The sequence below is a fragment of the Shewanella sp. A22 genome (assembly GCF_053850585.1).
Window position 1 is genome coordinate 1 of sequence record NZ_JBSQBN010000028.1, and the last position, 41,122, is coordinate 41,122.

General features: G+C 40.3%; 39 protein-coding genes. 28 read left to right on the plus strand and 11 right to left on the minus strand.

The window, feature by feature from the left end; genetic code table 11:
- The first annotated feature begins 337 nt into the window (after nucleotides 1-337).
- The 21 genes from ACWXWT_RS07240 (at nucleotide 338) to ACWXWT_RS07340 (ending at nucleotide 22,964) form a co-directional block, all read left to right on the plus strand.
- Nucleotides 338-793 carry a hypothetical protein gene (locus ACWXWT_RS07240; protein ID WP_456040949.1) on the plus strand — a complete coding sequence of 152 codons (456 nt, stop codon included), beginning with the start codon at nucleotides 338-340 and terminating at the stop codon, nucleotides 791-793.
- Nucleotides 794-968: 175 nt separating this feature from the next.
- On the plus strand, nucleotides 969-1,427 hold the full coding sequence (gene tsaE / locus ACWXWT_RS07245; RefSeq protein WP_456040950.1) for a tRNA (adenosine(37)-N6)-threonylcarbamoyltransferase complex ATPase subunit type 1 TsaE: 459 nt from the start codon (nucleotides 969-971) through the stop codon (nucleotides 1,425-1,427).
- Nucleotides 1,428-1,434: 7 nt separating this feature from the next.
- Nucleotides 1,435-2,766 (plus strand): N-acetylmuramoyl-L-alanine amidase, encoded by a 1,332-nt coding sequence (locus ACWXWT_RS07250; RefSeq protein ID WP_456040951.1) that lies wholly within the window; start codon nucleotides 1,435-1,437, stop codon nucleotides 2,764-2,766.
- A 1-nt stretch (nucleotide 2,767) separates the two neighbouring features.
- The gene (gene mutL / locus ACWXWT_RS07255; protein ID WP_456040952.1) at nucleotides 2,768-4,630 is read left to right on the plus strand and encodes a DNA mismatch repair endonuclease MutL; all 1,863 of its coding nucleotides are present in this window, start codon (nucleotides 2,768-2,770) and stop codon (nucleotides 4,628-4,630) included.
- A 1-nt stretch (nucleotide 4,631) separates the two neighbouring features.
- Nucleotides 4,632-5,558, plus strand: coding sequence for a tRNA (adenosine(37)-N6)-dimethylallyltransferase MiaA (miaA, locus tag ACWXWT_RS07260; RefSeq protein WP_456040953.1), 927 nt, complete (start codon nucleotides 4,632-4,634; stop codon nucleotides 5,556-5,558).
- A gap of 83 nt (nucleotides 5,559-5,641) precedes the next feature.
- Nucleotides 5,642-5,899 carry an RNA chaperone Hfq gene (gene hfq / locus ACWXWT_RS07265; protein ID WP_456040954.1) on the plus strand — a complete coding sequence of 86 codons (258 nt, stop codon included), beginning with the start codon at nucleotides 5,642-5,644 and terminating at the stop codon, nucleotides 5,897-5,899.
- Between the two features lie 19 nt (nucleotides 5,900-5,918).
- On the plus strand, nucleotides 5,919-7,226 hold the full coding sequence (hflX, locus tag ACWXWT_RS07270; RefSeq protein ID WP_456040955.1) for a ribosome rescue GTPase HflX: 1,308 nt from the start codon (nucleotides 5,919-5,921) through the stop codon (nucleotides 7,224-7,226).
- A 33-nt stretch (nucleotides 7,227-7,259) separates the two neighbouring features.
- On the plus strand, nucleotides 7,260-8,420 hold the full coding sequence (gene hflK / locus ACWXWT_RS07275; RefSeq protein ID WP_456040956.1) for an FtsH protease activity modulator HflK: 1,161 nt from the start codon (nucleotides 7,260-7,262) through the stop codon (nucleotides 8,418-8,420).
- Nucleotides 8,421-8,422: 2 nt separating this feature from the next.
- Nucleotides 8,423-9,301, plus strand: a complete 879-nt coding sequence (gene hflC / locus ACWXWT_RS07280; protein ID WP_456040957.1) for a protease modulator HflC — start codon at nucleotides 8,423-8,425, stop codon at nucleotides 9,299-9,301.
- A gap of 412 nt (nucleotides 9,302-9,713) precedes the next feature.
- Nucleotides 9,714-10,304 carry a ubiquinol-cytochrome c reductase iron-sulfur subunit gene (gene petA / locus ACWXWT_RS07285; RefSeq protein WP_456040958.1) on the plus strand — a complete coding sequence of 197 codons (591 nt, stop codon included), beginning with the start codon at nucleotides 9,714-9,716 and terminating at the stop codon, nucleotides 10,302-10,304.
- On the plus strand, nucleotides 10,304-11,518 hold the full coding sequence (locus tag ACWXWT_RS07290) for a cytochrome b (protein ID WP_456040959.1): 1,215 nt from the start codon (nucleotides 10,304-10,306) through the stop codon (nucleotides 11,516-11,518). The genes petA and ACWXWT_RS07290 overlap by 1 nt, the downstream gene beginning before the upstream one ends.
- Nucleotides 11,518-12,216 carry a cytochrome c1 gene (locus tag ACWXWT_RS07295; RefSeq protein WP_456040960.1) on the plus strand — a complete coding sequence of 233 codons (699 nt, stop codon included), beginning with the start codon at nucleotides 11,518-11,520 and terminating at the stop codon, nucleotides 12,214-12,216. Before ACWXWT_RS07290 ends, ACWXWT_RS07295 begins: the two co-directional genes overlap by 1 nt.
- 95 nt (nucleotides 12,217-12,311) lie before the next feature.
- Complete coding sequence (gene sspA, locus ACWXWT_RS07300) at nucleotides 12,312-12,941, plus strand: stringent starvation protein SspA (RefSeq protein WP_101034166.1); 630 nt, start codon at nucleotides 12,312-12,314, stop codon at nucleotides 12,939-12,941.
- Nucleotides 12,941-13,411: a ClpXP protease specificity-enhancing factor gene (locus ACWXWT_RS07305; RefSeq protein WP_456040961.1), complete on the plus strand. Its 471-nt coding sequence runs from the start codon at nucleotides 12,941-12,943 to the stop codon at nucleotides 13,409-13,411. Before sspA ends, ACWXWT_RS07305 begins: the two co-directional genes overlap by 1 nt.
- A gap of 96 nt (nucleotides 13,412-13,507) precedes the next feature.
- Nucleotides 13,508-14,077, plus strand: coding sequence for an aminodeoxychorismate/anthranilate synthase component II (locus tag ACWXWT_RS07310; RefSeq protein WP_456040985.1), 570 nt, complete (start codon nucleotides 13,508-13,510; stop codon nucleotides 14,075-14,077).
- 127 nt (nucleotides 14,078-14,204) lie between these two features.
- Entirely contained in the window at nucleotides 14,205-16,691 is a 2,487-nt protein-coding gene (locus tag ACWXWT_RS07315; protein ID WP_456040962.1) for a prolyl oligopeptidase family serine peptidase, read from the plus strand.
- Nucleotides 16,692-16,790: 99 nt separating this feature from the next.
- Nucleotides 16,791-17,933, plus strand: a complete 1,143-nt coding sequence (locus tag ACWXWT_RS07320; RefSeq protein WP_456040963.1) for an HDOD domain-containing protein — start codon at nucleotides 16,791-16,793, stop codon at nucleotides 17,931-17,933.
- 336 nt (nucleotides 17,934-18,269) lie between these two features.
- Nucleotides 18,270-19,487, plus strand: coding sequence for an aspartate aminotransferase family protein (locus ACWXWT_RS07325; RefSeq protein WP_456040964.1), 1,218 nt, complete (start codon nucleotides 18,270-18,272; stop codon nucleotides 19,485-19,487).
- A 117-nt stretch (nucleotides 19,488-19,604) separates the two neighbouring features.
- The gene (astA, locus tag ACWXWT_RS07330) at nucleotides 19,605-20,624 is read left to right on the plus strand and encodes an arginine N-succinyltransferase (protein ID WP_456040965.1); all 1,020 of its coding nucleotides are present in this window, start codon (nucleotides 19,605-19,607) and stop codon (nucleotides 20,622-20,624) included.
- A 9-nt stretch (nucleotides 20,625-20,633) separates the two neighbouring features.
- Nucleotides 20,634-22,094, plus strand: a complete 1,461-nt coding sequence (astD, locus tag ACWXWT_RS07335; RefSeq protein ID WP_456040966.1) for a succinylglutamate-semialdehyde dehydrogenase — start codon at nucleotides 20,634-20,636, stop codon at nucleotides 22,092-22,094.
- A gap of 69 nt (nucleotides 22,095-22,163) precedes the next feature.
- The gene (locus tag ACWXWT_RS07340; RefSeq protein ID WP_456040967.1) at nucleotides 22,164-22,964 is read left to right on the plus strand and encodes a 2-oxoadipate dioxygenase/decarboxylase family protein; all 801 of its coding nucleotides are present in this window, start codon (nucleotides 22,164-22,166) and stop codon (nucleotides 22,962-22,964) included.
- A 142-nt stretch (nucleotides 22,965-23,106) separates the two neighbouring features.
- On the opposite strand, the gene ACWXWT_RS07345 is transcribed toward ACWXWT_RS07340, so the two are convergent.
- From ACWXWT_RS07345 to crp, 4 genes are all read right to left on the minus strand, one after another.
- Nucleotides 23,107-24,441 (minus strand): ATP-binding protein, encoded by a 1,335-nt coding sequence (locus ACWXWT_RS07345; protein WP_456040968.1) that lies wholly within the window; start codon nucleotides 24,439-24,441, stop codon nucleotides 23,107-23,109.
- Complete coding sequence (locus ACWXWT_RS07350; protein ID WP_456040969.1) at nucleotides 24,438-25,112, minus strand: response regulator transcription factor; 675 nt, start codon at nucleotides 25,110-25,112, stop codon at nucleotides 24,438-24,440. The genes ACWXWT_RS07345 and ACWXWT_RS07350 overlap by 4 nt, the downstream gene beginning before the upstream one ends.
- Nucleotides 25,093-25,443, minus strand: a complete 351-nt coding sequence (locus ACWXWT_RS07355; protein WP_456040970.1) for a PepSY domain-containing protein — start codon at nucleotides 25,441-25,443, stop codon at nucleotides 25,093-25,095. The genes ACWXWT_RS07350 and ACWXWT_RS07355 overlap by 20 nt, the downstream gene beginning before the upstream one ends.
- 129 nt (nucleotides 25,444-25,572) lie before the next feature.
- Complete coding sequence (gene crp / locus ACWXWT_RS07360; RefSeq protein ID WP_011638731.1) at nucleotides 25,573-26,208, minus strand: cAMP-activated global transcriptional regulator CRP; 636 nt, start codon at nucleotides 26,206-26,208, stop codon at nucleotides 25,573-25,575.
- A 298-nt stretch (nucleotides 26,209-26,506) separates the two neighbouring features.
- On the opposite strand from crp, the gene ACWXWT_RS07365 reads away from it, so the two are divergent.
- Entirely contained in the window at nucleotides 26,507-27,286 is a 780-nt protein-coding gene (locus ACWXWT_RS07365; protein WP_456040971.1) for a sel1 repeat family protein, read from the plus strand.
- A gap of 213 nt (nucleotides 27,287-27,499) precedes the next feature.
- On the opposite strand, the gene ACWXWT_RS07370 is transcribed toward ACWXWT_RS07365, so the two are convergent.
- From ACWXWT_RS07370 to ACWXWT_RS07380, 3 genes are all read right to left on the minus strand, one after another.
- Entirely contained in the window at nucleotides 27,500-28,396 is an 897-nt protein-coding gene (locus ACWXWT_RS07370) for a phosphoribulokinase (protein ID WP_456040972.1), read from the minus strand.
- A gap of 422 nt (nucleotides 28,397-28,818) precedes the next feature.
- Nucleotides 28,819-29,070, minus strand: coding sequence for a YheU family protein (locus tag ACWXWT_RS07375; RefSeq protein WP_456040973.1), 252 nt, complete (start codon nucleotides 29,068-29,070; stop codon nucleotides 28,819-28,821).
- A 12-nt stretch (nucleotides 29,071-29,082) separates the two neighbouring features.
- Complete coding sequence (locus ACWXWT_RS07380; protein ID WP_456040974.1) at nucleotides 29,083-30,093, minus strand: hydrolase; 1,011 nt, start codon at nucleotides 30,091-30,093, stop codon at nucleotides 29,083-29,085.
- A 112-nt stretch (nucleotides 30,094-30,205) separates the two neighbouring features.
- Here ACWXWT_RS07380 and ACWXWT_RS07385 point away from each other — a divergent pair, with 112 nt between their 5' ends.
- The 3 genes from ACWXWT_RS07385 (at nucleotide 30,206) to ACWXWT_RS07395 (ending at nucleotide 33,973) form a co-directional block, all read left to right on the plus strand.
- Nucleotides 30,206-30,718 carry a TAT leader-containing periplasmic protein gene (locus tag ACWXWT_RS07385; protein ID WP_456040975.1) on the plus strand — a complete coding sequence of 171 codons (513 nt, stop codon included), beginning with the start codon at nucleotides 30,206-30,208 and terminating at the stop codon, nucleotides 30,716-30,718.
- Nucleotides 30,719-30,742: 24 nt separating this feature from the next.
- On the plus strand, nucleotides 30,743-32,332 hold the full coding sequence (locus ACWXWT_RS07390) for a GMC family oxidoreductase N-terminal domain-containing protein (protein WP_456040976.1): 1,590 nt from the start codon (nucleotides 30,743-30,745) through the stop codon (nucleotides 32,330-32,332).
- Between the two features lie 339 nt (nucleotides 32,333-32,671).
- Nucleotides 32,672-33,973 (plus strand): diguanylate cyclase, encoded by a 1,302-nt coding sequence (locus ACWXWT_RS07395; protein ID WP_456040977.1) that lies wholly within the window; start codon nucleotides 32,672-32,674, stop codon nucleotides 33,971-33,973.
- A 175-nt stretch (nucleotides 33,974-34,148) separates the two neighbouring features.
- Here ACWXWT_RS07395 and ACWXWT_RS07400 read toward each other — a convergent pair whose 3' ends face one another.
- From ACWXWT_RS07400 to ACWXWT_RS07415, 4 genes are all read right to left on the minus strand, one after another.
- Nucleotides 34,149-34,523, minus strand: a complete 375-nt coding sequence (locus tag ACWXWT_RS07400; protein WP_456040978.1) for a hypothetical protein — start codon at nucleotides 34,521-34,523, stop codon at nucleotides 34,149-34,151.
- Between the two features lie 292 nt (nucleotides 34,524-34,815).
- On the minus strand, nucleotides 34,816-35,256 hold the full coding sequence (locus ACWXWT_RS07405; protein WP_456040979.1) for a hypothetical protein: 441 nt from the start codon (nucleotides 35,254-35,256) through the stop codon (nucleotides 34,816-34,818).
- A 353-nt stretch (nucleotides 35,257-35,609) separates the two neighbouring features.
- Nucleotides 35,610-36,257 carry a response regulator transcription factor gene (locus ACWXWT_RS07410; protein WP_456040980.1) on the minus strand — a complete coding sequence of 216 codons (648 nt, stop codon included), beginning with the start codon at nucleotides 36,255-36,257 and terminating at the stop codon, nucleotides 35,610-35,612.
- Between the two features lie 25 nt (nucleotides 36,258-36,282).
- Entirely contained in the window at nucleotides 36,283-37,677 is a 1,395-nt protein-coding gene (locus tag ACWXWT_RS07415) for a PAS domain-containing sensor histidine kinase (protein ID WP_456040981.1), read from the minus strand.
- A gap of 391 nt (nucleotides 37,678-38,068) precedes the next feature.
- Between ACWXWT_RS07415 and ACWXWT_RS07420 the strand changes: the two genes are divergently transcribed.
- From ACWXWT_RS07420 to ACWXWT_RS07430, 3 genes are read left to right on the plus strand one after another with little or no spacing between them, the layout of a single operon-like run.
- Entirely contained in the window at nucleotides 38,069-38,428 is a 360-nt protein-coding gene (locus ACWXWT_RS07420; protein WP_456040982.1) for a cytochrome c3 family protein, read from the plus strand.
- Between the two features lie 22 nt (nucleotides 38,429-38,450).
- Nucleotides 38,451-39,977: an FAD-dependent oxidoreductase gene (locus ACWXWT_RS07425; protein WP_456040983.1), complete on the plus strand. Its 1,527-nt coding sequence runs from the start codon at nucleotides 38,451-38,453 to the stop codon at nucleotides 39,975-39,977.
- Between the two features lie 12 nt (nucleotides 39,978-39,989).
- A complete protein-coding gene (locus tag ACWXWT_RS07430; protein WP_456040984.1) occupies nucleotides 39,990-40,895 on the plus strand; it encodes a SphA family protein in 906 nt (301 codons plus the stop codon).
- Nucleotides 40,896-41,122 lie beyond the last annotated feature (227 nt).

Sequence of the window (41,122 nt, forward strand, 5' to 3'; positions counted from 1 at the left end):
CAGATACTGGAGGTAGAGTAACGCAGGAGCTTGTTACCGAGAATCACTATTCGCTTCAATCATCTGCCTTGCCTACAGCACTTTGAACTCCCGCTGAAAGATCACATATTTAATAGGATTGGTATTACCTAGATTTGTTTCATTACTCTGTGGACCAAACCGTTTTGTAATCAACAAGCAAGTGATCTATCACTCATTTCTTCATGAATCTCTAAATTAGTAGCAATTTGAGAACTAAAAATATGACCTAGCTCAAGCAATTTGAACTCGCGATCTTCGATAATCAACCCAAGATAGATTTTCCTAAGATATTAAAGCGTTAAACGAGGTGAGTGTTATGCGTATCCAACAACTGAGCGAATTACTTGATTATGTCGCAAAATGCCATCTCGATATGGAGAAACTGTACAAGCGGTTAGAGCGTAATGCAGACTCTACGCGAGTAAAAATGATGTTGACCTATTTTCAGCAGCATCAGAGACATATTTATGACACGCTAGAAAGTTACATTGACGGTGCACCATCAAGAATTTTAAATACTTGGTATAAAGACATCACCTTTGAAGACTTTAGTAAACGCTGTGCAGAAATATCATTACCAGCAAATATGCATGAAGACGAGGTGCTTGAGTTACATCTTGATCTAGAAAATCGTCTTATTGCATTACTTGAAAAAACGGCCATTAGCAGTCCAACAGATGAAATTAAAAGTGCATTAATGGATTTAGTACGCGTCACACAAACCCAGCAGAAACGTTTAGTTCACAGCACTATTCGTATGGATGATATTTAAACGCCACATTGAAATTTTGACATAACTTCCTGAAGTGTGAATTTTTGCCAGCTATCCCCAGTAGCTGGTTTTTTTTATTAACAAAAAATAACCACCGTAACTGTGGGAGTTCCCCTGTAACTTCTGGTATATTTAGAATTCTTGTAACTCTTTTTTATGGAAGCAAACTCCACACATGACATCACTGCTTAAAATCCTTGAAAATGAACAGGCTACTATGGCTCTTGGGCAGCAAATTGCACAGTGGATTGTACCGCCATTAACCATTTACCTTACTGGGGATTTGGGAGCAGGTAAAACAACGTTTAGTCGAGGGATTATTCAGAGTTTAGGTCATCAAGGGGCAGTAAAAAGCCCCACTTACACCTTGGTAGAACCTTATGAATTTACCAATATGGACGTATTCCATTTTGATTTATATCGCTTGAGTGATCCTGAAGAGTTAGAGTTTATGGGCATTCGCGACTATTTCACTGAACGGAGTGTGTGCTTAATTGAATGGCCCAATAATGGTCATGGCTTGTTACCAGGTGCTGACATCCATTTGCATTTACGTTATAAAGAATCTCAAAGAGAAATTGAATTACAAGCCTTATCCCCTGCTGGGCAGGCAATTTTAAAGAAAATTATATAAAATAATAATGACTGTTAAAAATACGTTTCTTACCTCTGTAATTGCCATGCTGTTGCTTTTGTTGCCTAACGTTGTTTGGGCTGTAAACCAACTTGATAGCGTGCGAATTTGGGCTGCCCCAGAATCGACTCGTGTGGTATTTGATTTAACTCAAGCGCCTAAATATGACAGCTTTAGTCTAACGGGGCCACATCGCTTAGTCGTCGATATTCAAGATACTGGTACCAAGATTAATTTACATAAAATAGCCAACAACAGTAAAATTATTAAAAAAATACGTTTTAGCTCTCCGCCTAAAAAAGGTGTATTACGTTTAGTGATGGATTTGACTAGGCCTGTTAAATCGAGTTTATTCACTTTGCCTCCGACCGCACCATACGGTAATCGCCTCGTTGTTGACTTAGAAGGTGCTAGTGGCGGTACATCAGCAGTACAACAATCTGTCAGTCGTTCCGCAAAGGAGTCTTCTCGAGACATCGTGATTGCCATTGATGCAGGACATGGCGGAGAAGACCCTGGTTCAATTGGACCGTCTGGTATGCATGAAAAGCGTGTTGTGCTTGAAATCGCTAAGCGCTTGGCCCGAAAAATCAATGCCATTTCAGGTATGCGTGCTGTCATGACTCGTAGTGGCGATTATTTCGTTAATTTGAATAAACGCTCTGAACTTGCTCGTAACAGTAAGGCTGATTTATTAATATCTATTCACGCAGATGCTTTTACCTCTCCTCAACCTCGTGGAGCATCGGTGTGGGTGTTATCCATGCGCCGTGCTAACAGTGAAATTGGTCGCTGGCTCGAGCAAAAAGAAAAGCACTCCGAGTTGCTCGGTGGGGCTGGCGAAATCATTCAAAATACCGACAGCGAACAATATCTTGCGATGACGTTACTTGATATGTCAATGAACAGTTCGATGGCGATTAGTCATTCAATTGCTGGGGACATTTTACGTGATTTAAACTCAATTACCCACTTACACAAAAGAAAACCTGAATCAGCAAGTTTTGCCGTACTTAAATCACCAGATATCCCGTCTATTTTAGTTGAAACCGGTTTTATCTCAAACCCAGCTGAAGAGCGGTTACTCTCTAATGGTAACCATCAAGAAAAACTTGCCAACGCGATTTATAAAGGTGTTTTACGTTATTTTGAAAGTAATCCGCCTGCAGACACTTTAATGGCTAGGGCATCAAAAATTAAACACAGTGTTAAGCGTGGTGAGTCATTGTCTATTATCGCACAGCGATACAGTGTGACGGTGAGTAGTATTAAACGAGCCAACAACTTAAAATCTGATGTTGTGCGTATTGGTCAAACTCTCGTGATACCAAGGGCTTAATATGGCTATTGAATTATTGCCACCACAACTTGCTAACCAAATTGCAGCAGGCGAAGTGGTAGAACGGCCTGCATCAGTGGTTAAAGAGCTCGTAGAGAACAGTTTAGATGCCGGTGCTACACGAGTCGATATAGATATTGATAAAGGCGGCAGCAAACTGATTCGTATCCGCGATAACGGTGCGGGTATTCCTAAAGATGAGTTGGCATTGGCTTTATCACGTCATGCGACCTCAAAAGTGCATACGCTCGATGATTTAGAAGCCATTTTAAGCTTTGGTTTTCGGGGGGAGGCCTTGGCCAGCATCAGCTCCGTGTCACGGTTAACGTTAACCTCCAAAACGGCTGAGCAATCTGAAGCTTGGCAAGCCTATGCAGAGGGATCGCAAATGGATGTTAAGGTTACTCCTGCTGCACACCCTCAAGGCTCAACCATTGACGTTGTGGATTTGTTTTTTAATACTCCAGCAAGACGTCGTTTTTTAAAAAGCGATAAAACCGAATTTACCCATATTGATGAATGGTTAAAACGAATAGCCATCGTTCGTAGCGATATTCACTTTACCTTAACGCATAATGGTAAATTGGTGCGCCAATATCGCCCAGCTAATACTCAAATCCAAAGCCAACAACGCTTAGCACAGATTTGTGGTCGTGCTTTTGCTGAACAAGCTCTGAATATTGCGTGTGAACATGATGATTTATTATTAACGGGTTATCTGCAGTCGCCAAATGACTCAGTGATCACCGATACGAACTTCTTTTATGTTAATGGACGTTTGGTTAGAGATCGGCTGGTTAATCATGCAGTAAAACAAGCCTTTGTGGAGCATGGGATAGCACATCAACCAGGTTATGTATTAATGTTGGCACTTGATCCTCACCAAGTGGATGTGAATGTACATCCGGCTAAGCATGAAGTACGGTTTCATCAATCGCGTTATATACATGATTTTATTTTACAGGCGATCCAGTCGGCAATAGGGCAGATGCCTGTGTTGTCGTTATCTGATGAAGCAGGGCGTCAAGATGATGTTGAGCCAAAACACATAAGGCCAACCCCAATACTCGATGCTAATATTGTCGACCCTGCAGATGAATCATTTACATTGAATCATGATTCTAACAAGGCTATTAATAGCGTGAGTCAATTTGGTTCGATGCATATACCTGGGAAAAATAACAGCTTATCTGGTGGTTATTCAGCTGCAATTAAGTCGAGTTATGATAAAAAGCCGTCGATTCCATCTTCTTCTGCTCAAACCCAAACGGCCATTGCCAATTACGGGCAATTATTGCATACCCCGATGAACAGCGCGGTATCATATGTTAATGAAGTTGCCCTTCAAGTTGCCATGCCGCCGTTATTAGCGGGTGAAAATTGGGTTATTTGTAAAGATGATAAATTGTCATTGCTGCCGATAAAAAGCGTGTTATTGGCGGTGAGAAAGAAAGAAATTGAAACTAAATTAGTTAATGGGCTAGTGTCACAACCGTTGTTAATGCCTGTGTCTATAGAGGCCGATTTGGATTGGAAAGACGTGTTAGTGACACGTGATCATTTACTGCGTCAAATGGGGATTGAATTAACAATTCGCTTCCAGCAGTTGATTATTAAAAAAGTGCCCCCATATTTGAGGGAAAGCCAACTTGCTATTGTTATCCCAGAGTTATTGCAGTGGATACAATTAGAAGCGCCTACTGATAATGCTATTGTAGGTTGGCTTGCACAGCAAAGTTTATCGCACTTTGAGCCAGCAGAAACATTATGGCTGCAATTTTGTTCACTTGACGATGACGCGAAACAAGCTTGTTATGATCAAGAACTTATATTGCCTTGGCAAAATTGGATGAAAGATAATTAATGTGAATAGTGTCGATAAGCCGAAAGTGATTTTTTTAATGGGTCCTACCGCCTCAGGAAAAACGGCATTAGCCATTGAAATGGCGATGCAGCATAATTGTGAGATTATCTCGGTAGACTCGGCCTTGATCTACCGTGGTATGGACATCGGGTCAGCAAAACCCAGTGCGCAAGAGCTGCAAATGGCGCCGCATAAATTGATTGATATTCTTGACCCAAGTGAGAGTTATTCGGCTGCAGAGTTTCGTCGTGATGCACTTGCCGCTATAGAAGATATTATTGCTCGCGGTAAAACCCCCATATTGGTGGGTGGCACCATGATGTATTTTAAGGCATTGTTAGAAGGTCTATCACCATTACCAAGTGCGGATGAAGGCATTAGACAACAAATATTAGCGCAATCGGAAGCTGACGGTTGGGAAGCGCTGCATCAAGAGTTGTGTCATATCGACCCTGTTGCAGGAGAGCGAATTCATCCTAACGATCCACAACGATTGTCGCGTGCATTAGAGGTTTATCGGATCAGCGGTAAGACAATGACTGAATTGACACAAACTAAGTCAGCCGCTTTGCCGTATGATGTGGTGCAATTTGCTATTGCACCACACGATCGAAAAGTACTACATGAGTTAATCGCTAAACGTTTTAATATCATGTTAGAGCAAGGTTTTATCGAAGAAGTATCGCGTTTGAAAGCGCGTGGAGACTTACATTTAGACATGCCATCAATGCGTTGTGTAGGTTACAGGCAGTGCTGGCAATATCTTAATAATGAGTTTGATCATGCGACTATGGTCGAAAAAGCTACCGCAGCCACTAGGCAATTGGCCAAACGTCAATTAACATGGTTGAGGAGTTGGCCTGATTTACAGTGGCTTGAAAGTGGTGTAGAAGGGAATTTAGTTACGCTTATGCGACAAAGCCGCTAGCTTATTAGCTGTTGCTGTATAATACTAAAACTAAACAATAAAACTTAATTCAACATATTTTAAAATAAAAAAAGGAAATTGAAATGGCTAAGGGGCAATCTTTACAAGACCCATTTTTGAACGCATTGCGTCGAGAGCGTGTGCCAGTCTCTATCTATTTAGTGAATGGTATTAAACTACAAGGCCAAGTTGAGTCGTTCGATCAATTTGTTATCTTGCTTAAAAATACGGTAAGCCAAATGGTTTACAAGCACGCTATTTCTACTGTAGTACCAGCACGCCCATTTAACGTTTCTAGTCACCAGGGTGCAGCCCATGGTGAAGAAAGCGATGCTGAATAATTGAAAAGGAATATACTTTTTGTTTGATCGTTATGAAGCGGGTGAAACAGCAGTATTGGTTCATATCGATTTTTCTGACGAAGAACGTCGTGAAGATCTACTTGAATTACAGCTGTTAGTTGAATCTGCCGGCGCTCGCTCTGTAGGGGTGATAACTGGCAGTCGACGCTCACCGGATCGTAAATTTTTTATCGGTACTGGCAAGGCAGAAGAGCTTGCTGCTATGGTTGCCGCTACTGAAGCAAACGTGGTGATTTTTAATCATGCGTTGAGTCCTGCTCAAGAACGTAATCTTGAAGTGGTATGTCAATGTCGTGTATTAGATCGGACGACGTTAATTCTTGATATTTTTGCTCAACGAGCGAGAACACATGAAGGTAAGTTACAAGTGGAGCTAGCGCAATTGCGCCACATGTCGACTCGCCTTATTCGTGGTTGGACTCATTTAGAACGCCAAAAAGGTGGTATCGGGATGCGAGGGCCGGGTGAAACTCAGCTCGAAACAGACCGACGTTTATTACGAGGCCGAATTAAGAATATTAATCGTCGACTAAGCAAGGTAGATAAGCAACGCGAACAAAGCCGCCGAGCTCGTAAACGCAGTGATTTAGCTACAGTATCACTTGTGGGTTATACCAATGCGGGTAAATCGACATTGTTTAATGCACTCACTTCTTCAGACGTGTATGCCGCCGATCAATTATTTGCGACTTTAGATCCGACATTGCGTAAATTAGCGTTACCAGATGGAGCGGTGATTTTAGCCGATACAGTGGGGTTTATTCGTCATTTGCCTCATGACTTAGTCGCGGCATTTAAAGCCACATTACAAGAAACTCGACAAGCAGAAATACTTTTACATGTCGTTGATTGTGCTGATGACAATATGACTGAAAATTTTGATCAAGTACAAAGTGTACTGAAAGAAATTGATGCAGATGAAATTACGCAATTGGTTGTGTGTAATAAGATTGATTTACTTGAAGATTTCGCGCCCCGTATTGATTACGGTGAAGATGGTAAACCTGAAAGGGTTTGGGTCTCTGCGCAAAAACGCATTGGATTTGATTTGCTGCTGAAAGCGATAACCGAATTAATCGGTGAAGCAATCTGTGAGCTTACATTGAAAATACCTGCATCAGCAGGACATTATCTTGGCCAGTTTTATCGACTGGATGCAATACAGCAGAAAGAGTTTGACGATCTGGGGAACTGTATTTTATCTGTTCGTTTATCGGTCGCCAATTGGCGTCGATTAGCTAAACAGAGTCAGGGGGAATTAGAGGCATTTGTTTTTGAACCTTCAGAAATAGACGTCACTTGTTAATCTCATTTATTTCATCCAATTATGGAGTGCTAAATGGCTTGGAATGAGCCCGGTAACAAGGGTAATAAAGACCCTTGGGGAAATAAAGGTGGTAACGATAAAGGGCCACCAGATCTCGACGAAGTATTTCGTAACCTATCAAAACGTTTTGGTGGCAAGGGGGGCAGTAGCGCCTCAGGTCAGCCATTTAATTCATCTTTATTGATTATAATAGCCGTTATTGCTGTCATTATTTGGGCATTATCTGGTCTATACACTGTCAAAGAAGCGGAGCGTGGTGTGTTACTCCGTTTTGGTCAGCATATCGGTGAAGTGAGTTCTGGTTTACATTGGAAAGCCACTTTTATTGATGAAGTTACAACTGTTGATGTGGAAACATTTCGTTCGGTTCCTGCGTCAGGCAGCATGCTAACATCTGACGAAAACGTCGTGAAAGTTGAACTTGTTGTCCAATATAGTGTTGCAGACGCGTATTCTTACTTGTTTAGTGCAGTTGATGCCAATTCAAGTTTACGTGAGGCGACTGATAGTGCGTTGCGCTATGTCATTGGTCACAATCGTATGGATGACATTTTAACGACAGGGCGTGATGCCATTCGTCGTGATACATGGAAAGAGTTAGAACGTATTATTGAGCCATATAAGTTAGGCTTAGAAATCCGTGACGTTAACTTTTTACCTGCGCGTCCACCTGAAGAAGTGAAAGATGCATTTGATGATGCGATTTCTGCTCAGGAAGATGAACAACGCTTTATTCGTGAAGCTGAGGCCTATGCCCGCGAAATCGAACCTAAAGCACGTGGTCAAGTTGAACGTATGGCACAACAAGCAAGTGCTTACAAACAACGTGAGGTGCTTGAAGCAAAAGGTAAAATTGCTCGATTTGAGAAATTATTACCTGAGTACAAAGCTGCTCCTAATGTGACGCGTAATCGTTTGTATATCGATGCGATGCAATCTGTCTTAACTGATACTAACAAAGTGCTTATTGACTCTAAAAGTAACGGTAACCTCATGTACTTGCCTTTGGATAAGTTGATGGATTCTTCAAAGAGTCTACGCAATCAAGTAGAGCCTGAGGTGGAGCGTCACATCAATTCTGTATCAAGTAATGGCGTTAACACACCGATTACCAGTATGCCGTCTGATGGTCGTCTCAGTCGCGAAGAACGTATTCGCCAAGGGAGGAACTAATTATGGGTAGATTTGCTCTGATCATTCTAGTGGTCATCTTAGGGGTTGGTTTTTCATCTTTGATGGTAGTCAACGAGGGTGAGCGTGCAATTGTAGCTCGCTTTGGTAAAGTCCTTAAAGTTGGTGAAGAAACCAAAGTATTTGCTCCTGGTTTGCACTTTAAATTACCTGTAGTGGATAAAGTGCGATATTTGGATGCACGTATTCAAACCTTAGACGGTGCAGCGGATCGCTTTGTGACTTCTGAAAAGAAAGACTTAATGGTTGATTCGTACGTTAAGTGGCGTATTCGCGATTTTGAAAAGTATTATCTTTCTACTAACGGCGGTATTAAAGCCAACGCAGAAAGCTTATTACAAGCCAAAATCAACAACGATTTACGTACTGAATTTGGTCGTCGCACTATCAAGGAAATTGTTTCTGGTAAACGTGATGAGTTACAAACCGATGCATTAGAGAATGCTTCTGAAAGTGCTGAGAATCTTGGTATTGAAGTTGTTGACGTGCGGGTAAAACAAATTAATTTACCTGCAAACGTAAGCAGTAGTATTTATCAACGTATGCGTGCTGAACGTCAAGCTGTGGCGAAGGAGCATCGTGCGCAAGGTAAAGAACAAGCTGAAATTATTCGTGCAACGATTGATGCAAACGTTACAGTTAAAATTGCTGAAGCTGAGCGTAAAGCCCTTACTGTTCGCGGTGAAGGTGATGCATTAGCGGCAAAGATTTATGCTGATACTTACAGTAAAGATCCTGAGTTTTATAGCTTTTTACGTAGTCTCGAAGCATACAAAGAAAGCTTTGCGGGTAAAAATGACATTATGGTGTTAGAACCTGAAGGTGATTTCTTCAAGTATATGAAATCATCTGACGGCAAATAATATCAACGAAGTGTTGCGATTAAAAAGCTCGGTTTTTACCGGGCTTTTTTGTGTCTGTTACTCAATGTGATCAGTATGAATTCAGTTTTTCTAAAAAAGGTCACATTTATCAAAAATGAATCTTTCAGCCCCATTTTGCTATTTTTGATCGATAATTAATTGTTTTGAATACCTTTAACTCGATTTTTATTGCTAATTAAGCGGCAGCTAATTGTTAAAATATGACTGATTTATATGCAATTTTGAAAAAAATGTTAATATCCTCAATATAGATGCGTGTTTTCACTATGATCTGGTTCTAATTTTTCGCTATAATGAGCACCGCCTCAAACTATGGTTTTAGCGTTTTACCATTTTTGGTCGCTAAAGTATTGAAATATAAAAATTCCAACACCCTCTGGGAGATAAGTGGATGAGCAATGCGCCAGTCGATACCGGACGTCGCAGATTCCTGACAGCCGCAACCGCCGTAGTAGGTGGTGCTGGTGCCGTCGCTGTAGCGGTTCCTTTCATCAAGTCATGGAATCCGAGCGCCAAGGCGAAAGCTGCAGGTGCGCCGGTCGAAGTAAATATTAGTAAAGTAGAACCAGGTCAGTTAATTCGTGTTGAATGGCGCGGAAAACCGGTTTGGATAGTCCGTCGTACAGAAGCGGTGCTAGATAATCTTAAAACATTAGACAGCCAATTACGCGATCCTGCTTCAGAAGAAATGCAGCAACCAGAGTATGCAACTAACCCTGCACGCTCTATTAAGCCTGAATTCTTTATTGCAGTCGGCATCTGTACACACTTAGGTTGTTCACCAACTTATCTGCCTGATTCATTCGGTGAGCAGGTTGAAGGTGTGACATCTGGTTTCTTCTGTCCTTGTCATGGTTCTAAATTTGACATGGCTGGTCGTGTATTCCAGGGTGTTCCAGCACCATTAAATCTAGTGATCCCACCGCACAAATATGTCGATGATGCTAACGTTATCATTGGCGTAGATACAGGAGCGGCGTAATGGTTAAGAATATTATTGATTGGATTGATGCACGCATCCCAATGACGGCAACTTATAACCGACATGTTGGTCAGTATGCCACACCAAAAAACTTTAACTTTTGGTACTTTTTTGGTTCATTAGCATTGCTAGTATTAGTTAACCAGTTACTGACAGGTATTTGGTTAACCATGAATTACGTACCTACAGCAGAAGGTGCGTTTGCTTCTGTTGAATACATCATGCGTGATGTAGAGTACGGCTGGTTACTCCGCTATATGCACTCTACTGGTGCCTCGGCGTTTTTCTTTGTTATCTATATGCATATGTTCCGTGGCTTAATTTACGGTTCTTATCAGAAACCAAGAGAGCTATTATGGCTGTTTGGTATGTTGATATTCCTTGTGCTTATGGCTGAAGCATTTATGGGTTACTTACTACCTTGGGGACAAATGTCTTACTGGGGGGCGCAGGTAATTATCTCTTTATTTGGTGCCATACCTGTTATTGGCGATGACTTAACCTTGTGGATCCGTGGTGATTACGTTATTTCAGGTGCAACGTTAAACCGTTTCTTCGCATTACATGTTATTGCACTACCGCTTGTATTGGTTGTATTGGTGTTCTTGCACCTTATTGCATTACATGAAGTGGGTTCAAATAACCCTGATGGCGTTGAGATTAAAAAGAACAAAGATGAGAACGGATGGCCTATTGATGGTATTCCATTCCACCCTTATTACACTGTTAAAGACATTATGGGTGTAGCAGGTTTCTTAATCGTGTTCTGTTATGTGTTGTTCTTCATGCCTGAAGGCGGTGGGTACTTCTTAGAGAAGCCAAACTTTGAAGCGGCTAATCCAATGAAAACACCTGAACACATTGCGCCAGTTTGGTACTTCACTCCATTTTATGCCATTTTACGTGCTATTCCTGATAAGTTAGTGGGTGTTATAGGTATGGGTCTGTCGATTGCAGCGTTATTTATCCTGCCTTGGCTTGACCGTTGTAAAGTAAAGTCTGTTCGTTACCGCAGCATGATCCACAAAATCAACATTGCACAATTCACTGTGTCATTCATTATTTTAGGTTATTTAGGTGTCGTTCCAGCAACGCCTGAGCTGACTATTTTGGCACGTATATGTACTTTTACTTACTTTGCTTTCTTTGTAGCCTTATGGGTTTACAGTAAAAATGAGAAAACAAAAGAAGTACCAACGAGGGTGACACACTAATGAAAAAGTTATTAATTGCATTAGTTACATTGCTGCCATCTCTCGCAATGGCAGCAGGCGGACATAATGTTCACTTAGAAAGTGCTAACGTTGATTTGCATGACAAAGCGTCGTTAGAGCGTGGTGTTGATTTATTTCAACACTATTGTTCTGGTTGTCATAGCACGCAGTACCAACGTTATGAGCGCGTTGCAACTGATTTAGGCATATCCTTGGATGATATGCGTAATAAGTACATGTTCACCGATGCCAAAATCGGTGATTTAATGGAAAATGCTATTCCTACCCCAGATGCGGCAAAATGGTTTGGTGCAGCGCCACCAGATCTCACTTTGGTTGCTCGTGTACGTGGTGCCGATTGGGTATTTTCTTATCTAAAAGGTTTCTACGCAGATGAGACTCGCCCATTTGGTGTCAATAATACCGTGTTCCCATTAGTGGGTATGCCACATGTTTTACAAGATTTACAAGGTCTTGCAGTAAAACAAGATGATGGTACTTATGTCACCACTGGTGGAAAAATGAATGCAGAAGAATATGACCAAGCCATCCGTGATATCACGGGGTTCTTAGTTTATTCGGCTGAACCAGTTCAATTAGAGCGTGAAGCTTTAGGGTGGTGGGTACTTGGATTCTTGTTTATTTTCTTCATCATTGCGTATTTGTTGAAGAAAGAGTACTGGAAAGATGTACACTAGCTATCAATAACGGTTATTATACATTATCCGCATATTGTAAACGGGGGGCTTAGCCCCTCGTTTGTTTTGTTTTTTTTAGATTCTGGAGGGTATCAATGGCTGTTGCTGCCAACAAGCGCTCTATCATGACACTTTTTTCTGGTGCCGATGATTTATATAGTCACCAAGTACGTATCGTATTGGCTGAAAAAGGGGTTACCGTTGATGTTTTACAGGTTGATCCTAGTGAAATGCCTGAAGATTTACTTGAAGTAAATCCTTACAATTCAGTACCGACGTTAGTTGATCGTGAACTCGTGTTGTACGAATCACGCATTATTATGGAATATTTGGACGAGCGTTTTCCGCATCCTCCACTAATGCCTGTATACCCTGTTTCTCGCGGTCAAAGCCGTTTAATGATGCACAGAATCGACACCGATTGGTATGCACTTGTTGAGCGTATCCGTAAAGGTGAAAAAGCTGATGCAGCGCGTAAAGAATTAACAGAAAGTTTAATCGCTTTAGCGCCGGTATTTGCTGAAATGCCATACTTTATGAGCGAAGAATTTGGTTTGTCTGATTGCTATTTAGGCCCATTATTATGGCGCCTACCAGTATTAGGTATTCACTTAGATCCTCGTACATCTAAAGATATCAGTGCTTATATGACCCGCATTTTCGAGCGCGAATCATTTAAAGCATCGTTAACTGAGGCTGAGCGCGAAATGCGCATGGGCATGTAATGAAACCAATAACAGCTAATCGTCCATATTTGTTGCGTGCTTACTATGAGTGGTTGATGGATAACCATTTGACGCCACACGTAGTAGTGGATGCATTTGTTAATGGTACACAGGTTCCGCAGCAATTTGTGAAAGATGGCCAAATTGTGTTGAATATTGCGACTGGTGCAGTGGCTAATCTTCATATGTCGAATGATGCTGTTGAGTTTAATGCGCGTTTTGGCGGGGTACCACAAAACGTGTATTTACCAATGGCATCTATTGTGGCTATTTATGCACGTGAGAACGGTGCTGGCACAGTGTTTGATATGGAAGATGCGTATATGATTGAAGGTGAACATGATGAGTTATCATCAGTTCCTCCATCAATGAAATCAGTTGATGATACATCGTCAGCATCAGTATCGTCTAAATCAACAAAACCTGATGATAAAGCTAAGCGTAAAAACCATCTAACTGTGGTGAAATAACGTTTATTGGCCATTACCTAAAACCAGTCGCAAGGCTGGTTTTTTTTAAGTAAAAATTGATGCGCGATGATTACGCAAGGCGAAGTGGATCCCTTAATGTTGTTGATGATTGATAATTATGACTCTTTTACGTTTAATTTAGTTCAATATTTCCAAGAATTGGGCCAAGAAATCCTAGTTAAACGTAATGATGAGATCACCATTGAGCAAATAGAAGCATTGGCCCCTACTCATTTGATCATCTCTCCAGGGCCATGCACACCTAATGAAGCGGGTATTTCACTTGCTGTTATTAAACATTTTTCCGGGAAAATTCCTATTTTAGGCGTTTGCCTAGGGCATCAAGCTATTGCACAAGTGTTTGGCGAAGATGTTGTGCGCGCTAAGCGAGTGATGCACGGTAAAACTAGTTTGATTGAACACAATCAACAAGGGCTATTTTTTCAGCTAGCCTTGCCTTTACGGGTGACTCGCTATCATTCATTATTAATTAATCAAGTACCAAGTGGGTTTCGGCTCGATGCGTGGTTTGATGATCCTAACTATGGGCGTGAAATTATGGCGATGAGTCATGGTGCGCTACGTATTTACAGTGTTCAGTTTCATCCAGAATCTATTTTGACTCAACAAGGTCATGAACTACTTAATAACTTTTTACATTTATAAGGTGCCATTAATGGTATATCTACAGGTTTATTATCACGTATTCTGTTACAACTTCTGCAATGAACCTGGCTAAATTCTCGCGTTTATTTGTGCTATAAATAACGCTTAAAAAATAAAAGGGATGACCATGACAAGCTTTATGCGAAACTTTGCGGTGAGTGCACTTTCTTTGGCAATAATCAGTGGCTGTGCAGCCACTGCCAAACATGACGATACAATGGTTATCGACACGCCGACTACAACATTGACCGTGCCATTAGCACAACCCCCAAAAGCCAAACAGCCCTTAACGCTAAATCAAGTTATGGCCAATCCAGATTGGATGGGAATACTTGCTCAAGGCGCTTATTGGAGTGATGACAGTCAGTCAGTATATTTTAGTCGCCAAGCTCATCAAGCTACTCAGCGCGATTATTATCAGCATATTCTTGGTCAATCTGAAGCCAATAAGCTTGAATTAAACCAGTTACATCTTGCAGATCAACGTAATGGAGTAATCAACCAAGCTAAAACTCAAAAAGCGTATATCTACCAAGGGAATGTTTTTGTAAAAGATTTAACAAGTGGTGAGATTAAGCAAATCACTCGCCAAAACGATGCCATTGCTGGTGTTAGTTTTTTAACCAATGGCGATCTTGCATTTTGGCAAGGTAATAACATTTTTCGTTTACATCAATCTAGTGGGCTATTAGAGCAAATTGCCGCAATCCAGATGGCAAATGAACCTAAAGACACGCTAGAGCCGAGTAGCTTCATTGCCAAACAGCAGCATCGATTAATTCAATATGTTGCAATGCAACATGACAATAGTGTTGCTCGCGAACAGTACCGCGATTCATTGGCTAATGCTGATCCAACGTTTTCTGCTAAACCTTGGTATTTGGGAGATGCAGAGGTTGTTTCTGAAATGAGTCTGTCGCCAGATGGGCGTTACGTGTTACTAGCATTAACCGATAAAAATTATGATTGGCGTGCAGAACACGACATTATGCCAAACTACTTAGGTCAAGAAGGTTATGTTGATTCAGTCCCTGCTCGTGCGCGGGTTGCTGAAGATGTGTTTCCTGGTCAACGCTTGGTGTTACTTGACCTTGTAGAACACAGTAAAAAAGACATTACTATCGAAGGGTTAACGGGTTTCGACCAAGATGTACTTGCAAGCGTTAAATCTGAAAACGCTAAGGCGCAAGGTAAGCTCTATAAAAGTGAAAAAGACCCGCGCGCGATACAATTAATGCAAGATTGGGGGTGGAATCAAAGTGCTATTCAATGGAATCGTACGGACGATAAGCTATTGGTAATGCTTGAGGCTGTTGACAATAAAGACCGTTGGCTCGCAAGTGTGGACCTTCAAAAAGCTACATTAGCAACGGAACATCGCTTACATGACGATGCATGGGTAAACTACAATTTTAATCAATTTGGCTGGATACCGGGTACAGACACTATGTACTATTTATCTGAAGAATCTGGCTTTTCGCAGTTATATATCAAAACGGCTTCGGGTAACATCACGGCACTCACCAACGGTCAATTTGTTGTTGATAGCGTGACGTTATCTCCCGATGCTAAATACTTGTATTATCGTGCTAATAAAGACCACCCTGGGAGTTACAATGTCTACCGAGTAGAGATTGCTAGTGGCAAGACAGAGCAATTGACGCAATGGTTAGGTAAATTGGATTATAGTTTAAGCCCTGATGGACAATCATTATTATTAACGGCATCTTCTGCAGTGCGCCCCGATGAGTTATATATTCAACCTATTGGCGGAGAAATTAGCCAATTAACCCATTATGCCAGCACAGCGTTTACACAATATCCTTGGCAGGTGCCGCAGGTTGTTACGGTACCGTCAAGCCATGGTGCAGGACAAATTTATGCGAGAGTTTACCTGCCACAAGGCTATGACGCTACGCAAGCAGAAAAATACCCCGCGGTAATGTTTAATCATGGTGCGGGTTATTTGCAAAATGCCCATTATGGCTTTTCGGGCTATTTCCGTGAATTTATGTTTAATAACCTATTAACTCAACAAGGTTATGTGGTAATGGATATGGATTATCGCGGTTCAAAGGGGTATGGCCGTGATTGGCGTACTGCGATATACCGTAATATGGGGCATCCTGAAGTTGAAGATTTACAAGATGGTGTGGCATGGATGGCAAAAAATGCTAATGTAGATACACAACGCGTAGGGACTTACGGTGGTTCGTATGGCGGGTTCCTGACATTTATGGCATTGTTTAATGAACCTGAATTATTCCAAGCAGGAGCCGCATTACGGCCTGTTACTGATTGGGCGCATTATAATGCGCCATATACCTCTAATATTTTAAATACGCCTGACGTTGATCCTATCGCTTATGAGCGTAGCTCGCCGATAGAACATGCTCAGGGATTACAAAAACCATTGCTTATTATGAGTGGTGTATTAGATGATAATGTGTTCTTTCAGGATAGTGTTCGTATGGTGCAGCGTTTGATTGAATTAGAGAAACCAATGTTTGAAACGGCAATCTATCCAGTTGAGCCGCATGGGTTTAAGCAACCATCAAGTTGGTTAGACGAATACCGCCGAATTTATAAGTTATTTGAACAAGAACTTAAGTAATATGGTTTACGTTCAAATAAATAAATCATTGTTAAGGCTTCCTTAGAGAAGCCTTAATTTTTATTTTATAATCGATTAAAACAGTAAAAGGCAATGTGAGTGGCTATATCTATCGCCGGAGGAGTTCGGCCCGGAAAAGTTATTGAAATCGAGCGCCGACTCTATACACAGCTGATTGTAGGCAAACATAAAGCCAATGTTATGGTTGATGAATTGAGCGTAGAGTTAGAAGACAGTGCTAATAAACTTGATATAGAGCGTCAGGCATTAAAACTCCGTCTAGAAAAGCAAACTAACGAAAAAAATGTGTATCTTGAAGTATCTGAGCAATTAACTCATACCGTTAATAATGCGCTAGAACATCAATTAATTTTTCCACAAATGATATTAGAAGCTTCAGGCATTAGTGAAAGCCAAATTTTACTGCTTGATTTGTTATTGCGCTCAGACCTTAATATCAATCGACTTCGTCCAATTATTGAAAGCATTAATTGGCTATCGCGTGACTTAATTCATGTAATTAACAGTCCTGCATCAAGTCATCGACGACATAAAAATACTGATACGCAAGTGACCGACATTAAGTTGGCTCTGAACTACATTGGTATTGAAAATTTACGTTTGCTGATCCCTTATTTTTGTCTACGTAACTGGTTGCCTTCGGGCAACACTAATTTATTGTGGATTACTCGGAAACTCTGGCGATACAGCATTGTTAGTGCTATAGCCGCGCAAACGCTAGCAGAGTTACATAATGAAGAGTCGAACTTGTCATTTAGCTGTGCCTTAATGTATCAATTTTCAACATCCATTATGCTCAGCTTGAGTGGTCGAATATTTGATAAAACGTGCGGCGCTTGGCTAGAAGAAGCCAGTCATAGCCGAGACAAGCAAGTATACGATGCTATTATGGCGACAGAATTTCCTACAGAAGCAGTATTAGAACAAGTCATGCAACATAGCCATCGTTTAAATTGGCAGATACTGACACTGCTTAAGTTTGAAGACTCACCGATTACGCACGTGTTAAAAGAATTAGATCACGACTATCATTTCACTGAGTTATCTGTCGATGCCGCCATTGTGGCTAAAGCAAGTTGCTATGCTAAGGTATTTTTATTAGAAGAGCAGCAGAAAATCGACCCACAAGAGAAACGAATAATGTTCGATTATTATCAATTTTCACCTCAAGAATTGATTAGGCTTAAAGGGAAAAATTTCCGTAAGCTCGATTTACTCTAAACAGGTTTAAACTTTCAACACGGCAAATGTTAAATCTGTGTAATTATTCACTTTTGATGAATAGCTACACAAAATGAAGTGGAATAACTTTTTTTATGACTATTTATGCTCTATAACCCAGTAATAAACGCTTTGTTTGGTCATATTTTTAACTCTTTATGCATAATGTCAGTTAGCTCAACAGAAGTTAATGGTACTGAACTGGTATTTTGATCACATTTTCGCTAATAATGTCGCATAAATAATACAAACTTCCGCTAATGCACTTAAATAATATAAAGAAAATGGCGGAAACAGTGGCTTTCAAGCTACTTATAACCTGAAGGATAAAAAGCAATGAGTGTAGAAATGAATCTAACCCGTGCCCAATTTGATGAAGTTATGGTGCCTAATTATGCGCCTGCCGCAGTTATTCCTGTCCGCGGAGCGGGTAGTCGAGTGTGGGATCAAGAAGGTAAAGAGTTCATTGATTTCGCTGGTGGTATTGCAGTCAATTGTTTAGGTCATTGTCACCCAGATTTAGTGTCTGCATTAAAAGAGCAGGGCGAAAAGTTATGGCATTTATCAAACGTAATGACTAACGAACCGGCATTAGCCTTGGCGACTAAGTTAGTTAATGCGACATTTGCCGAACGCGTTTATTTTGCTAACTCTGGTGCAGAAGCGAACGAAGCTGCACTTAAATTGGCTCGTCGTTATGCACTCGATAACCATGGTGTGGATAAAGATCAAATTATCGCATTTGATAAAGCTTTCCACGGCCGTACATTTTTTACTGTTACTGTTGGGGGGCAAGCTGCCTACTCAGATGGTTTTGGTCCTAAGCCTCAAAGTATTACTCATGTGCCTTTTAATGATATTGCTGCGCTTGAAGCGGTTATTTCTGACAAAACTTGCGCCATTATGCTTGAACCTCTTCAAGGTGAAGGTGGGATTATTAATGGTGATCCTGAATTTTTAAAAGCGGTACGTCGTTTAGCCGATAAGCATGATGCATTAGTTATTTTTGATGAAGTGCAAACCGGTGTAGGTCGTACTGGAGAGTTATTTGCTTACATGGGTACAGATATTGTGCCAGATATTTTAACTAGCGCTAAAGCGTTAGGTGGTGGCTTCCCTATTGCAGCAATGCTAACGACTGCAAAAATTGCCGCCCACCTTAAAATTGGTACTCATGGTTCTACTTATGGCGGTAACCCACTGGCTTGCGCTATCGGTAATGCGGTCATGGACGTGGTTAATACTAAAGAAGTGCTTGATGGTGTTAAGCATCGTGAACAGTTATTTCGTGATGGCTTAGCGGCAATCAATGACAAATATCATGTATTCAGTGAAATTCGTGGCAAAGGCTTGTTAATTGGTGCGGTATTGAATGAACAGTATGAAGGCCGCAGTCGAGAATTTTTAGTTGCATCTATTGCTGAAGGTCTTATGAGTTTGATGGCTGGTGCGAATGTGGTTCGTTTTGCTCCTTCATTGGTTATCCCAGAAGCTGATATCGCCGAAGGCTTATTGCGTTTTGAACGTGCTGTAGCAAAAGTGGTTGCAGGTTAGTTAACAAAGAAAATGCAAGCCCAGCTTGCATTTTTTTGTTTGGGTACGCAAACAAAGTAAATAAGCGCTGAAATATATTTCAGCGCGGTTTGCTAGTGGCGCAATGAGGAGATTAAGATGTTAATCATACGTCCTATCCGTGCAAGTGATTACGATGCACTTTATAGTATCGCAGTTGAATCAGGCCACGGTTTTACGTCTTTACCAGTTAACGAAGAGTTACTGCGTTCAAAGATTGCTAGGGCAGAGGCATCTTTTGCTAAGCATGTTGATAAACCTTGTGACGAAGGTTATTTAATGGTGCTAGAAGACTTGAAAACGAATGAAGTCGTTGGCACTTGTGGTATTGAAGCTGCAGTGGGTATGAACGATGCCTTTTATCATTACCGTTTAGGGACAGAGGTCTATCATTCTCAACAAATCTCTGTCCGCAATGAAGTTGAAACCCTGACATTATGCCACGACTACACCGGTGCAGCAGAAGTGTGCACTCTGTTTTTAAAAGACGGTTATCGCAAAGGTAATAATGGTCGGATGTTGTCCCGTTCACGTTTTCTATTGTTAGCTCAACATCCAGAACGCTTTGGTAAAACGGTGATAGCAGAGATGCGTGGCGTGAGTGATGAACACGGTGATTCACCATTTTATGAGTGGCTACAGCATAATTTTTTAGGGATTGATTTTGTTGAAGCTGATTACTTATCAGGCTTAGGTAAAAAAGCCTTTATGGCCGAAATGATGCCTCGTAACCCTGTGTACGTGTGCATGCTGCCTAGAAAAGCGCAAAAAGTGATTGGCGAAGTTCATAAAAACACTAAACCTGCCTTGCGTTTATTACAAGCTGAAGGTTTTAAGTTTCGTAATTATGTTGATATTTTTGATGGTGGCCCGACAGTTGAATGTGCGTTGACAGAAATCCGTTCTGTGAAAAAAAGCCGCTTATTAACGGTATCAATTGGCAAAATGCCACATGGTGATCACCACTTTATTATTTCCAACACATCGTTAGCTGATTATCGTGCATCAGCTGCTAAATTGTTGGTCTCTGATGAACACGATAATGTTGTAATTAGTCCTGAAATCGCAGCAGGTCTTATGGTTGGCGATGGCGAGCAAATTCGTGTTTTAGCAATGTAGGAGCAAGAAATGACACAATATATTCAAGGTCAGTGGTTAGCTGGCGAAGGTCATGAAATTAACTCAAAAAACCCTGCCAATGGTGACGTAATTTGGCAAGGTAACACAGCTACTGCTATTCAAGTCAATGCAGCTGTAGATGCCGCTCGTGCGGCGCAGTTTGATTGGTTTATGTTGGGCTATGAAGCCCGATTAACCATTGTGGAAGCTTATCGCGCACAACTAGAAGCAAATAAAGCCGAAATAGCCGAAACTATCGCTCAAGAAACGGGTAAACCACAGTGGGAAACGGCTACAGAAGTTGGCGCAATGATTGGTAAGATTGCATTGTCAGCAAAAGCTCACGATAAACGTACCGGTACCGAAACTAACGATTTACCAGCAGGGCGTGCCGTATTACGTCACAAACCTCATGGTGTTGTTGCAGTATTTGGCCCATATAACTTCCCAGGACACTTACCAAACGGTCACATAGTGCCAGCATTACTTGCCGGTAACACCGTGGTATTTAAACCATCAGAATTAACCCCTAAAGTGGCAGAATTAATGCTGAAATGTTGGGATAAAGCTGGTTTACCACAAGGTGTGGTTAACTTGGTGCAAGGTGAAGTTGAAACGGGTAAAGCGTTAGCGTCACACCCACAAATTGACGGCTTGTTCTTTACCGGTAGTTCGCGTACTGGGCATATTTTACATCAACAATATGCGGGGCATCCGGGTAAAATTTTAGCCTTAGAAATGGGCGGCAATAATCCGCTTATCGTTAAAGGCGTTACCGATACTAAAGCTGCGGTACATGACATTATTCAGTCTGCATATATCTCGTCTGGACAGCGTTGTACTTGTGCTCGTCGTTTATATGTTGAAGAAGGCGCTCAAGGTGATGCATTAATTGCAGAATTAGTGAGTGCGGTTAAGCAAATCAAAGTAGGTGCTTGGAATGTACAACCACAACCTTTCATGGGCTCGATGATTTCTGAAACTGCCGCGCGTGGCATGGTTGCGGCTCAAGCGACACTTCAGTCATTGGGCGGCGTTTCATTAGTCGAATTAGCGCAAGTAGAAATGGGTACCGGTTTAGTGACTCCAGGTTTAATTGACGTCACTAAAGTCGCTGAATTACCAGATGAAGAATATTTTGGCCCATTATTGCAATTAGTTCGTTACAGCAATTTTGACCAAGCTATTCATTTAGCCAATGCGACTCGTTATGGTTTGTCTGCTGGTTTATTGGCGGATAGCCGTGAAGATTATGATTACTTTTTAGCACGTATTCGTGCTGGCATTGTTAATTGGAATAAGCAGATTACTGGCGCATCAGGTGCAGCACCATTTGGTGGTGTTGGCGCTTCGGGTAACCATCGTGCAAGTGCATTTTATGCTGCCGATTACTGTGCTTATCCAGTCGCTTCAATGGAAGCCGATTCAGTAAGCTTACCTGCTACTTTAAGCCCTGGTTTATCACTTTAACTGATAAATTCATCCGCATGATCCGTGCTGGTGACGGTGTTCACCAGCCAAATTTAGAAGGATTTAACCATGCATACTGACGTTAATGCTTTATTTGCTGCCTTATGGCAAGATTACATTCAGATGACGCCCTCAGCGGCGAAAATTCATCAGTTATTAGGTTATGGCGCACCCATTATCAATGATCATATTGCTTTACGTACTTTTAATATCGCTAGAGTGAATTTAAGTGTATTAGCTAAACATTTCACTTCAATTGGCTATATTGACAGCGGCGATTACAAATTTGAACAGAAAAAGCTGGTAGCAAAACATTTTGAGCACCCTGATCCAAAACAGCCTAAGGTGTTTATCTCTGAGTTGTTAGTAGAAGAGTTTAGCCCTGAGTTGCAAAAGAGCATCCATGGTTTAATCGATCAGGTCGATGTTGCGGCAACCACTGCAGATAATTTCATATATTCTGGTCGTCATTGGAATGTAGATAAAGCAACATACCAAGCCTTACTTGCAGAAAGTGAATATGCTGCATGGGTTGCTGCATTAGGGTATCGTGCTAATCACTTTACCGTTTCTATAAATGATCTGCCTCAGTTTGAACGCATTGAAGATGTTAACCAAGCTTTGAAAGATGCTGGTTTTGTATTAAATGCTTCTGGTGGTGAAATTAAAGGCTCGCCAGACGTGTTATTAGAGCAATCGTCAACTATGGCTGATAAAGTGGTGGTTAACTTTAGTGATGGTGATGCTGAAATTCCGAGTTGTTTCTACGAATTCGCCCGTCGTTATCCAATGAATAATGGCAATTTGTATACCGGTTTTGTTGCCGCCTCAGCCGACAAAATTTTTGAAAGTACCAATGCAATGATGTAGTTGTTTTTGTTTGGACAAAAAAAGACCTAATTGAATCCTCAACTAGGTCTTTTTTATTGAGCGCAATAAAAACCGTAATGGCTAAGTGATTCAAGATAAGCTAAGTGATTCAAGATAGACTAAGAGGAACACAATTAGCATGTCAGGGTGTTATCAAAATACTGACACTAAGCCCTTGTAATGTCTTACTACGGCTAAACTGCAATACAAAGCCATATTGTTCACAAATCTCTTTAACAATAGATAAGCCTAATCCGTGACCCATGGTGGCTTCGTCTAATCGGGTACCTCTTGTGGTTAATAACGCTATCTTATCTTGCTTTACGCCGCAGCCATCGTCCTCTATTTGCACCAATAGAGACCCATTAGGCATTGGCTGAATGCAGACGTTGACTTGTGTGTTAGCCCACTTAAATGCATTGTCGAGCAAGTTACCAAATAATTCCATGCCATCTTCTCGATGGATAGGGACTCTACTAACATTATCCAAATTGACAACTGTACAGCTGATACGACGTTGGTGATGAACCTTATGCAGAGTGTTAATTAAACTGTCGAAATCTTTTGGTACGGCCAATTGCGCCGCAGGTAACATATTGCCGGTAATACGCGCCGCGGCCAATTTACGCTCAATCATTTTATGGATTAAATCTAATTGTTGCTGCATAGCCGTTGCAGCATCGGGATGGCTAAGTCCAAGGGTTTCGACTTGTTGTTGCATCACGGCCAATGGGGTTTTTAAGCCATGACTTAAATTACCTAAATTATTGCGACTACGTTCAATTTGTTTGGCTGTATAGTCTAAGAGTTCATTATAGGTTTCAGCAAGCGGGCGGATCTCTGCGGGGATTTGTGAAATGGCTAATGAAGCTATTTCCCCTTCGCGTAATTTAGCAAGGGCACCTTGAATTTGATTCATCGGCTTAAAAGATTGGCGTAAAATAATAAAAATCCCAGCGATCATCGCCAACAACATACCAATATTGATAGCGAGTTTGGTGCCAAATACTTCGCTAAATACGCTGCGGCCAATACTTAAATCTTGGGCGACTGTGAGTGTCGCTGTGTTGTGACTGTTAGGTGCGCCAATACCAATAGATAACAACTGCATATCGTTGTTTTTAGGTCCTTTAGCTTGCCAGACCCGCTTTTGTTGAGCATCTAAGTTAGCGATGTGTAACTCCGCATCCCATAATGAACGTGAGCGGATGATCCTGTCGGGTAAATTTAATTGAAAATAACGTCCAGAATAGGCTGGTCGGTAGAAACTGGATAATTGACTTTCATCGATGACTAGCTCGCCTTCATCTATGCGAGTGGCAATAATAATGTGCTCTAGATCTTCCTCTAAACGGTTAATAATCGAGTCATGAAAGGCATCTCTGAGCATAGACTCAAACAAAAATAAACCGATGAGGGTGGCAATAATGATCAAACCGCTGAGCCAAAGACTGAGTTTAAAACGAATTGACATCATTCCACTAAACCGTGAAAAATGTAACCTTGTCCTCGACGTGTTTCAATGGCTGTTTTACCCAATTTTTTACGTAAGTGCGTAACGTAGACTTCAACGACATTACTTTCTTTTTCATCGTCAAATTGATATAGCTTGTCGGTTAGTTGAGATTTAGAGAGCAACTTTTTTGGCGACATTAAAAAAATTTTTAACAACCTGAACTCCATTGACGTCAGTTCGTATTCTTGTTCGCCCACGGTGACCTTTTGCTCATTTTCATCTAAGTTTACACCGCCATAGCATAACTGCTTAGAAGCAGAATTAGTACGTCCATGAGCTCGGTGAATTAAAGCTTGAATACGTGCGAGTAGCTCTTGTGTGTGAAAGGGTTTACCTAGGTAATCATCCGCTCCAGCATTAAAACCTTCTACCTTCTCGTGCCACTGACTTCGGGCCGTCAACATGATAATGGGCGTATTGATACCACGTTTACGCCACTGAGTAACAAGTGATAGACCATTTCCATCAGGCAACCCTATATCTAAAATGACACAGTCATAGTCGGTTTCTTTCATTAAATAATCGGCTTCAACAGCTTTGTCGGTGATATCCGTAATATAGCCGGCCTGCTTAAGTTGTTTTTCAAGCTCGGCTACGAGTAATGGGTTATCTTCAACGAGTAACAGTTTCATGTTTAGTACATTCGCTCGGTAAGTGAGTTAATGAATCTTGCATGCCATTGGCTGCGTCCAATTGCAGATTAACAACATGCCCTTGTTTAAGCTTAAATTGCAGATTATAGCGCCATGTATCTTGGTGCTGATAAAGCTGTGCATCAATTAAATGACCGTCACAATATTGTGACACCCAAGTTAAGTAATCATCTAATGATCGTATAGTACCAGAAGACACTAATTTTTGGACATTGTCATGATCTAACGGGTGTTCTTTTGCTGGAATATCTTGTGAGTTAATGGTGATGGCCATTAAGCTGCTTATCGCTGTTAAGAACAAGCTATTCATGGTCGCTCCAAAATAAAAAAGTGGCGTTCAGAGTATGAACACCACTTTAAGTATCTTGGCTTAAATCAAGCTGAACCTTACATGATTAAGGCATAAACATTTGCCTTAACCACATTAAGTCTTAGTTGTTTAGCGTGTACCGTAAACTACGATCGTTTTACCGTGTGCTTGGATCAAGTTTTGTTCTTCAAGCATTTTTAAAATACGGCCTACTGTTTCACGTGAACAACCGACAATTTGGCCAATTTCTTGGCGAGTTATCTTAATTTGCATTCCGTCAGGATGTGTCATCGCATCAGGTTGTTTTGCAAGGTGTAATAACGTTTGCGCAATGCGACCTGCAACGTCGAGGAACGCCAAGTCACCTACTTTTTGGCTAGTGCTTTGTAAACGATAGGCCATTTGCGCCGAAAGTTTCATTAGGATCTCAGGGTTAACCTGAATAAGTTGCTTAAACTTCTTATAAGAAATTTCTGCAATTTCACATGCTTGTTTAGCACGAACCCAAGCTGTACGTTCAGATTGTTCTTCAAACAATCCAAGCTCACCGATAAAGTCACCCTGATTAAGATAAGACAGGATCATTTCTTTACCTTCTTCATCTTTGATCAATACAGCGACCGAACCTTTAACGATGTAATATAAAGTGTCAGAATCTTCACCTGCGTGAATCAAAGTACTCTTTGCAGGGTACTTATGGATGTGACAATGTGAAAGAAACCATTCTAATGTTGGGTCAGGTTTTGGCTTACCAATCAGAGCCATATGATATTCCTCGATTGATTAAAAAATGAAAGTAAGTAATGTCTAATTAAGCATTCTACGCTATTGAAACGGTGAAAACTTTGATAGAGATCGTGTTTATAAGTGTGCGTAGTGTATATTAACTTGTTAAATTTTAGATTAATTTTTTTTTGTTTGTGATGGTGGTCGACTTTTTTTGTATATTTATCCTAATCTATACTGAGATTGAATTATAGCTAATAATATTTGTCTATTGTATTGGATAGATGAGTTAGCTAATGTTATTAAATCAGCATTATAAATCGTTGTCGAGGTATGCGTGAAAAAACTGAGTCAAATCGGGATTGTTATCTATATTACTTTATTAAGTGGACTTAGTTTGCCTGTAAAAGCATTTGTTATTCCGCCCTCTATTGAATCTCAATCAGCGACTAAGCTGGTTCATATACAGTTAAAAGCTAAACAGGGAGATGCCGATGCGCAATTTTTGTTGGGCTTAATGCATCTTTCAGGGCGATTTGTTAATCAAGATACTAAGCAAGGAATGAGTTGGGTTAATCTTGCAGCGAAACAGCACCATCTTAAAGCGCAACAAACATTAGCGGATTTAGCGTTTGAAGGCACATTATTTCCGCGCGATCTAGCGCTGGCAGAGAAATGGTATCTACAAATGGTTGCCCAAGGAGATAAATGGGCTCACTTTCGGTTAGGGTTTATTTATTCTGCTGGTGGCGATGGTGTGGTGCGAAATTGTGGTAAAGCAATGGAGCAGTTTACTGCTGCTGGTGATGCAGTATCAATGGGGAATATTGCTTGGATACTTGCCACATGCCCAGAAGCTGAATATCGCGATGGTTCGCGAGCCGTGTCGTTGTCGCTTACGTTGCTTAAGCAGAATCAAAATGATCCAACAGTATTGGATAACCTTGCGGCAGCCTATGCGGAAATAGGTGATTTTACTGCGGCAATTGATACCCAGAAAAAAGCGATTGATGCGTTGAAAAATAATCCAGAAATTGCCCGCAGTGATGAGTTTATTTTACGTTTAAAGCAGTATCAGAATAATCAAGCCTACCGAGAAATTATCCCTCTGATGTAGTTTATTGTGAGATCAATCCGTTGCGTTACTAATTGATTTTGATGAGTAACATTTGTTGCTACTGTATGAATATGGATTTTGTTTGGTTTCGTTGATGTACTTAATGCACTAACAGATCGAGAAGGGGGAATTAGCACCCCAAGCACATCAACTGCCGCGATTTCGCTTGAAATTACGATATGACTATTCTAATTGTTCTGACTTAAATCAAGCTTAATCGGGCTTGATATCATTAAGGTTTTGCAATGTTATGCGCTTATCCATTAAATCTTTAATTAATGGCGTCAAAATAAGTTCCATTGCTAATGACATTTTGCCCCCGGGAACAACCAGGGTGTTCATACGTGACATAAATGAGCCTTGGATCATGTTGAGATAATAAGGGAAATCAACATTGTTAATACCGCGAAAACGGATCACGACAAAGCTTTCATCGAGGCTAGGAATATCTTTTGCGCTAAATGGGTTAGAGGTATCTACGGTAGGCACCCGTTGAAAATTAATATGTGTTCGTGAAAATTGTGGTGTCATGTGTTTGATATAGTCATCCATACTTCGGACTATCGACCCCATCACTTTTTCACGACTATGGCCCCTGTCATTCGTATCGCGAATGATTTTCTGGATCCATTCTAAATTGACAATCGGCACCATACCTATCAAAAGGTCCACATGTTTAGCAACGTCAGCATCCTCAGTGACGACACCACCGTGAAGTCCTTCGTAATACAGCATATCGGTATGTTCTGGTAAATCACGCCACTGGGTGAATGTACCTGGCATTTGGTTAAAGGGAACGGCTTCGTCAAATGTGTGTAAGTAACTGCGCGTTTGCCCGTTACCGGTATCGCCGTAACTCGTAAAGCATTCTTCAAGCTTTTTGAAATTATTCGCTTCGGGACCAAAATAGCTTAGGTTATGATTCTCAGCCTGTGATTTGCGTATTAATACTTCCATTTCAGCGCGGGTGAAGTTGTGAAAACTGTCACCTTCAACAAATGCGGCGTTAATACCTAACTGTCTAAAGATGTGAATAAATGCAGTTGTGGTAGTGGTTGTGCCAGCACCGGATGAACCGGTTACAGCAATAATAGGGTGTTTTGCTGACATGCTATTTGCCTACGTTAATGTTGTGGACGCGAGACAATCGAGTCGCTAGGATTAGTTTATCTTCGTGGTTAAAATTTGTTCGAAATAAACAGTTTTATTTTTATTCAGAAATATGGTGTCAGGGGTGACGTCTAGCGATTCTACGCTAACTCACTTGCAACACATTTACTCGCAAAAAATAAAAGATCGTTTAACCGAACCCTTTGAGCATTCTTTTTGGCGTCACTTTACTTCGTTATGGTTTACTCATGTAAAATAACGACATGTCATAAACTCCATCTTGTATAAATTGCCACAAATGGCTGAAAAATTCACCTTGAAAGATAAATAGGCCATAGTTATACGGTAATCATTACCTTTGGGTCAATTATTCACAGGTAACAATGTGATCATTTAGTCGCAATATTGTCGTTTTTATTTCGTTAATAGTCGGAAGTTGGCTGAGATATATGTTCACGTTGTCTGATGGCGATTGATTCGTCTTCTTCACTATATTCGACGACTAATTCACCTCTTTTAAGCGCGAGTTTGCATTGATCCATTGCGCTGATTAATTGTTGTTCATTAGTATCACTAAAACTACCATCTTCAAGTTGTGATAACAGATATTCTTTCATCATACGCTGAACCGTTTCTTGAGGTAATGAAAGTAAAGCGTCATACGGCACAAGCATAGTATATCCCTATTAAAGGCTGAGAGAAGAAGAGGCGTCGTGCTCGGTTACTGTATCACCTATAGTATGAATAAACTCGAGAATCCGATGTTCGAGATAAAAATGGGGTTTCCAAGGCCATCCGCCTTCAACAAAACCTACATGACCTCCACGTTCATGTAATTCGTATTCGACCATAGGTGATAATTGATTTTGATTTGGGATCACGTCATCAGTCATAAAGGGATCATCCTTAGCATGGATAATGAGTGTGGGCTTGGTAATATGCTGTAAATAAGCAAGCCCGCTAGATTGTTGGTAGTAATCATTAACGTCAATAAAACCGTGCAAGGGGGCAGTGACTTTATCGTCAAACAGATAAAACGTATTCAACATTTTGAGTTGTTTTTTAGTGACCGGCATTTGCGATGTTAACTCTGTGGTGTTGATTTTTTCGCGCATTTTATCTTGTAAGCGTTTAATTAAAAAGCGCTGATAGATCATTGAAAAACCACTTTCTAGGCGCTTGGCGCATGCGCTTAATGTCAGTGGCGCAGAGACGACGACGGCACGTTCCAGTAAACTTTGTTGTTGTGTGATACCTTGGTACTTAGCTAATACATTACCGCCTAAACTGTAGCCAACAGCATACAATGGTGAATCTGGGTAATAATGTTTTAATTGTGCAAGAGTATAGGCTAAGTCGTTAACATCGCCGCTATGATAACTACGAGCTAAGCGGTTAGGTTCACCTGAACAACCGCGATGGTGGTGAACAACCGCAGACAGTTTGGCTTTTTTTGCTTCAACAAGCATTCTGCGTGCATAATGAGATTCGGTATTGCCTTCAAGACCATGAATAATAACTAAAATTGGCTCACCATTTTGAGCTTGGCCTAACCAATCTAAGTCAATAAAATCGCCATCAGGTAATTCTTGTCTTTGCCTGAAGGTTGCTGGTTTGGCCACTTTAACAATAAACGGTAAAATCGTTTGTACATGCGGACTTGTGGCCCACCATGGCGGAGAAAACAACTTTTTCATAAAGGGAATTTATCTGCAATAGTTTGTGAAAATTTAAACGTATGTTTAAATGTTAATGGCGCCACTTTAGCATATAAAAATAACCGACAACAATAACTCAAAGGGGAAGTAAATGAAGCGACGTACCTTTCTCACCAGTGCTTTTGCTGGAACGGCTGCGTTAGCATTGGGCGTTAATTTATATACGCCAACGATGACGACTTCTGCTGATGACGTTCATCATCGTGTGTTATTCGGTGTGCTGATCCCGGTTTTCTTAGATGGCGCATTACCTGAGGTTCCTAGCCATAGAGAAATAGCGATTAATCGTACTTTGGATGCAATCTCCCAATCCATTATTCATTTGCCTGCTGAACAACAGCAAGAGTTGATGGAGTTATTGGAGTTGCTTGAAGGGCGTTTCGGATTGTTATTGCTCAGTGGCAGTATGACACCATTGTTAATGCGTGACCCACAGCAGTTGATTGCCATGTTAGAGAGTTGGCGCCATCATTATTTAGATATGCTAATCACCGCCTATAACGGATTACGTGAATTGATTATGGCAAGCTATTACGCCTGCCCAGAGCATTGGGGTAATTTACGCTATGTAAAACCCACTTTCTTGGTGCATAACGCGTATTAATTTCCCCATGTAAGGAGTTCTCCCTTGGCCATTATTGATCCCATTATTACTGGATTAAGCGCAGGCTGGCATCATATTGATGCCAGTACCTTAGAGATTGATCGTCACTTTGAAGCCGATGTTGTTATCGTAGGCACAGGAGCCGGTGGCGGTACCGCAGCTGAAATATTAACAGAAGCTGGGTTGAAAGTGATAATGATAGAAGGTGGATCACTAAAGTCATCCACTCACTTTGATATGGAAGAGCGCCATGCTTATCCAAATCTGTATCAACAAGCGGCTGCAATGAAAACCGCAGACAAAGGCATTAGCATATTTCAAGGTCGTACAGTGGGTGGCTCCACTACCGTGAATTGGACCACATCCATTAGGACACCCGAACAAACATTGGCTTTTTGGGAGCAAGAAAAATCAGTAAAGGGTTTATCTTCACAGGCGTTATTGCCATGGTTTGAATTGATGGAAAAACGACTTAATATTGAGCAATGGCAGTTTGACCCGAATCGTAATAATGGTGCATTACGTGAAGGTTGTGAAAAACTAGGGTGGGATTACACCGTTATTAAACGTAATGTTAAAGGTTGCTGGAATACGGGTTATTGTGGCATGGGTTGCCCCGTAAACGCTAAACAATCAATGTTAGTGACGACTATTCCAGCGGCTTTAGATAAAGGAGCAACACTGATCTCTCGGGCCAAGGTGATTAAACTTGATCATAAAGACGATCGAGTCGTTGGATTAACCGCACAAGCATTAACGGAAGGTTTAACGCCGACATCAGTTAGTATAACCTTTAGCGCAAAGCATTATATTTTAAGCGCAGGAGCCGTGCATACTCCGAGTATATTGATGCGATCTAATACTCCTGATCCCCATAAACAATTAGGCAAAACGTTTTTGCATCCATCATTACTATCGGGCGGTATTTTTGCGGAACAAATTAACGGTCATAGTGGTGCGCCTCAGTCCATATACTCAGATGAATTTGTATGGCGTGATGGTGCTAACGGTGATTTAGGTTATAAACTTGAAGTGGCTCCTGTACATCCCGTTTTGATCGCATCTAAAACCATTGGCTATGGTGTTAGCCATGCACAATTGATGGCTAATTTTAATCAAATGCAGGTCACTATAGCGCTCATTCGGGATGGTTTTAATCAACAATGTCCTGGAGGACAGATAAGGCTAACCGATAACAGCTTTGCTTTAGACTACCCTCTAAGTAACGCATTTTGGGAAGGTGCTCGTCGAGCATTTTTGTCTATGGCCGAATTACAGTTTGCCGCAGGAGCCAAAAAAGTGTTGCCGATGCACGATGGCTTGCCATTTCTTAACTCGTGGAGTGAAGCTAAGCAAGCTATTAATAATATTGATTTAGGGTTATTAAAAACCATCGTTGCATCAGCTCATGTTATGGGCGGTTGTGCGATGGGCGAAGATAAGGCCCTTTCAATGGTCGATGGCTTTGGTAATTCACATTATCTTGAAAATTTATCGGTAATGGATGGTTCAGTATTTCCGACCAGTTTAGGTGCTAACCCGCAATTAACTATTTATGGCATAGTGGCTCGAAATGCAACGGCATTAGCACAACAGTTAACTCAAGTGAGTTAACTCAAGTTGGGGTTATCTCAAGTTGGGTTAATAGATGGGGCACTCAATCATAAAACTCGCTGTTTATAGTAGTTGAGTCATTTACTTAGTAATATGTGATTACCTGTAGCGTTAATCGATACGCATTAACGTACTGACTCGTTTTGCATTGATATTTGTCTAAATTTTATGCTTTGTAGATGAATAATTGACTACAATCCTCATAGTTTTGTTATTTCCGTTATTATGTCCTAGTCTTTGAGCCATTATTGAGCTTCACCCTTTCGTGGATATTTGTCATTTATGTTGTTATACAATTTTATCAATACTTCTATAAGCCGTAAAATAAGCAGCATATTTATGTTGTTATTGTCTTTTTTACTGGTGGTTATCGTTTACTCAATTTATAAGCTAGACCGGATTGACAGCGAAATGAAAGAGGTGGCTTATGTTGATGTTCCTCTAAGTCAAATAATGAGTGAGATAGAAATACTACAATTAGAGCAACATATTCTGCTGGAGCAGTTCAAACTTAAACAACAGAAAAACGATAAAAAAAGACCTGTTTATCAACAGTTTGTTTATCAAAAACAGCAGCTGAAACGACTTCTCGACAATGCGGTTAACGTGATTACTGCTAATTTAAGCAAACATAACATTAGGTTTGATTTAACTGAACATCAACGTTTGTTATCCGAAATAGAAGACTACCATCAGCAGAGTAATTTATTTGAAGAAGCATTAATGGCATTGTTGTCTGTGCAACAAACCGATGATACACAAAAAGCAAAGTTGGAGCTTATGGCTACAGATCTTGAAGCCTATGTTGATTCTATCTTGCGACAACTCAGTCAAGTTACCCTCGCTGCGAGTCGTTACACTGAAAAGCATGAGCAAGAGTTTAGAGCCGTTAATATTGCCCTTGGTTTTAGTGCATTGATATTAGGCTTACTATTGACCATTTCTATAACCCGAATTATCCGACATCGAATTAATCGAATAAAAAATGAATTACAAGTACTGGACGATACTTTATTAGCTGAAGACTCGGCATTGGTCAGCACCATCACTAAGAGCAGAACGAAGGATGAGCTAGCAGAATTAGAGCTGGATTTAAAATTATTGATGCAACGCCTTAGTAAGGAAATTACCGATAGAAAGCAGATTGAGACCGAATTGTTGTTACTGGCGACTGTAGATAAACTCACGGGAGCATATAATCGACATAAATGGGATGAGCAGTTCCATATTGAAATCAATTTAGCTCGCAGGGGGAGTGTATTCAGTTTGATTTTACTCGACGTTGATCATTTTAAGCAGATTAATGATCAATACGGTCACCAAGTTGGCGATCAGATCCTTAAACATTTAGCGGCTAATTTTAAGAAAAGATTAAGAAGTGTCGATTTACTTTTTCGTGTCGGTGGAGAAGAGTTTGCTATTTTATTGCCTATGCAAAACGTGGAGGCGGCAAGTCAACTTGCGGAGCAGTTACGAAGCCTAGTCGAGTTGTTTTCGCAGGTAGATTTACCTCCTTATACTATCAGTTTTGGCGTTACAGAGTTTTGTGAAGCAGATAATGAAGAATCGATGTTTAAACGTGCAGATCAGGCGCTTTATTTGGCTAAATCATCTGGTAGAAATCAAGTCAAAATTGGCTAAGGTTCATTTTACATAACAAAACAGCCGTGAATAAGTGGCGAGAAAAGACATCATCATTAATCACATAACCTTAGTGATACATCTCTAAGGTTATTGTTTTTTTAAAGTATTCGCTTTAAGTGTCGACATAATGAGAGTGCGCTCAGCGTGATCTGATTACATCATATAAAATTAACTACTGTTGCTCTATGGCTTTTACGGTTAATCGCTCTTGATTAGATAAACGGATTTGAATTCCATCAATTGTGGTAATTCGCTGCGCTTCAATATCTTTTTTGCGAACTTTATAACTGGTTGTCATTGCTTCTATTGGTGATGTAATTGTTACTTCAACTACCGTATTATCGTCATACCAACCCCATCCCCAATAGCCTGCTGAAGCTAGCATTGATACTGCAATCATGGTGTAAATAATCATCCGACTAAAAAAGGGGGCTTTTTCGGCAGTCGTTATAGCTGCATTGCTACTTACTTTTCTTCCTCTACCACTGCGTAAATATACGGTAGCACCAAGGATCACGAGTATTGTGATGAGAATTTTTGTTAGCACGTCATTTTTCCAGCCATTATAAATTAACGACGATTATACTGTTTTTTGAACTATTTAACGTTATCTAGCACACATACATAGTGCTATACATATTGCTCCTATTAACTTGGCATGGGTTGAGATGGATTTATAGCGTGATAAAGCGCGCGCAAGCCTTATGGCGCGGGTTACTTAAAAAGCGTCATACTTGCTTTTACGTTGCGCAGCGAGCACTCGTTCGTCAAAATGGGAGCAATATGATTGGAGCGCATCAATTTGTAACATATCTCAATAGGCTTTGGAACGTTTCACTTTAGCCTTGGGGAGCTGTGGCTGTTTGCTCACTGAGATTTTTACTTAATGTGGCAACCATTCCATCTAGTATGACTATTTGCTGCTGAATTTGTTGTCTTTTCTCAATGGCTTCATCTGAATTATCTCCCTTTAGCTCATTAAGTTGCTCTTTGAGTTCTTCGATTTGTTCTTCTATATTTTTTATTTGTTTCTCTAATGGTGTTAGCTCTTCATCACTGTTCGCTGTTTTTTCTGCAGATGTTTGGTGCGTAGCTTTACGTAGCGCAGCACCATTAGATGCCGCAAGAGCTTTATTGCCTTCAGAAGAGATAGATACTGTGTCAGTTATATCTGCTGAGTTTACCGCTGGGCTAGGAACGGTTTGAGGGTCTTGAGATCGCATTTTAACGTTAGATGAATTCGGACTTTGTACTGCTATTCTGGTACTTGAAATATCCATAAGTTTCTCTGTGTTTGATTGGACAGTAACAATGTTATATCGGCTTGAAGGCTTTTATTTGAAGGCTTTAGTGGGCCGTTTATACTGATTTATTTCTGAATGAGTGTTTTTTACCAACGTGTAAAGTGCGGCACTGGCTACTTTTAAGCCTAAAACACAAAATAATGAAGCACTTTCATACACATAAAACAACGGTGTAGTTTAACCCGTATAGTTGTATTTATAGAATATTGATGCAGTATTATTGCCATAGAGAAATATAGCTCTATTGTAACTCTATTCTAAAGCGAAATTGAATTCGTTGACATTTTATTAGTGTATATTTGTATGAGCAACTTTAAAAATGGCTTAATTTAAATTGAATAAGAGTGTTCAATTGCAAATTTAACCAATTCGCTTGCACTGTGAAAGCCAAGTTTGTTCTTAATATTTTGTCTAACGGCATCGACTGTTTTTACACTTAAACCTAGAACTACTGCGATTTCCTTGCTCGGATAACCTTTACCAATTAGAGTGAATATCTCTAGTTCACGATTACTCAATGACTGAACACCAAATGATGTGGTTGTTTTAGAACGCCCTATTGCATCTCCTAATAAGCATTTCATCATACGATCGCTAAGATAAATCATACCTTGCTGTAACTTACGAATCGCCACAATAAGTGTTTCTGGCGATTCACTCTTCATTAAATAACCTTTAGCACCAGCTCTCAAGGCCCGTTCCGCATAGATCTCTTCTTGATGCATTGAGAATACAAGGACTTTAATGTTGGAATTAAAAATTAATATTTCTTTCACCAAATCCAGACCATTGGTGTCATCAAGTGAAAGGTCAACAATTGCTAAGTCAATTTGATGTTGTTTTAAAGCTTGTAATGCAGAACTTTGATTTTGTGCCTGAGCACAAACCCGAAAATTATCATTTTGTTCAATGAGATGAGATAATCCTTCACGTACAACCGCATGGTCGTCAACCAGTAATATATTGATTATATTCATTGTTAATCACTTATGTTTATTCAGGTTATAGCGGAACTTGGCATGTTATACGGCTACCTTCTTCATCCGATTCGACTTGCAGTAATCCTCCAATCATAGATGCGCGATATTGCATTATTTTCAACCCCATAGCGCCATTTCGTTTTGGGGCGTTATTGAAGCCACATCCATCATCATGTATTTGCAATATGATTAAGTTATGCTTTTGGCTAAGGGTAATTTCAATTTTACTGCAATGGCTATATTTTACCGCATTATTCACTGATTCATTACCAATGTTATATAGGTGCGAGGCAAGCATTGCATCATCGATCATGACCGATCCAAGCTCGTTATAAATACATTTTATGCCAAACACCTCTTGGATTGATTGCTGTAGATTGACTAATCCACGAGATAATCCATCTGGACCGTTAGGCATATGGCATAAACCCTGTAAAACATTGTGCATTCGTTTTTTAGCTCTACCAATACTGTCGACTATTTTTTCTGATAATTCTCGTAATGGTTCATGTTCATTGACAAGTTGATTCGCCAAAGCTGTTGCTAAAAATGATAATCCAGTTAGTTCTTGCCCTAATCCGTCATGTAAATCTTGCCCAATACGTTGACGCTCTCTTGTGCTAAGTTTTAAGAGTTCCTTTTCAAGGTTGCGTCGTTCAGTTATATCCCTAGACACTTGCACTACACCACTTAATTCCCCATTATTTTCTAAAACAGGATAAGCTGAAATAGTTAATGTTCTTCCTTGGCTATTTTTTTCTCCATAAGCAGGCTGTTTGTTATTAAATGCTCTCATTACTGGGCTATTAAAACTAGGCTGACTTTCATGGCCTAGTGTATTATTTGTCACATCTTCATCTTGATTGATACGAGCCATTTTATTGGCCCACAATATATGGTGTTCTTTATCGTGAAAAGTGACTTGCTCAGAAATAACATCAAGGATGAGTTGAGCCTTTGACTCTGCTTTTTCGCACTCTTTTTTAGCGAGATGTTGCTCCGTTACGTCGACAATCAGGCAATGAGTCTGAATAAAGTTACCTTCATTATCGTAGCGGACGTTGCCATGAACAATCACATACATTTCTTGACCTAATTTATGTCGCAATTTCCACGGATGATCTCGACAAATTCCGTAACGTTTAAAATTGGGGAATGTCACATTGATGTGATAAGAAATGTCTTCATTATTATATAGTAATGATGCGAATGTTTTACCGTGAATTTCATCATAATCATAGCCAATTAGATTTGAAAATGAATGATTAAAATCTATTATTACAGCATTCTCGTTCATCGACATATACGCCAGAGGAATATTATCAAACATCATTCGATAACGTTCATGAGATGCAAATAGTGCATCATATTGAGGCTGCGGGCCATAACTTTTAAATGGATATTGTTCGTTACTCATGCTTTTACCTTTACAAAGCGAGAATAATATTTAGCCGAAATTGTATCATTGCCCCTCAATGATGGGATTTTTATAATTATCAATTGAGACTCGTATCACATATGAGTTAAATTTATATAAACAATTTTAAATTTACTAACTGATATTTCTTAAATAAAACTAGGGAGCATTACCTAGTTTTTTAAGTGTTTTTTTAAATGTTAATTTGAATGTTTCTTATTATATTGTATTTGTTGATTAATTAATTTGATTGACATAAGTATAGGTAAAACTTCTTATATATTGTTAGGTGTTTGAACCGTATTTTATAAAAATAGAAAGGTTAATATTATTCCGCAAAGTAAAAAATAAATATCAATATTTTGCAATACTTAGTAGAGGGTAATAGAAGATGAAACCTATAACATTCGCATTATCAATGTCATTGATTTTTTTTAGTGGCATTGGCATGTCCCATTCCCAAGAATTCAAATGGCAAGCTGAACATCTTAAAAAAGGTGTTAAGTGTAGTGACTGCCACGGAGAAGATAATAACGCTGCAATAAAAAATGATACTTGTACTCATTGCCACGGTTCGTATGATGAACTCGCTAAACAAACTAAAGACATGCATCTTAATCCACATTTTAGTCCACACTTTAGTAATCTCGAGTGTACCAGTTGCCACTCAACTCATACCAATTTAACCGTATTCTGCCAAGACTGTCATGGCCCTATTAGCAGAGACCCCAAATTTAGCAAAATCAAATAACGATTTATATAGGGTGATTAAGATGAAATCAATATTAAATAAAGTATTTACCCTTGGTGTTCTCGCTCTTGCGTGTCAAACAGCATATGGCAAAACGCTTACTTATGAGACTGATATTGCCATCGTTGGTGGTGGTTCAGTTGGAATGGCAGCCGCTGTAACTGGGGGGGAGGCTGGCGCCAAAGTTATTGTTCTTGAAAAAAATCCTTACTTAGGTGGCAGCTCTAATTTTGCTGAGGGCTTATTTGCAGTTGAAAGTGATTATCAACGAGGTAAGTCATACGGGTTAACAAAAGATCAAGCATTTGAGCATATTATGGAGTATTCCCATTTCAAGAATGATGCGACCTTGGAGCGTGAGTTTATAAACGAATCTGGTGATAACTTGCGCTGGCTAAATAAACATGATGTCGATTTTGATGTTGTTCAGATATCTCCAAAAGAACCAGAAACGTGGCATTTGGTCAAAGACAGAGATCATCATCATCATGGAGCTGCATTGATCACTGCCCTACAAGAGCATGCAGAAAATGCTGGTGTGAAATTTCTAATGAGGACACCTGCGACCACGCTGATTTATGAAAAGGGAAAGGTTACAGGAGTCCGAGCTAAAGATCATAAAGGAAATGATGTCGTTATCCACGCTAAAGCCGTTATTATCGGTACCGGTGGTTTTGGGAATAGCCCTGAGAAAATTAATAAGTGGACCAACTTCGATGGTAAAGCATTCAAACCCACGTTGCCACTTAATAAAACGGGTGATGGGATTGAAATGGGCAGAAAAATAGGTGCTGCTCATGAAGGGGAAACATTAATGCTTCATCCTGGAACAGAAGGCAAAGGCATTGTACCACTGGGCAATATTTACACTATGACTTGGCAGCCTGCAAATATGTGGATCAATGCTCATGGTAATCGATTTATTGATGAAACCGTGGCCTTCAGTTTTGCTCATGCCGGAAACACTATTGGACGTCAAAAAGACCATTATGCTTGGGCTATATTTGATGATGCTGAGTTGGATCACGCTAAAAATGATGGTGTAGATAACGGTGTGGGGGTTTTGGTTCCTGTAATGACAAAACTAAAAAATATTGATAATGAAATAAAAAATGCACTCGCCGTGAATAGTGAAAGCTTTAAAAAAGCCAATAGCATTGAAAAGCTAGCGAAAGAAATTAATGTGCCAGTTGGCAATTTGAAAAAAGCCTACAACGACTACAACAATGCCGCAAAAGTACATTATGACGATGCATTTAATAAAGAACGCATGTGGATGCATCCGTTAAACCACGGCAACTTGTATGCAGTGAAGTTGTTACCCTACCACTTCACATCAGTTGGAGGTTTACGTATTGATACTAAAATGCAAGTTGTTAATACGAATGACAACCCTATTGCGGGTCTATATGCCGGCGGTAATGATGTTGCAGGTTTGTATTCTGATACATACACCCTATGGGCATCTGGCCATGCATTTGGTTTCGCCACCTACTCTGGTCGTAAAGCTGCACTCAATGCTATTGATTATATTAATTCTGGTATGTAAAGGGATAACAACATGAAAAAGATATTTTTAATCGTAGCTGTTACCTCATTATCAGCATGTGTAATTTGTAATGAAAGCTATGCTACGGAAGGTGGTGGCGGCGTATATCCTAACGGTGCGGAAGGTTATATGGCGGGGGCCTTACCCCCTTCAGGGCTTTATTACCAAAACTTTCTCAATCACTACACCGTTGATCGGCTTAATAACACTCATGGCGATGACACTGGTGCCGATATCAAGGTGCAAGCTACTGCAAACGTGTCTCGCTTTTTATATATGACAGGGCATAAGCTATTCGGTGGGGATTATGGTGTTTATAGCACAATTCCTTTAGTTCATATCAGTGGTGAGCTTAATGCTGGTCCGGCATCAACTTCGTCATCGACGAGTGGCTTAGGTGATATATCAATATCTCCTTTTATGTTGGGTTGGCATTTTCAGCAGTGGCATCTAGGCACTGCTCTGGAGTTTACTCTGCCATCGGGGAAATATAATCAGACTCGTTTTGTTAATCCTGGTCGTAACTACTGGGTCACTACGCCTGTATTCGTCACCACTTATTTAAGTGACAATGGATTTGAAGTGTCAGGTAAATTCATGTACGACTTCAATACTGAAAATAATGATACAGGCTATAAGTCTGGACAGGAGTTTCATTTTGACTACGCGCTGGGTTACCACATAGATCGATATACACTTGGTCTAAGTGGTTATTATTATCAACAGATAACCGATGATAAAATGAATGGTTCAACCTATAACGATGGCAACAAAGGAAAAACTTTTGCTGTAGGACCAGCTGTTAAATATGACGGAGAAGGGATGTCTGTTGAATTTCGTTACCAAAAAGAAGTGATGGCAGAAAACAGATCCCAAGGTGATAAGCTATGGCTTAAAGTTACGCTGCCAATTTCATAGAAACTGTCAATAAACGTACAAATGACTAAAAACGTTTATTTAATACCAATCTCATTAAATATCTGGTCAGTTCAGAGTCTCTCAGGTTTTTCAATTCAAGCATTGATGTAGAAATGGTTGTTGCCTTTTAAATCGATGTAACACAGAAGTGGAATACCTGAGAGACTCCATTCTGGCGGGTTTCAAAGTCCTTTATGCTTCGTTAGATGCTTTCAAAATAGAATCAC

Bases quoted from the DNA above. Each gene is read 5' to 3' on its own strand.
- ACWXWT_RS07410 (WP_456040980.1), bottom strand. From the start codon at position 36,257: ATGAATATAATCAATATATTACTGGTTGACGACCATGCGGTTGTACGT.
- ACWXWT_RS07345 (WP_456040968.1), bottom strand. From the start codon at position 24,441: ATGATGTCAATTCGTTTTAAACTCAGTCTTTGGCTCAGCGGTTTGATC.
- hfq (WP_456040954.1), top strand. From the start codon at position 5,642: ATGGCTAAGGGGCAATCTTTACAAGACCCATTTTTGAACGCATTGCGT.
- mutL (WP_456040952.1), top strand. From the start codon at position 2,768: ATGGCTATTGAATTATTGCCACCACAACTTGCTAACCAAATTGCAGCA.
- tsaE (WP_456040950.1), top strand. From the start codon at position 969: ATGACATCACTGCTTAAAATCCTTGAAAATGAACAGGCTACTATGGCT.
- ACWXWT_RS07340 (WP_456040967.1), top strand. From the start codon at position 22,164: ATGCATACTGACGTTAATGCTTTATTTGCTGCCTTATGGCAAGATTAC.
- ACWXWT_RS07250 (WP_456040951.1), top strand. From the start codon at position 1,435: ATGACTGTTAAAAATACGTTTCTTACCTCTGTAATTGCCATGCTGTTG.
- hflC (WP_456040957.1), top strand. From the start codon at position 8,423: ATGGGTAGATTTGCTCTGATCATTCTAGTGGTCATCTTAGGGGTTGGT.
- ACWXWT_RS07240 (WP_456040949.1), top strand. From the start codon at position 338: ATGCGTATCCAACAACTGAGCGAATTACTTGATTATGTCGCAAAATGC.
- crp (WP_011638731.1), bottom strand. From the start codon at position 26,208: ATGGCTCTGATTGGTAAGCCAAAACCTGACCCAACATTAGAATGGTTT.
- ACWXWT_RS07420 (WP_456040982.1), top strand. From the start codon at position 38,069: ATGAAACCTATAACATTCGCATTATCAATGTCATTGATTTTTTTTAGT.
- ACWXWT_RS07415 (WP_456040981.1), bottom strand. From the start codon at position 37,677: ATGAGTAACGAACAATATCCATTTAAAAGTTATGGCCCGCAGCCTCAA.
- ACWXWT_RS07425 (WP_456040983.1), top strand. From the start codon at position 38,451: ATGAAATCAATATTAAATAAAGTATTTACCCTTGGTGTTCTCGCTCTT.
- sspA (WP_101034166.1), top strand. From the start codon at position 12,312: ATGGCTGTTGCTGCCAACAAGCGCTCTATCATGACACTTTTTTCTGGT.
- ACWXWT_RS07350 (WP_456040969.1), bottom strand. From the start codon at position 25,112: ATGAAACTGTTACTCGTTGAAGATAACCCATTACTCGTAGCCGAGCTT.
- ACWXWT_RS07325 (WP_456040964.1), top strand. From the start codon at position 18,270: ATGAGTGTAGAAATGAATCTAACCCGTGCCCAATTTGATGAAGTTATG.
- ACWXWT_RS07395 (WP_456040977.1), top strand. From the start codon at position 32,672: ATGTTGTTATTGTCTTTTTTACTGGTGGTTATCGTTTACTCAATTTAT.
- ACWXWT_RS07315 (WP_456040962.1), top strand. From the start codon at position 14,205: ATGACAAGCTTTATGCGAAACTTTGCGGTGAGTGCACTTTCTTTGGCA.
- astD (WP_456040966.1), top strand. From the start codon at position 20,634: ATGACACAATATATTCAAGGTCAGTGGTTAGCTGGCGAAGGTCATGAA.
- petA (WP_456040958.1), top strand. From the start codon at position 9,714: ATGAGCAATGCGCCAGTCGATACCGGACGTCGCAGATTCCTGACAGCC.
- ACWXWT_RS07385 (WP_456040975.1), top strand. From the start codon at position 30,206: ATGAAGCGACGTACCTTTCTCACCAGTGCTTTTGCTGGAACGGCTGCG.
- ACWXWT_RS07295 (WP_456040960.1), top strand. From the start codon at position 11,518: ATGAAAAAGTTATTAATTGCATTAGTTACATTGCTGCCATCTCTCGCA.
- ACWXWT_RS07355 (WP_456040970.1), bottom strand. From the start codon at position 25,443: ATGAATAGCTTGTTCTTAACAGCGATAAGCAGCTTAATGGCCATCACC.
- ACWXWT_RS07430 (WP_456040984.1), top strand. From the start codon at position 39,990: ATGAAAAAGATATTTTTAATCGTAGCTGTTACCTCATTATCAGCATGT.
- ACWXWT_RS07405 (WP_456040979.1), bottom strand. From the start codon at position 35,256: ATGGATATTTCAAGTACCAGAATAGCAGTACAAAGTCCGAATTCATCT.
- ACWXWT_RS07290 (WP_456040959.1), top strand. From the start codon at position 10,304: ATGGTTAAGAATATTATTGATTGGATTGATGCACGCATCCCAATGACG.
- ACWXWT_RS07305 (WP_456040961.1), top strand. From the start codon at position 12,941: ATGAAACCAATAACAGCTAATCGTCCATATTTGTTGCGTGCTTACTAT.
- astA (WP_456040965.1), top strand. From the start codon at position 19,605: ATGTTAATCATACGTCCTATCCGTGCAAGTGATTACGATGCACTTTAT.
- ACWXWT_RS07310 (WP_456040985.1), top strand. From the start codon at position 13,508: ATGTTGTTGATGATTGATAATTATGACTCTTTTACGTTTAATTTAGTT.
- ACWXWT_RS07380 (WP_456040974.1), bottom strand. From the start codon at position 30,093: ATGAAAAAGTTGTTTTCTCCGCCATGGTGGGCCACAAGTCCGCATGTA.
- ACWXWT_RS07375 (WP_456040973.1), bottom strand. From the start codon at position 29,070: ATGCTTGTGCCGTATGACGCTTTACTTTCATTACCTCAAGAAACGGTT.
- hflK (WP_456040956.1), top strand. From the start codon at position 7,260: ATGGCTTGGAATGAGCCCGGTAACAAGGGTAATAAAGACCCTTGGGGA.
- ACWXWT_RS07370 (WP_456040972.1), bottom strand. From the start codon at position 28,396: ATGTCAGCAAAACACCCTATTATTGCTGTAACCGGTTCATCCGGTGCT.